Here is a 57062-nt window from a genome sequence, read left to right on the forward strand (position 1 = left end):
TCAGGACTTGGGTCATGGTTCTATTGTAACCTCGCATTCCTCCCGGCACTGACCCTACGGGTACAGTGCGGGGCTCCTGCGATTTCTAGCTGACTCTATAGAAAAGAAGATGGGAATTTCATGAATGCTAGAAAGGGATCCCCCGCTCGCTGCGACTTCACAGCCCCCAGGCCCTAAACAAAAAAAGACTGGCAGTGTGAGGTCTACCAGTCTGAGTCAGTTCCCTGTGAGTGAGCTGATGCCGTCGTTGCCAACGTCTTCAACCCGATTCCCAGTTTGTGTTGCTTTTTGCCATTTCGAAGTGATTCAGATCACTTGAAACTTGAGGAGCCCGCAGCTTTGGCGAGCACTCCTGTCCTGATTTCTTCGTACAGGGATCCCCAATCCCCACCCCTACGAACCCTGAGGCGACAAAGAGAGCATCTCAAAACCAATCAAAACAAAGGCAACTGCTCCTCTTCCACTGGGGCAAGGCTTGAAGATCCCAGCTCCTCCCAGTTGGGGGCCCAGTCTTGTAAAGGATCCACATATTCCTCCAACAACTGACGGGCCGCGGCCAGCAAATCGTTGTGCAAGGGGGCCAGATCGCTGCGGTCGGCCAGATACTGCTCCAGAGCCGTCAGGGGCTCAAGTCGGCTGGGATCCCATCCCGGCAGACGGATGCGGCTGGGGCTGACCACTTCTGGGGCGATGGTGTAGCTAAAAGCAGGGGCAAGAGCGTTGTGCAGAGCCCGCTCATCAATGCACTCTAGCTGGTCGGGCCGTATGCGGTAGATCAACCGCAGGATGGAGCCGGCCACGGGGGCCTTGGCGATGGCGGCCAGCAGCTTGGACTGCGCCTGCTGGGGTGGATCTGCGCTCAGATCCAGGCGAATGGTGTGAAAGGTACGGGTTGGCAGGGGCAAAAATTCATAGCTGGCCCCCGTAGGGGTGACTTCCACCAGCACACAGCCTTTTTCCTCTTTTTCTTCGCCAAAATCCACCCGCTCAATGCTGCCGGGATAGAGCATCAAGGGATCCCGACACAGCACCTGGTGACGGTGGACATGCCCCAAGGCAACATATTGATAGGCAGGCCGAGCCAGCAGCGAAAGGGGCACCGTAAATCCTCTGCCCACCGAAAGATGGCGTTCTGCTCCGTAGCGGGCTGTCTCCACCATGACGTGAGCCAACAAAATCGCCGGGATCCCTGGCTGCAGGGTGCGGATCTCCCCTTCTAGGGCTAGGCGGAGGCGCTGCAGGAGCTGATGCGCGAGGATTTCCCCTTCAAGCGCCAAGCTTTCCTGTTGGGCGAGTAGAGCAGAGCGACTCAGCCAAGGTAAAGTGGTCACCTGCACCGGGCCACCGCGAGTTTCGATCCGATGAGTTTCCAGTCTGTCCCCCACAATAAAGCCTGAGACCCCCAAAGCGCGGTAGATAGCCAGGCTGTTGCCTCCCTGTCCCTGCCCGTACTGATCGTGGTTGCCCACCAACAGGACGGTTGGGATCCCTGCATCGGCCAGGCGGCGAAACTGTTGGGCAAAAAGCTCTTGATGGAGAGGGGGGGGTGTCGCATCGGGGAAAGCATCGCCCCCAAACAACACCAGATCCACCGCTTGGTTGAGAGCATGGTCAATGCACAAGCGCAAAGAAGCTACAAAATCTTCCAAACGGGTATTCAGGCCGGTAGCTGGGTTAATGTGGCCGTAGGCAAGGCCACTGCCCAGATGAATGTCGGAAAGATGTAGCAGCCTCACCATCTTGGGCGCTCTTGGAGACTTTGCAGCTCTCCCATCTGTTGGGATAAATCTTGCCGTTCGCGTTAGCGGGACGGAGTCCTTTGGTTGTCCAGAATGGCAAACCCAGGGTTGAACAATCTTTGCTTAGGCTTGGCGGCGGGGCCTGGCTCGATCCAAACGCAGAGGCCGGCCCATGAATTCCTGCCCGTTCGCGCTCTCGATGGCTTCGTCCTCCTCAGCTTCGGTTGCCAGATCCACAAACGCGAAGCCTCGTGTCTGACCTGTCTCTCGGTCTATCGGGATTGTAACCGACTTAACGTTCCACCTCTGCTGGAAGAAAGCTTTTAGTTCTTCTGTTGAGGCTTTATAGTTCAGGTTTCCCACAAAAATGGTCATAGCAATTCAAGCAAAGTAAGTCACCAATCAGCAAGGGTGGCAACAAAGCTCCAGAGTACTTCACTTCTATCATGGAGCCCTGCCGAATCGCCGAACATGACGGGATGTAAAGGGATCCCTGCCGGAAAATCTTCCCCCTTCCCCATCCAAAATGCACCTTTGTCCAACTTGACGGACCTGTACTTTTTCTGCCATTGGGTTGAATGCCTCTGCTCTCGCCTCGGCCAAACCTCTTCAGACCCTCAGACACCACCGAGATCCGGCATCTTGTCACATTGTTGTGGTTTGTTAAGATATGTATTATCCTGTTTGCGCCACCTGGCCGGATCTGCGCTGTTGGAACTCTCTGCAGATCCCTCGACCCGAGTACCCTGAGGTGATAATGATGGATGAGACGCTAGAGCTCTCTTTGGAGCAGCAATTTCGCCAGCGGGCTTTCGAGACCTTGGTTTCTCGCATGAGCCCCGAGCAGGCCAAAGACATTTTGGTCAAACTGCACAAGCAAATGCTGTTGCAGGAGGCCACTTACCGCCAACTGCTGCGTCATTCCCTCAGCGCCTGATGCACGCCCTTTCGCTTCCCACCTGGTGGATTCACGTTGCCAGTGTTTTGGAGTGGATCGCTGCTGTTGTTCTCGTGTGGCAATTTGGGGAGCGAGTGGGCCGGCCCGAATGGCGAGGTCTAAGCTGGGCGATGCTGCCTGCTTTGTCGGGGGCGATGTGCGCGATCACCTGGCACTGGTTTGACAACGACCCCAAGTTAGACTGGGTGGTGACTGCACAGGCCAGCTTCACCTTGCTGGGCAACTGTACCCTGGCTTGGGCTGCCTACCGCATTTGGCGAGCTGAGAGAGCCGACGAGCCTGCACAGGAGGGGGATCCCGACTAGGCGATGAACAGTTTATTTGCCCTCTCTCTGTTCCCTTACTTGGTCTTTTTATTCTTTCTGTCGCGGCTGCGCCGGATCCCACGTTTGGCCTTGGTTGGATTTTGGCTGTTGTTGCTTTTTGTGGCCGTCAGCATCCCGGCAGGGCTGTACGCTCAGGTTCACTACGGCACTTCCCTGGCCAATGTGGATCCCTTGCATGGAGGGGCAGAGGCTTTTCTCACCCTCTCCAATATTTTGGTGGCCTTGGGCTTTAAGCAGGGAATTGACCAACAGGCCCAACGACTTCCAGAGGCTGGCGACGGCAACCCTGAGCCATGATCATCCCAAACAGGTCCCTACCCCCTCTTCAAAATCAAAAACGAGAGGAGAGCTAGGCAACAATGGTTTCAGCACAACCAGGACTGAATGTAGAATGGGGATCCAGGCCTGATACCTGCTGTTATTCTGTGAGATCTGCCGGATGGTGGCTACCCTTTCTGTTGCCGTTCCCAAAGTGAAGCTGAAGCATCCGCCCCTGCACATTTATCGCATGGGGGACAAGGTGCTGCGGCAGCCGGCCAAGCGCATCAGCCAGGTCAACGACGAGATCCGCCAGCTTGCCCGGGACATGCTGCAGACCATGTACAGCTTTGATGGGATTGGTCTGGCGGCTCCGCAGGTTGGCATTCCCAAGCGCATGATTGTGGTGGATCTTTATCCCGATAAGCCGGAGGTGCCACCGCTGGTGCTGATCAACCCGGAGATTCGCGAGTACATTGGCGAGGCCGTTGCCGGGCAGGAGGGTTGCCTGAGCATTCCGGGGGTATTCTGCGAGGTCATGCGCCCAGAAGGGATTGTGGTTTCGTTCAAGGATGAAACGGGGCGGCCCCGCACCCTTCGAGCGGACGATTTGCTGGCGCGGGTGATCCAGCACGAAATCGACCACCTCAACGGCGTGTTGTTTGTGGATCACGTGGAAAACGAGCTGGTGCTGGATCAAGAGCTGCGCAAGCACGGCTTCCAGATGCAGGATGTGCAACGCAAAGGCAAGCCCTCTGCTGCCCCCCGCTGAAGCCTTGCTAGATGAGTGTCAGTTTAGTGGTTTAGTCTAGTGTTGCAAGCGCTGGGCCAAGAGCTGCTCTTCCAGAGCGGCAATGCGGTTGTAGGCAGCGGTTAACTGGGCACTCAGGCGCTGTATTTGGGCTTCGGGGGCCAGCTCATGCCCCATGCTGCGGTTGCTCACCACGGTGGGTTCATCATCCAGCAGGAAGTTGTGGCTGCCATCTTCCACCAAGTCTGAGATTAGAACGCTGTAACGGGAGGGGGCGGGGGTGTTTTTTTTGGCTTCCTGGGTAGCCAGGAGAACGGCCACCACCTGCTCGGGCATCCGCTCGATGGCAGCTTTTAGCTCCTGTATTTGCGACTCCAGACGCTCAAGATAGTGCTGCACTGCTTCGCTCATAGCTGCCCCAGTTTTCGACTACCTTCATTGAAAAAGGCAAATTTCGGATCCCCTCTTCTTCCCCCAGATCATTTAACGATTGCTTCCGGGAGGTGTTCCCCGAAACTCCTGGGTTCTCTCACAAGCCACAATTGAGGTGTGCATTTTCCGGAGATTTTGGTTTTCCGGTTACCCATTTCCCAAGCAAAAATCTCTACAGATGCAGGATGCTGTTCAGGGATCCCGACCGCGGGGCTATACCTTGCCCGTTTTCGCCGTTGCCTCGGCCAGGGCTGCTCTTCACCACCTTCTGGGGATCCCTTTGGAGAAGGAAGGGGGGCGCTTGGTTGTTGCGGTGCAGGCTGAGCCCCAGTCCCCTGAGGCTCGGATCCACATCCCGGTGGAGCAGGTAGCTGCCTTGGAGAAGGCAACAGCTCTGGCCATTACCCGCTCGGATCCCGGCCCCCACCTGGATCTCACCCGCGACACGCCGGTCTGGGCTTGGGTGAGGTTGGAGGAGAGGGATCCCGAGGATCCCCCCTTGATCTTGGAAGCCGGGGAAGGGCTGGGGCGACGCACCGATGGCAGCCCGGCCATTTATGCCTATGCCCGCCGTTTGTTTGAGATCAATCTTTTGCCCGGGATCCCCCCCGATTGCCGGTTGCGGGTTCGCATTATCTTGCCTGAAGGAAAGCTGCTGGCCGAGCGCACCTCCAATGCCGCTTTTGGGGTGCTGGAAGGGCTGGCCCTGTTGGGAACGCGGGCGGAGGTGGAGCCTTCCTCAAGTGTTGAGAGCTTAGAGCAAGCCCGCCAAGAGCTGCAACAAAAGTTGGAGCGGCACAAGCATTTGATCTTTTGCGTGGGCAGCCATGGGCAGCAAGTGGCGCTGCGGCAAGGGATCCCGGAAGACCAGATCCTGCGAGTAGCCAATTGGATAGGGCCGTTGCTGGTGGAAGCGGCGCTGCGGGGGGCGGAGTCCATTCATTTGATCGGCTACCACGGCAAGCTGATCAAGCTGGCAGGGGGGATCTTCACCACTTCCAGCCACGTGGCCGATGCCCGCTTGGAAATTCTGGCGGCAGCCCTGATCCGGCGTGGGGGAACGGCAGAACAGGCACGGCAAGTGCTGGAGTTGCGGACAGTAGAGGCAGCGGTGCACCATCTGGATGGCCTTGGCTGGGCAGCACCCGTGATGCAGGAGTTGGCTCGCCAAATCCTGGAGCGAGCCACAGGCTATGTGCAAAAGTATGCCGGTCGATCCCTGCTGTTGGCGGTGACGTTGTTCGACCGACAGGGGCAAATCTGCGCCCAGGCTGGGATCCCATAATGAGGTCATTTCGATTGAGACGAGGACATTGCAATCCCCCCGGATCCTCAACCATTTTTCTCCCGAAGTGTCTTAAGCGCTCCGTGCCGCCAAAGGCAACCACCCCCGGCTCCTCTCCCTTTAGTCCGTGCTCCAAAAGTCAATCCCTCTGCTCGAAACCCGCTGAGCAACGGTGGATCCCGGCCAAGACCACATAGGAGAGCGTTACGGCTGAGGAAGCAGATCCACTTTCCCAGCCACTGCCAATCAGACTCAGGTTGGCACTAGGATCCCACACCTAGTTCCCGGAGATGTTGACACTATCCACCCGCCAGCGAGTGGCCGAGCCGGAAGCTGTACCAGAAGAGCGATAGCGGAAGGCAATGTAAACACGGTTGGAAGGCTGGATCCCAGCCAGAGAAATCGGGCCGGAGTCGACGAAGCTGCCCGTAGAGAGAGTGGGAATCGTCAGAGCAGTCCAAGTGGCTGCATTCACTGCCGCTGGAGTGCCTGCACCGCTGTAGTTGGTGGAGTAAAGAACGCTTAGTTGTTGCGAAGGAGGAAGGCCGTTATCGCTAAAAGAACTCTGATTGCGGAAGGTCAGAACTGGGTTGCTGACGGAAGCCAGGTTCAGAGGAGGAGTGATCAGCCAGTCATTACCCGGTTGCTGACCGTTGAAAGCGTTGGCCTCGGCAAGGGAGTTGACACAACGCCAGGAACGACTGGTGTCGCCGTCCACATCCACAATCTGCCAGCCGGCTGGAGCAGGGTTGCAGTTATCAAAGCCTTCAGTCAAAGGCAGGTTAACGGAAGGAGGAGTTGGTGTCGGTGTGGGCGTCGGTGTCGGTGTGGGCGTCGGTGTCGGTGTGGGCGTCGGCGTCGGTGTTGGGGCCGGAGTCAGGTTCAAGCCAACGAGCACCGGATCGTGGTCGGAAGAGCGGAAGGGATCGCTGGCGTAGAAGAGGCTCTGCTGAGAGGGACTCTTGAAGCTCAGGGTGTAGTCCAAGCTCACGGGCTCATCAGCGTTGATGTGCCACTTAGCTGAGCCTGTAACTTGGGGTCTCAGACTGCTGTTGGCCAGGGCATGATCCAGGGATCCCCACTGTCCTTGGAAGCTAAAGGAGTAGCTGTTGGAGCCATTGAGGTTGATGAACCCGCCCGCCTCCAGAGTTTTGATCGGATCCTCCATAGCGTAGGAGTTGAGATCCCCCATAATCAACACATCCGGATCGGTGGAGCCAGTTGGATTGGTGGCGAGCCAGCTCAAGAGTTGCTGAGCGGCCCGGGTGCGGTTGCCGTTGCAATTGCCTTGGAAGGGATCGTTGTCAATAGGATCGCAGGGAGAAACCTTGGACTTGAAGTGGTTGACCACAACAGTGAAGGTGGCGTTGTTGCTCCGCTGCCGGAAGGTTACAGCCAGAGGAGGACGATGGAAGCGTCCGGGGCCTTGGGTGAATTCCCCTGTGTCCAGGAAGGCCGGGTTAGTGCCGGGGGCAATTTCAACCGTAGCTGGCTTGTAGATAAAGCCGTTGGTGATGGCATCGCCGCCCAGGTTGGGCACTCCAACATTCACAAAGGCGTAGGTTCCTGCCCCCATGACCTGGTTGAGCCCGTTCACCAAATCCTGAATGGAACTATTCGAACCGTATCCATCGTTTTCTAACTCGTTGAGGCCTACGATATCGGCATCCATGCGGCGAATAGCCTCGATGAGCTTATCCCGCTGGCGGGTGAACTCGGTGGCGTTGCTGGCTCCCCGACAGGAGGAGTTATTGGGGAAGCAGGCGTTGCCGAAGGTGTTGAAGTAGTTGAACAGGTTAAAGCTAGCTACCCTCAGGGAGCCCCCTACTGAGGGTGGGTTTTGCGGGCGAGGGTTGGTGGCTGTAAACCTGGGCAAGTTGTTGGGATCATTGGGGTGGATACGGTAGTCGATGGTCGCATCCACATCGCCACTGACATTCCGGCCTCGCAACTGGGTCATGATCCCGGTGATGTTGCTGACGCGATCGCCGCCGCGCACAGTGTTAGCCGCGCTCAGGCCACCCGGAGTGGGGTAGATAACCGGATCTGGGTTTTGGGTGAGCAGCCGGTCATCAATGCGAATCCGCTTTCGGTCGTTTTCCGCTTGAATGGCAGCTGCCTGGCTGGGAGCCGCAATTTGCGTAGGAGTGAACAACCGCTCTGTGGCCACACTCAGCTCCCCGTGGCGTCCCAGCAAGAAGGAGTCGGTTACAAACAGGGGCTGATTTCCAAATGTGACCAGCATTCCTTCCAGAGCTTCCCTTTGCTCCGCAGTCAGCGGTAGAGAGATCTGCACTGGGGCCGGCAACGGATTGTCAGAGCTACAGACAGTAAAGCTGGTGACGTTGGAGAGCTGGGTTTGCTGGCGGAACTCAGCAACCGTTCCGGTCACCTGAACCCTATCCCCAAGCCTGACGTTATTAGCTGTGCCACTGAAAACGAAGATGCCATCTGATGTGGCGGGATTCCCGTCACCATCATCTTGTAGGTAGTAGCCCTGGAGATAGGTTTGGCCAGCCACCCCCTCATTTTCAAAGTCTCCTACTACGATTCCAGAAACCGTGACTGTTTGGTTCACCAGGGGGGAAGTGAAGCCAGTGCCCTGGACAGTGCCAACTGGGATCAGGTTGGCGTTGGGATCACAGCCTCTCGGCGTGGGCGTCGGTGTTGGCGTGGCTGTGGGTGTTGAAGTCGGGGTCGGCGTGGGCGTCGGTGTTGGCGTGGCTGTGGGTGTTGAAGTCGGGGTCGGTGCTGGCACAGGTGTAAGTTTTGGCAAAAGAGTTCTTCTGGAGCCGAACCCTTGCAGAGAAACCAAAAGCACCAAACCAAAAACTAGCACCGCAATTGATTGGGCAACACGACGCGAAGTAACCCTAGACCACATCTGCTTCACTCCTCCCGAAACTTCAAAGGATCCCGTATTTTTACCGTCTGTATGGATACCATCTTCAGGAAGGAATTAAAGGGGCAGCTAAGGTACGCTTAAGAAGACAAGAAGTTACCCCCGCCTGAGTCAAAACTCAGGGGAGAACATGGGCAGGCTTTTTCCCCTAATCCCCCAATTCGGGATCCGGTCGTACCCGTACTCCCATTTGGCGCAGCAGACGCAAAGAGTTTTCCGGCCCATCGATCATCTGCTGTTCGTTGATCCAGTAGGTGGCAATGCCCAGGTCTTCTAGAAATCGCACATAGGGATCTGGCGGTGGCCCATCGAAAACGGCGGCCTTCTGAACGGAAAAGCCCTGCTCGATCCAAGGGCCGAGGGCAAAGCGCTCATAGTAGAGCAACTGTCCCACCACTTCCTGCAAAGCCTCTGCCGCATCCTTGTGGTGCAGGAGCTTCACTTCGGCCAAAAGCAGGTGCCCGTCCGCCACTGCCAAAAAGTCAAAGGTGTGTTGGTCTTCGCGCACCTCCAGCCCAGCCAGGCGGAACCAGCGGCGAAACTGGTGCAAGATCTCGTTGTGGCGCTCGCTGCGCTCCAACTGACGTCGACGGCGGCGTTCTGCCATCAGCGGGTCTGTCCCGGCGCTGTGAGGGATCCCACTGCTGCGGAACTGGGGCGGCTCATCGGGATCCAAAACCACCTTGCCCCCAGCAGGTTGATGCAGGAGGGGCGGCATCTGGGGCAAGAGTTCTGTGGATCCCCACTCCACCTCTGGCTGCTGAGCCCAGGTAAGCAGGTGTCGATTCAAGGGGTGCTCAGGGTGGGTGTCGAACAACAGGCGCAGTTGAGACTGGCTAAACTGAAAATCCAGACGAAATTGCTCGATGGAGAGGCTGCTCCGCCCCTTTTGCAAAGTTTCCTGGCCAAAGTAAAGCATCACCAAGAGCGGGTAAATCGGCAGCGGACGATGGGAGGGAATGAGCATCGCCCACATGTCATCCGTCCAGTGGGGGAGCAGGATCTCGGCCTGTTTGCCTTTGCCCACCACCTGCAACATTTTGGGGTGTCCCGGCTGCCAGCCACAGGGGTGATCGTCAAAGCCGCAAGTCTGTCGCCCTTGATCCACGCTCAAGGGGTAGCGCCCGTCATAAAGGCGGAAAGGACAGAGATCCCGGTCTTCGGCCAAAAAGCGCTCGTCCTGCCACAGGTGGGCCGCCAAAGCATGACAGCCGATCCCTTCCTGGCTGTTGCAGGCTTTGAGCCAGCGCCGTTCCGCCAGTTTCCCGCCCACTTTGCTCGGGGCCAGGGGCCGGATCAAACCGTTTTCCCCCTGGTTGAACAGAGGCCACACCAAAGGCTCGCCAGTTTCGGGTAGGGTCGGCAAAAGAGGATGGGTTTTGCTGTAAAACGGGTCGCAAATGCGCTGGGCCACTTGCTGCAAGGGTAATCCGCGGGGGGATCCCACCCAAGGCAGCAGGGATCCCGATCCGGCCTGAGCACGGTGATATTGGATGGCCAGAGCCACCTCTAGCCCTATCGGACGGAGTTCCGGCGTGAGCTGCCGGTAGCGCTGCAGCAGCCGGGAAGCCTGCACAAACAGGTCGTAGCGCCGAACGGGAACTGCGTCAGCCATAGTGTTGCAGGAAAAACTCCCCACTGCCTTGGGCAAGAGCTGGCACAGACAAGCACCATGGCCTCAAGAAATGAGACCTTGGCAACTGTCTCTGCAGACCCTGACCTTGCCGAGGATATCGGGCCGACACCCCCTCCTCTTGGCACCAGGTCAGTTGTCAGTGTAGTAGAGAAACTCTAGGGCGAGAAGATGCTGCCACCCGCTTGCAGGCTGTGGGAAAAATGCGCAGCAGGCCCTAACGCCACGGCCACCCAGGAAAGGGAAAGGGGCGCTCTGTCTCTGCATCACGGTCGTACTCCGTAGGTCGGCCTGTATCCCCCTGAATCACCAAGCTGCCCACATAGTCGGCCTCTCGATAGACGCGGGCAATTTGATGGTGGATTTGGGCCATGTCTTCAGCAGAGACCACGCCATTGTCGGTGGCTATGTAGAACTGGATCGTGACCCGAATGGGAAAGCGGGGATCCCGCTCGATGTCCAGGTTGTTGACCTCGGTGAAGGGGCCCTCTACCTCTCCATGTCCGATGACAGCGGCTTCTACATTGCTGAGGCCGGCCAGGTCGGCTGCGGGTCCGAAAAACTTGACAGAGATATCCTCAACTTCCCTTCGCGGCGGCTGCCGCTGATGAAGAGGCACTTGGATCAGCATCACCAGGTTCAGGGCTTCTTCTGCTACTTCCGCCGAATGGGGATCTCTGGGGGTTGGGTTGGCGGCTTGCTCGGCCCGAAAATCGCTGAGGCGCTGCCCGGTGAGGCTGGCCCGTTCACCATTTTGGTTGAAGAAAAGGCGCTGGCCCCAAATAGCTTCGCCCACCTTATCTACCTTATCTTCAGTGCGGTTCTCGATCACCGTAATGCTGGTGCCCTCGCGGGTGGCCAAAATGGCCAGTACGGCTGGGTTACCGGGATGGGATTGGTAGTTGAACAGCACCGGGTTGAATTGAGCGGATCCCCCGGCAGGGATGGGCAAAAAGGCAGCTTGGGCGCTCACCAACACATGGCTATCCCGTGGGGCCAGCAGAGAGTTGCGGTTGCCGGCCCAGGAGCCAGGATCGTGCAAGTAGCGGCGCAGATTCCCCAGCAGCTCTCGCAACGACACTGGTTGCAGGGGTTTTCCTTTTTCGTTGCCCACCAGCACCTGCAGGCTGTCGAGGGGCAGGTCGGCAGACAGATCGGCAAAGTTGGGGTAGCGGATCACCGGCATCAAGCTCAGCTCGTAGCGGCCCGTTCTGGGGTTGAGCTGTTGTACCTGGATGGTCATGTCGCTGATGTTGGGGCCAAGGGCGGATCCCTTGTGGCGTCCGGTATCTTCCCAGGTGATGTTGACGATATCCAGCCCATACTGCTTTGCCAAGGCTCGCGCTTGCGGATCCCAGGTCATGGAGATCGTCTGGTCAATCACCTGCCTGTAGGCCAAGTACTCTGCCCACTCTAAAGGCGAGGGGGAAGAAAGGGACTGGTGGAGGGGAAAATCCATAGGGGTTGCCTGCGAGGTGGACACCATCAGTGTAGGGACGAGGGCTGCTCCGGCCAGGGAAATGCCCACCCAGCTCAGTGAACTCAGCAGCCAGGGGATGGGGGCGCGCATAGCAATATTCCTGAGGATTGGAAATTGGGGGACTATACCCTGACAATAGCTCCCAAAAGGGGAGAGCATGACTCTAGTCAATAATAAGCTCAACTATACTGAAAATAATGTATAATATGTTCAGTACGGATTACTACCAGTTGATCTTTCTGTTTACTTTCGAGTCTGCCAACATGGTAGCCAAAGCAAAGCAGAAAATTGGTAGTAAGACGACACGGAAACTGCGCTTTGGGTATTCTACTCAAAGCTTTGCGGGATACCGCCATTCTGGTTGGAAACAAACAGAATGCTATCGCTGCATAGTTGAACAGTGATGTTCAGCAGTGTTCAGCGTAAATGTATCAGGACGTGGCGGTTTCGCTTTTGGCAACCCCATGCTTTTGCCGGGATCCCAGGCTGCCTGGGCTACGATAAAAAGCTGTAGCACCCTTTCGAATCATTCCAGATCATGGCCAGTATTCGCCGGGATCCCGAGGTCAACGCTTCTGTAACTTCAACTTCTCCAGAGCCTCAGGTGCAGGTTCAGTCTTTGCCGCTGCATGTCATGTTCCGCCTGGGCCTGTTTCAAATGGGCTTGGGAATGATGTCGCTGCTCACTCTGGGAGTGCTGAACCGCGTCATGATCGACACGGATCTGCTGGCCATCCCGGCAACGGTGGTGGGGGGATCCCTGGCCATGCACCAGTTGGTCTCCCCGGCTCGGGTTTGGTTTGGGCAGCTCTCGGATGCCAAGCCCCTGTTTGGCCTGCATCGCACCGGCTATGTGCGTCTGGGATCAGTGCTATTTGCCGTTTGTATCTTCCTGGGGGTGCAGGTGGTGTGGGGTTTGGGGGATAGCTTTGCGGCTACGGGCTGGTCTGGAGCCACCTATGGCTGGATAGGCTTGGCCTGTTTGATGTTTGCCCTTTATGGTCTCTGCCTCAGCGCCTGCTCCACGCCTTTTGCGGCTTTGCTGGTGGATGTGTCAGACGAGGACAACCGCTCTAAGTTGGTGGGGATCGTCTGGTCTATGTTGATGGTGGGGATTGCCGGCGGGGCCATTGGCTCGGCAGTTCTGCTGCGGGGCTTGGATCCGGACAACCTGCAGAGCACCATTAATCGCCTCTTCATCATCATTCCAGCCGTGGTGATCCTGCTGGGGGTGATCGCCACCTGGGGGGTGGAAAAGCGCTATTCCCGCTACGGATCCCGTTCCACCTTGGCCGGACGGGAAGACCAAATCACCCTTGGCACGGCCATCAAGGTGCTGACCGCCAGCCGCCAAACCCTGATCTTTTTCGGCTTCTTGGTGTTGATGACCATGGGCCTGTTTATCCAACAGCCGATCCTAGAACCCTACGGCGGCGAGGTGTTTGGCATGACGGTGGCCCAGAGCACCCAGCTCAATGCCTTTTGGAGCCTGGGTATTTTGGCAGGGATTGTGCTGACCGGATTTTTCATTGTGCCCAAGCTGGGCAAACAGACAACGGCCCGTCTGGGCTGTCTGCTGGTGGCCATCTCTTTTGGGCTGACCATTGCCTCAGGGTTTACAGGCAATTCACGGCTGTTGCAACTGTGCATGATCCTGTTTGGTTTGGCTTCTGGGATCACCACCAATGGCGCCATTACCCTCATGTTGGATTTGACGGCAGCGGAGACGGCAGGCACCTTTATCGGGGCTTGGGGACTGGCCCAGGCCATGTCCCAGGCAGTTTCCACCTTACTTGGTGGGGCTTTGCTCGATCTGGGGCGCATTCTCTTCCCCACTTCTTCAGTGCTTGCCTATGCCACCGTCTTTGGGGTGGAGGCAGCGGTGATGTTGCTGGCCGTGTATTTGCTGGGACGGGTGAGCGTGGCCGAGTTTCGCGAAAAGACCAACCGTGCGCTGACCCAGGTGTTGGCTCTGGAGCTGGAGGGCTAGCAACGCGGGGCCGACTCGTAGTGGGGGCAGCCCTGACAGGGCCCGCTGGGGTTGACGGCACAACGCAGCAAGGGCGAGTGAGCATTAAACCGACAGGAGGGATCCCCCAGGAACCTTCCCACTTCCTGAGGTGGGGTGACCGAACGCACCAGGGCGCGGATCCCACACAGGTGGTATTTGCCTTGCCGGAGCCGGTAGGAATGACGCTTTTCCAGAACTAGGTAGTGCTGCTCTGCCAGTTGGACGTAGGTGCCCGGATGGGGACTGCTCTCCCAAGGACATTCCTCCACCACCTCTCCTGAATCCACATCAATCCACTGAATGGGCAGGGTCAGGTTGGGGGAAGACATAAGGTGCCAACGGAGCCAGTTTAGGGCAGCAGACTACAGGATGATGGGCTTGGTTTGACCCATGATAAGACCTGGGCAGCTTTTTCCGGCAACACTGACTAATGTTCCTAATGTTCTCTCTTCTGTGACTTGGATCCCGCTGATTTACAGAACTTCTACAAAGTCAAGCCCAGAAAAAGCTGTATCAGAAAAAGCTGTATTTAGAAAGCTGTATTCAGTGTAATGGAGTAATGGATTTTCCGCAGCGGGCGGAGAACGGGATAGGTTGGGCCTGTGGCGGCGAAAAGACGGATGCTTCGACTAGCTATTGGAATGGGCTTGGCGGGCCAGTTGGGTGAGAAAGGCCAGAGGATGACGGTTTTGGAGCTGCTGCCTAATCCGCTCTTGCAGGATTTCCTCTTGCCAGGGATCCCCAGAGGACAGCCACTCTAGGTAGCTGAGCCCCGCCACCCGTGTCAGATAGGCCCCCGTCACTGCCTGCAGGGGGATCCCCATAACCATCAAGGGGCTGGCCTTGAGCAGAGAGCCCAAAGCCTGAGTAGCCAGCTCCAGCCCCCCCAGTTGCACCACCATTTGCGCCAAACTCTGGGCAATTTGCTGGGCCCGGCGCAAGGTAATGCGTCGGTCAAACACCTGGTGCAGTTCCCCGATCATGCGCGCCTGAATGGCTACTCCTGCCAGCACATCCAAAGCAGGAAGAGGGTTTGCCGCCAGGGCAGCAGCGGTGGCCCACTGCATCCGTTCCACGATCTGGCGACCCTGTTGGCGACGTTCTTCTTGGAGGGCCTGCTGGACGGCTTCGCTGAGAGTTCGGGTTTGCAACAAGGCATTGGCCAAGCGCAGGTGGGATCCCTTCTGCTGCAGCAGGTGAGCCATTTGTTGGATGAGGGCCTCTGTCTCGGGGGGCTGCGGCTCCCAAGTTTCCCACACAGAGCCATCTTCGGAGTAGTAGCGAACCTTGAGGGGCTCTGGATCAGCGGCGATGGCCACCACCTGTTCGGCAGGGATAACACCGGCGGTGCGTCGGCGCAAATGGGCCAAGATGGTCTCTACATCCTCCGGCAGCATCTGATCGGTTTTGTTGAGGGCCAGGATGGCGGATTTGCCCAGCCGGGCCAACTCCAGCATTTCGGCATATTCCGAAGCCAGCAGGTCTCCGGCCACCACCAAGATCAGCAGATCCGCCTTCTGGGCCAGGGCGCGGGCTTCCGCTTCCCCTGCTCCCCCAATCGTCAGCAGCCCAGGTGTGTCGGTAAGGGAAATGGGGCCGTTCCAGCCCTCCAATTGGTAGGTGTGGATGGATCCCTGCTGGGTGGTGCCCAGGGTGGGGGCTGTTTCGCCCACTGGTCGGCCCATCAAGGCATTGATCAACGAGGTCTTGCCGGCGGAACTGGTGCCGAACACCACCAGATGCAATTCCTCCTGGTTAAGCCGCTGATTGATCTCTTGCAGCTTGGCACGCAGGGCACGGCGACTGATGTCATTCTGTAGCTTCTGGATCAGGCGATCGGCATCTTCCAGATCGGCTTGCACCTGATTCCGCGTTAACTTAACCCGCCGCAGCGGTTGTGTCCGCTGGTTTGGAGTACTTTGCCGTCGGCCAGCCTGCTGCCACCAATGGCGCGCTGCCAGACCTGCTGCTGCTGTCCCCCCAAGGATGGCGCCCACCACCAGCTCCGCAAGAGGCTCGGAGTGGGGAGCCACGAAGCTGTAGATCCCGCCAACCCATTGCAGATATTGGCTCAGGGCCGCCAAACCCAGCCCTGCCCACAACCACACCCAAGTGGAGCGCGACAGCACCATCCCAACCCACAGCCTGCCCAGATCTCCAGATCAAAAAGCCAAAATCGACCGGTCATCCCAGAGGACAGCCCCCGCTGTCAACTGAATCTGCAACCGCTTCTCCAGCATAGGGCTTGCTGTAGCTGAGCATACAATTTTGTCAAGAGTTTTGCTGGGGATCAGCCACCCGCAAGTAAAAGAGGAAGGGGAAGCAGGAAGTCAAAAGCGCCCTCAGCTCAACCGGCCCCATGAGCCAGGGATCCCCTCTCCCAAAATCGCCGGCGGCTCCAGCGGTGCCGGCAAAAACTCGCCCCCGCGATAATCCAACAGCTGTGCCAGCAGCAAGTAGCCCACCCCCAGAGCAATGGCCAGGATCCCTGTAACGATTGCTACCCACTTAGGCCGCTCCACGCTGAATCTCCCCAATAAAGTGCTGGATCTCGATGCTTCTATGATGCCCGAAGTGGTGGCCCAATTCCTAACGCGGCGGGATCAAGACTGCATCGATGACGTGGATGATGCCGTTAGAGGCTTGAATATCGGCGGTCAAAAGCCTTTCTCTCACGGGTGGCCCTAGAGTAGAGCAGAGAGCACCTTGGCGCAGAAACAGCTGCCGTAAAGTTCGGTATCCTGGGGCTGTGATTGCTGGAGAGGAGAAAGGCCGTCAAGTACCCCCATTCTTAGCTGGGGGCTTGTGGGAGTAGGGCCTAGCCAGCCTGAAACCCCAAGGGCAAGGAAAGACTAGCCTGCCCAAGCAACCCAGTCATGGGGGGCGTTTGAAGGAGACTGAGCCGACTGGGCGTGGCAGCCCAAAGTACGTAGCGAATGCTTCCCTAGTTTGCTACCTCTACGTCGGCCAGGGGCGAAGGGATGTACATACTCCGCAAGGAGACTTACCGCATGTTCGTGCCCGTCGTAGACCACAACCAAAACCCCCTCATGCCGACCACTCCCAGCCGGGCGAGGCGGTGGGTTAAATCCGGCAAGGCTACTCCCTTTTGGAAGAGAGGGGTGTTTTGTGTTCGTCTCAACGGGGAACCTTCTGACCGGCAAACCCAACCCATAGCCGTCGGTATTGACCCAGGAAGCAAGAAAGAAGGGTGGTCGGTCAAATCAGCCGCACACACCTACCTCAACATCCAAGCGGACGCGGTTAATTGGGTGAAGGAGCATGTTGAGCAGCGTCGAAACATGCGTCGGTTGAGGCGGTATCGCCAAACGCCCTGTCGGCAACCGAGAGCGAACCGGGCTAGAGGCGGATTGCCCCCTTCCACCAAGGCTCGGTGGCAGTGGAAGCTCTGTCTTGCCAGGTGGCTGAGCAAGTTGTTTCCCATATCCGTATTTGTGGTGGAGGACATTAAGGCGAAGACCTCAGGCCAGCGTCGCTGGGACGTGTCTTTCTCCCCCCTAGAGGTGGGTAAGCAGTGGTTTTATCAACAACTAGCGGGCTTGGGGCAAGTGTTGATCCGTTCAGGGTGGGAAACCCAGCAGATGCGGGACGCCCTTGGGCTGAAGAAAACCAACAAAAAGACAGCCGAGGTCTTTGAGGCTCACTGCGTGGATGCGTGGGTGTTGGCTAACTCCGTAACCGGTGGGCACCTGCAACCTGACAACCGGCAGATGCTCATAGTAGTTCCTCTACGGTTTCATCGTCGTCAACTGCATCGTTTGCAACCGGCCAAAGGTGGGAAAAGACTGCCCTACGGGGGGACTATCAGTCTGGGTTTGAAGCGCGGCAGTTTGGTGCGTCATCCCAGGTGGGGGCTCACTTTTGTGGGTGGCAGTTCTGGGGGGAGGTTAAGTTTGCATTGCTTACGGAGCGGGAAGAGGTTGACGCAGAGCGCCAAAAGAGAGGATGTGCGGTACTTATGCTTTTGTTCCTGGAGGTTTTATGGAGAGTAAAGCCGCCCTCAAGAGCGGGGTTTCAGACCTAGGTTGTGTTGATCTTTAGCCAGAAGAGAGCACCTGCGAAGTAGAGAAAGCTCAAGAAGTTCCTGGCCAACTTGTCAAAACGAGAAAACAAATGCCGATACTGCTTTAGCTTCTGAAAAAAAGCACTCTACTAGGTGCCTCTCTCTGTAAACATGCCGGTCGTAATCTCGCACCACCCTCCTCTTCTTCCTAGAAGGAATCACCACCCGACTCTCCCTTATCACTTTCGTGCGTTCTTTTTGCCAGCTGTATCCACCTCGACTCCTGCCCAAGGCTTGCTCCCCTCTGGCTGCACAGGGGTGAGCACGAACGATAGTTGAGTCCAGGATAAGATGCTCTCAATCGGGTTCTGTGATGAAGAACTGAAACATTCTTTCCCAGACTCCCAAGCGACTCCAGTGATGGAATCTTGGGTAAACGGTGTACCACTTTCCACATCTTTCCGGGAGGTAGCGCCAGGGGGAGCCAGAACGAGCCATCCACAGCACGCCCTCGATAAACCGCTTGCATCCTGCCTCTTTGCCAATGTGGGGTTCTGTTCGCAGAAAAGCCAGAATCTTTTGCTATTTATTGTCATCTATGACAAGGCAACTCATCAGACCTTGCCCAAAAACTATCCTCACCTCATACTAAAAGTAAACACAGCCTAGTTTTTTCGATGAACGGGATCCCGTCGTGGCTGCGGCAACTCCGCTGCTGGCTGCCCTGGGTTGCTCTGCTTCTCATTCTGGTCTTGATCGGCTACTGGGTGGGTCCTCGGCCCAGAGCCTACCCCCAAGAGCCGGAGCTGCCCACCCTGGCCCCTCTGCCGCAGCACCCCCGCATCCGGGTGGTGTTCAACCAAAGCCGGGAAAGCACCTATCGGGATCCCTACCGCCAGATCCGCCGCTACGGCTACAACCTGGAAGAGTTGATCATTTCCCAGATTCGCTCCGCTCGGCAGTCGGTGGATATTGCCGTGCAAGAGCTGAACCTACCGCTCATTGCCCAAGCTCTGGTGGAGCGGCGGCAGGCGGGGATCCCTGTGCGTTTTATTACTGAAAACACCTACGTGCGAGCCTGGCACCAGCTCACCCCTGACCAAGTGCGGGCGCTGGACGAGCGCAGCCGTCGCAAGTTCGAGGAGTACCGCAACCTGGTGGATGTGAACCGGGATGGACGGTTTTCTCCCGAGGAGATTGCCAGCCGAGATGTGTACGCCTTGCTGGATGGGGGGCGGGTGCCCTGGCTGGATGATACCGCCGATGGCTCCAAGGGCAGCGGCCTGATGCACCACAAATTTGTGGTGATCGACGGGCAGAAAGTCTTGACCGGATCGGCCAATTTCACCCTCTCTGATATTCACGGGGACTTTGATGCCCCCGACAGCGTCGGCAATGCCAATCACCTGCTGCTGCTGGATAGTCCCGAGCTGGCCCGCCTCTACACCGAGGAATTTGATCTCATGTGGGGCGATGGCCCCGGTGGCTTGACCGATAGCCGCTTCGGCGTGCAAAAGCTCAAGCGTTCCCTGGAAACGGTGTACATTGACGATGCCATTGTGGGGGTTCACTTTTCTCCTACCAGTCGCTCCCTGCCCTACGAAGCCACCTCCAACGGCATTATTGCCGCCACCCTGGCCCAAGCCCGGCAACAGGTGGATCTGGCTCTGTTCGTCTTTACGGATCCGGGCATTGCCAACCAACTCAGGCAACTGCGCCAGGAGCGTAACGTGGAGATCCGCGGGGTGTTCGACCCTGGTTTTGCCTTCCGGGACTACAGCCGCACCCTGGAGATGTGGGGGCTGTTGCTCCCCGACGAAAAGTGCCAGGTGGAGGCGGCGCGCCTGCCCTGGACGCTGCCGGCCCAGTCTGTAGGCATACCCAACCTCGCCCCCGGCGATAAGCTGCACCATAAGTTTGCCATCATCGATCCCGGCACCGCCAACGCCACCGTGATCACCGGATCCAACAACTGGTCGGTCTCGGCCAACCACCTCAACGACGAAAACTTCCTGATCATCCGCAATAGCCGAGTGGTGGATCACTTTGTGCGGGAGTTCGACCGGCTCATTGCCGATGCCCGCTTTGGCCCCAGCCGCCGCCTGCAACAACAGGCAGAAGAGGCGTCCCGTCGCTGCCCCAACCCCGTCCCCGTTGCCGCTTCCTTGCCTGAACCGGAGCCGGAGCTGCTGGAAGTCGAGGTCGTTCTTCCTCCTGAGGCGGGATCCCCTTCCCCGTCGGTTGCTTTTCCGGTGGCGTCTCCTGGGGGATCCCCTCGCGTTAACCTGAATACGGCCACGGCGGCGGAGCTGGAACAGTTGCCCGGCATTGGCCCCGCCCTGGCGCAGCGCATTATCGAGGCCCGCCCCTTCTCCTCTTTGGAGGATCTGCAACGGGTCAATGGCATTGGCCCAGCCCGGATTGAGCAGCTGCGGGATCGGGTAACCTGGTAGGAGTTAGCCCCCTCTTGGTCAGGTTGAGGGCGCGGAGTGCTTTCGGAAGTTCATCCCAGAGCAGCTCCTAAAGGGCCTCTCCCCTCGAATAAACCCCAAATTAAACCCCAAATATAGTCATTTCAGTTCAAACCAGGACACTGCACCCACGCCTAAAATGTTGGTCGCATCGGCGTTGCAGAGCAATAATGCAGGGGGCCAAAAGGCTTTTCAAGGACTCCGTCCCGCTGGCGCGATCAATGGCCCAGGTGTCTCACCCTAATCTGAAACGACTATAAATCAGGGATGCATAAGTCTATTCAGAAAGCTCCAGAAACGCTCCCATGCGGCGAAACTTTTGGTAGCGCTCCTCGCGCAATTCTCGCCCGCTCAGGCTAGAAAGTTCCTTGAGATGCCTGAGAAGAGCCTCTTTGAGGGTTTGAGCAGCTTCCAAGGGCGCGCGGTGGGCGCCGCCAACCGGCTCTGGCAGGATCTCGTCGATCACCTCCAGTTGCAGCAGGTCTTGGGCGGTAATGCGCAGGGCTGCCGCCGCTTGGGGAGCCTTCTTGGCATCCTTCCAGAGAATAGCCGCGCAGCCTTCCGGCGAGATCACGGAGTAGACGGCGTGCTCGAACATCAGGATGCGGTTGCCCACCCCAATGGCCAAGGCTCCGCCGGATCCCCCTTCGCCGATGACGGTGCAGATGATGGGGATCTCCAGCCGGAAAAGGGTCTGCAGGTTGGTGGCAATGGCCTCTCCTTGGCCCTCAGCTTCCGCCTTGACGCCTGGGTAAGCCCCCGGCGTATCGATGAAGGTGAGCAGGGGCAGGCCGAAGCGGTGGGCATGTTCCATTAGCCGCAGGGCTTTGCGGTAGCCGGCGGGATTGGGCATCCCAAAGTTGCGGTGGATGTTGTCTTTGGTGTCGCGACCCTTTTGGTGGCCTAGGATCATCACCGGCTGATCCCCCAGCTTGGCCAACCCGCCCACAATGGCTGGATCGTCCTGGCCGTGGCGATCCCCGTGCAGCTCAAACCAGTCGTCACAGATGGTCTGTACGTAATCCAGGGTGGTGGGGCGGCGGGGGTGACGGGCCACCTGGAGCCGTTCTACCGGCGTGAGCTGGCTGAAGATCTCGCGGCGCAGCTCTTCGGCTTTGGCTTCCAATTGGCGAATCTGCTCAGAAGCATCGATGTCGTTTTCTTCTGCCAAGGCCCGAATTTCTTGAATTCGTTGCTCCAGGGCGGCAACAGGCTGCTCAAACTCCAGCAGCAGGCGGTCGGTGGACTTGGTCATGACCGGTTGGCTAAACTTCGGGGGCGTGCTGTGCCTGGCAAAGGCTGCACAGATTTGGGGATGGGACTTTGATCTTCTCACATGTAGATCCCGTAGGCTAGAGGGAGCAATCCCCCTACTGCCCAAGAGGGATCCCTTGTCTGCTTCTGTCTCTTCTCCCCCTTCACCCCTTCCCCCCTGGCTGCGCTGGGGGGTGGTGGGATCCGTCGTCTTGGCTATCGGGGTGGGAGCCTTTTGGCACTACGGGCGGCCTGAGCGACAAATCCGCGTCCACACGGAGAGATTGCTGCGGGCGGTGGAGCAGCGCAACTGGGATCAGGTGGAGATGCTGGTCTCTGAGGCCTATAGCGATGGTTGGGGCCTGGATAAGCAGCGGGCGCTGGCCTACAGCCGCGAGATCTTCGGGCAATTTTTTCGCTTGCGCCTCCAACCCCAAGCGCTGCAGGTGCAGCTCGACCTAGGGGATCCCAGTCGCCAAGGACGGGCCACCCTCTGGTTTGTTATCGAGGGCTCCGGCGGCCCCTTGGCCAACCTGACGCGGGATCAGGTGAACGCCTTGGAGCAACCCTTCCAATTGAATTGGCAGCGACGGGGTGGGGAGCCCTTTCGCTGGGAGCTAACCCGCGTGGAGAATCCAGAACTGCAACTGCCCCCTCTCCCTTCTCAAGAACAGGCAGGCCAGAGATGAGGGTCGAACACCAACAGGGGGAGCTGGCCTTCAACTGGCGGGATCCACTGCACAATACCCCGTTGGCGGGCCTGAGCTGCATAGCGGCTGGGGAGAGGCTGCAACTGGGAAGAGGGCAGACGGCGCAGGAGGGGCTGAGTGGGAATGGGCAGAGCCCCTGTTTCTGGGTTGTCGATCTGGTCGGACAATCCGTCCTCAGAACTGCCTGGCTGCAACAGAATAACCCCTTCCGGTTGAAAAGGGATCCCTCGGCCCAGCAACAAACGACCGGTATCCAAAAGCTGGGGGCCGCCCTCCTGAGCAAGCTGAAACTCTGCCCAGCTAAAAACTCGCCGCGCCCGATCAACAGGGAGGCCGAAGCAGTAGGAGCCCAGTTGGAAAGTAATCAAGGTCTGCCGGTTTCTCAGTTGTTCTTGCCGAGCCAGACGACGCAGGCGCAGAGGGGAAAGCAGGGGCATGGACTACCTCGCCATCAAAACGCCGGTGGAAGGTGCCGAAGAGGCTGGTTGCAGCAGTTGCCGCAGCTTTTGGATCAGCTCCTGTTCCTGGAAGGGCTTGGAGAGGTAGGCGCTGGCTCCCAGCCGCTGGGCCAGTTGGCGGTGTTTCTCGCCACTGCGGGAGGTGAGCATGACCACGGGAAGCTGGTCATACAGGGGGTGGGCACGAATCTGGGCCAGCAAGCCAAAGCCATCCAGCCGCGGCATTTCAATGTCGGTAATCACCGCTCGGATGGGAATTCCTCTCTGCAAGTGCTCGAGGGCCTCTTGTCCGTCGCGAGCCTGTTCAACCCGGAACCCTGCTCTTTCTAGGGTCATGGCCAAGAAGCGGCGCACGTTGACCGAATCTTCCACCACCAGCAGGGTGGGCTGGGCGGCAAACCTGGGCTGGGGAAGGGGATCCCTTGCCGACTGACAGGGCTGATCCCGCTGGGCGAGCAGCCAGCTCAAGAGGGCAGGCGGATCCACGAAAAGAGCGATTCGCCCATCGGCCAAAACCGTACAGCCGGAGAATCCCGACGGCAGAGGCAGACCTCCCTCCACCGGGCGCAGAGTTACCTCTTGCTCCCGCCAAAAGCGATCCACCAACAGGCCATAGGGCCGGTTGTCTTCTACCACCAGCAGCACCACAGGTCGGTCGAGAAGGGGGGTCTCGTCAATTTCCCGGCGAGGCTGCCAGCGCGCGAAGCGAAACCAGTGGCCCACAGGAATTAAAGGGATCTGCTCCCCTTCCCAGAGAAAGGAATCGGCAGGCAACTGCGGGGGGATAAGCAATTCTTCCACTGCGTTGGCCGGAAAAGCCAACATCAACCCCTGGCATTCTGTCAGCAGCACGCGGGTGACGCTCAAAGAAACGGGCAGAGTGAGGGTAAACAGCGTGCCCCGTCCCGGCCAAGATTCCACCTGCACCTGGCCGCCAATTCGTTGCAGGTTGGTGCGTACCACGTCTAGACCCACTCCCCGTCCAGATAGCTCGCTGACTCGCTCGGCGGTGCTGAAGCCCGGCTGGAAGATCAACTCCAGCAGCTCCTGGGAGCTGGCCTCAGCCAGGTCGGCAGCGGAAAACCCTATCTGCAAGGCGCGGGCCCGGATTTTATCCAGACAGATCCCTGCCCCATCGTCTCGCACCGTGATCAGAGTGCGGTTGCCCCGTTGGCTGGCGGCAATTTCGATGAGGCCCTTGGCCGGCTTGCCCTGGGCCAGGCGGGTGTCTGGAGCCTCGATGCCGTGGTCAAAGGCGTTGCGCACCAAGTGCAACAAGGGATCCGCCAAGGCCTCCAAAATCGAGCGCTCGATTAGGGTGGATCCCCCCAAGACCCGCAGCTCCACGGGCTTGCCATGGGCTAAGCTCAGCTCCCGCAGCGCTCTGGGGAAGCGATCCGTCAAATCCGATAGAGGCTGCATGCGCACCTGGTCGAGACGGGTTTGCATTTGCCTGGAGAGGCGGCTGAGCTGGCGGGCGCTGCCTTCGGTCTCCTGCAGGGTGGTGTCGATATCGTGGGTTACCTCATCAATTTGCACAACGGTTTCCATCACCTCTTGGGTCAGCAGGTGCATCTCTCCATAGCGATCCATCTCCAAGAGGTCAAAGGTATCGGCCAAGGTCAGGCCGGGATCCCCTTCTTTTTTCAAGAGCACGGAAGCAGGCACGGTGGCAGCGACGCGGTCGTAGCTGCTGCGCAGGCGGCTGTTGGTTTCTTCTAGAGTGCGAACCCGCCGTTTGAACAAGCTGACCAGCTCCCGCAGCCGTTGCAGGCGACTGTTTAAGCGGTTGCGCTCCCCTATGAGCTCTCCCAACAGCTCCCCCAACTGTTCCAGAGGGCGAGCCGGCACCCGTAGCATCTCGGCAGCGCTTTTGGCCCCGGCTGGAATCGAATCCGGCAGCTCGGTGGCTCCTGCCATTGCAGGGGGAGGGGCTTCTGGCGGGGGGGAAACTGGAGGCTCTGCCGGATCCCAGGAGCTGGGGAGAAGAGCGACCTGACCGACCAGCACCAGGGCCTGCGAGCGTCGCCAAGCTTGTAAAGCCGCCTGAGCAACGGGCAACACCTGCTCCTTGGCATTTGGCGGCAGCGTCTCCAGAGCTTGGACTACTGAGCCGCACAGGGTGGCAAAGGCAGGCAGATCCAACATTTCCCCCAGCGCCCCCAGCTCTTGGGCAGCAATGAGAAACTCCTCCCGCAAACAGGGCTGCTCGGGGTGGGCCAGCACACCTTCCAACCGCTGCAGACAGGCCTCCACCTCGGTTGCAAACAGCAGCACCCGCATATCGCCCCCGGCCTCTGCTGCCAGGACTTGGACGTTGTCCTCAGGCTGCAACTCTCCCAACTGCTCTCGCAATTGATCGAAAAGAGGCTGCACCCGCTCTGCCAGCCAAGATTCGTCCAAAAGCCGCTGCTGGCGGTGCTGCTGGGCTATTTGGCGCATGCAATCCAACGCCGCCAAGAGGTTGCGCTCCACTGCGGGGTCGGCTTTTTGGGGATCCACCTGCAAGATCTTGAAACCATCTTCCAGGCGATGGGCCAAGTCGCTAAGCACCGGAAAGCCCATCATGGCCGCCCCGCCCTTGATGGAATGAGCAGCCCGCAGCAAGCGATCCAAACGGGGGCGATCCAAACTCTGGGATCCCAGGCCCAACACCCCTGCCTCCAGGGTGTCGAGGTAAGCCTGGGCTTCGTCCAAAAACTGCAGCCTAACCTGCCACTCGCGTGGGTCGAGGGAAGTGGGATTCGGCCCCATGCTAAACCGCCTCCCCCACCTTGAAGGTGGACACAGAAGTCTGCAACTGACGGGCAACCGCCACCGTAGCCTGGAGAGAGTTGGCCACCTGCTGCGAGGCTGCCGCCGTCTGGGCGGCAATGTTGGCGATTTGCTGCATCAACTGGCGCACCGTTTGAGATGCATCTGCCTGGGCATCGGTGGAGCGGGCAATGGCCTGAAAGAGCTGGTTCACCTGCCGCGAGACTTCCACAATTTGTCCCAGGCTCTGCTTGGCTGCTTCCACCAAGCGGGTTCCCTCCACCACCTGGCCGGTGCTGGTTTCCATCGCCTGTACCACCTCGCCGGTTTCCCGTTGGATCCCTTCCACAATGCGCTCGATCTCGCGGGTGGCTTCTGCCGACTGGGCCGCCAGTGCCCCGACTTCCTCGGCGACCACCGCAAAACCTCGCCCTTCTTCGCCGGCACGGGCTGCCTCGATACTGGCGTTCACCGCCAAGAGGTTGGTTTTCAGCGCAATCTGGTTGATCAAGGACACCACCTTGGAAATCTGCTGGGAAGATTCCCCCAGCCGCTTCACCTTCTTGGCCGTTTCGGCCACCGTTTCCCGCAGTTGCAGGATGTTTTGCACTGTGCGATCCATAGTCAAGCTGCTGTTGATGGCCGTGGCGGCGGCAGATTCGGCAACGGTGGCGGCCTGTTGGGCTTTATCGGCTACCTCCTCGATTGAGAGCGTCATTTGCTCGACAGAGCGCAAGGTCTCTTCGATTTGGGTGGCCTGTCGGAGAGCGGCTTCGGCCAACTCGCGAATGGCTGCCTCGTCACGACCAATGGATTGGTTGACTTGACCGGCGGCCTGCTGCACTTGAATCACGATGTCGCGCAAGCTCTCGATAATGACGTTGAAAAAGTCCGCCATGATGCCAACTTGTCCGGCTGTTAGCTGCGCCCGCACCGTGAGATCCCCCCGCGAGGCTTCTGTGACCTCGCTGATAAGCTGCAGCAGCTCTCTTTGCAGCGCTTCCGACCGCTCCCGTTCCTGGGCGGCCACGGCTTTTTGCTCCAGCGCCCCCAGGTTACCCAAAGCTTGACCCAGGCGGTTGGCCAGCTCTGCCAAGGTTTTCTGTTCTTCGTCAGACCAGCTCTGGCTTTGGGCGCGGCCTATTGCCAAAAAACCGTAAAGCTCATCGCCACGCACCACCGGCGCTATCATCTCGGCTTTCAGTTGGGCTGTGGCCAGCCTCTGCAGGTAGTCGGCGCCCAGATCTGGCCTAGGCACCGGGCCAAAAGCGTAAACTTGCCCGCCGTGGAGAGCCTGCTGGATCGGAGCCGGGATCCTGCGGAGGAGGGTGCCCAAGGTGTCGGGCAGGCGGCTGTCGTGAGATTCAGCGATAACCTGCGCCTCTTCGGGAGCGGTCAAGCGATAGAAGGCCACTCGTTCGGCACCGAAGCGCTGGCGCATCTCGCCCAACAAGTCAGTTAGGGGATCGATCAGCTCTTGCTCTTGGCGAATCCGGGCAATATCGGCAAACCGCTGGGCCAGTCGGGTGTCGGAAACTTGTCGCTCGTAGGTGGCGTTGCGTTCCCGCACAAAGTTGCGCACCAGGATCAAAATGATCCCCCAGCTCAGCAGCAGAATCGGGAAGCTGATGCCGGAAAAGATCAAAGCCTGCAGCAGATCTTGCTCGTAAAGCTGGACGCTGGCCTGAATGTTGCTGCGAATGGCCTCCAGGGTTTGGTTGATCCCTTCGGCGTAGATGCGCTTTTGCTCTTCGTACTCAGGGCTGTGCAGCAAGTTGAAAGCCCGTTCCTGCTCGCCGGCCCGAATCAGATCAAAAGCCTGCACTTCCCACTCCACCAGCTTGATGTTGGCTGCTGTGGTTTTGGCTGCATAGGCTTCGTAAGAGGCGGGATCCAATTGCTGAATCTCCGCCAGCACCTCATCCAACTGAGGGACATGGATGTTGTAGCGCTCTTCCCAGGACAGATCCCCGCTGGCAGCGGCCATGCGGGCAGACATGGTCAAGACTTCATCCAAATAGATCACCTGATCGCTCAGGTTTTGCAGGGTGAACTGCCGCGAGATCGCCGGCTTGAACTCGAAATAGGTGCGGGCTACGCTGCCGGCAGAGACGGCAAACAGCAGGGAGCTGATGCCCAGAGGAAAACTGATTGCCAGGGCCAGGCGGGATCCCGCGACTTTGCGTTGGGGCCGGGAAGATGGAGCAGGCCTGAGAAAGAGGGGACGGAAGGAAACCATAGAATTTTGCCTTTAAGTGAGGGTAAGTCGGGGAAAAGGTCGCCAAGATCAAGGGTTTGCCGAGGAATCAACTGAGTTGAGCTTTTGGACAATGGCAAGAGGGTCGAGCACCCAGAGAGGCTCATCCCCTTCCAACACCAGCCCTTTGCAAGAGTCGTAGAAGTTCTCCAGTCGAAAGTTGTTTTGTGCTGCCTGGGCTTTTGTTAAGGGTTGGATCTCCTCGGCGGGCACTCGAGCTACTCCTTTCACGTGTTGGGTTGCCAGGCCCAAGCCTGTTCGCACTGGCGATGCAGAGCCCCCAAATTCTGGGCGCATCACCACCAAGTGGTGTTCGGGCTGCCCAAAGTCCAAGGGCTCTAGGCCGAGAAATTGCGGCAGATCCAGTCCCCAGAGAATGCGATTGCGATAGTTGAACAAGCCCAGCACCCATGCGGGCTGGTTGGGGAGAGGGGTAAAGTGGTGCGGGCCAACAATTAGAGCTTCCTGGGCAAATGCCATGGGCAAAAGGGCCCGACAGTCTACCCCCAACTGTAGATGTAAGTACAGCTCGCCGGTACGGGTAGAAGTAGGGCTGTGTGGGGAGAAAGCTACCGCCATTGCCGTTCTCGCTCTGCCAATTCTAAGACATCTCCTAAGAACAATTCGTGATAATCACAGGGATCCTAACTGGAGGCGCAGCTCAGCAAGGACAGGAGTGGCAAAAATCATGAGCTCGGGCTGAGCACTACTGATTTCACGGCCCGCAAAATGTCTTCGCGGGTAAAAGGCTTGGTCAGATAAAGATCGATCCCTTGCTTCATGCCCCAGAGTTTGTCCAGCTCTTGATTTTTAGAAGTACAGGCCACAACGGGCAACTTTTGGGTTTCCGGGTTTTTCTTGATTTGGCGGCACAATTCCAGCCCGCTCATGCCTTCCATGACCAAGTCCGTCAGCACCACATCGGGTTTGTCGTTGCGGATCTGCTGCAATGCCTCTTGGGCGTTGGCCACCGCTACCACCTGATAGCCTTCTGAGCGGAGGTAATCGCTGATGAGCTGTCGCTCCGAGGCCACATCTTCCACCACAAGAACTTTCACCATGATCGACATCTCCTTATCTCTTTTTCGACGAACCTTTAGAGGGATCCCTAGCTGAGATAGCGAAACACCATCTGCAGCAATTCTTCCTGCCGAAAGGGCTTGGTCAGGTAATCGGTGGCACCGGCCAGGCGCGCCTTCACCCGATCGATCAGACCTTTGTGGCCTGTGACCATCACCACCGGCACATCCTTTAACACGGAGGATTTGCGGATGAGGTTGCACAATTGGTAGCCATCCACGTTGGGCATACCCACGTCCAGCAGGATCAAATCTGGCTTGAGGGTGGTCAGCTTCATCAGGGCTTTCAAAGAGTCGCTGATGGTGTGAATGACCAGGTTGTGCCCTTCCAACAACCGCTGCAACTCGCTGAGCATGGCTTCGCTGTCGTCAATACAGGCCACAATCCAGGTTTTCGAGGCTTGGGGAGATGGGCCTAGATCTGCAAGCCCGTTGGCCAGGTGAAGAGGGACGGTGGGAGTTTCTGAGGGCTGTGATTCTGTCTCAAGCTTGGCCGAGTAGGTTTTGGGCAGCCGATCAAAGGGGGGCTGGGGATCCCGCAGGACAAGGATACCGGCTTTGACCAGAGGATGTAGGCGGCGAGCGATCTGGAGGTCGTCTTGATCGAGAAGGGCGCTCAACTGGCGGAAGCTAAACCCCTTCAGTAACCGGCCTAGCCGTTCCTGTTGCTCGGCGGGAAGGCGTTCTGCCTGGGCCCGGCTGGCAAAGTAGGGCCGTTGGTAGGGGGAGGTGATCTCAGGCCCCAAAGATTGCCATGCCCGTAGCCGCTTTTGGATCAGGTCGAGCAGGGATCCCCCATCCCACTGGCCCAGGGTGGGCACGTTGTCCAGTGGGATGATCTCCTGCTGAAAGCCCCCTGGAACCAGCAACAGATTTTGCAGCACCTCCTCGCCGATCCAAGCATTCAACCTGCGCGCAGCTTCCCAAGGCAGCAGTTGCTCCGTTACCATCCAACTCAGCCCCAGAAGGTCTGCAGGTAGAGGCCCAGTCTCCTGAGCCAATAGCGCCTCCACCTGCCGATGGATGCGTAGGCAATTTTGGCGAGTCAGAGAAAAGACTTGATGGCTGAGCCGACGCAGGTGGCGATCCAAGCGCTCCAAGGGCTCCAAGCTGTGGTGAGCAAACCCCAGGCGACCTTGGTGAAACACCAATGACCAAGTGCCCAGCCCCTCCCCTTTGTCCAAGGCACTGAAATACCGAACAACTCCTGTGAAGCTGACCTCTGCGTTCAGCAGATGGGCCGAGACTTCTGTACAGACGGGGGGACGGTTCATGGGTCGAGAGGACGTGCTCGGACAATTTCCTGCGCTGAGGTTGATGACACGACTGAAGTCTTAGCTACCCCACAAGCCGGTGAAAAAATGCTTTCCAGAATACAGTTCAAGCCCAGCCCTGACCCAGACGAGATCTTTTAGATGAGCCAAGCCCAACAAGACGGCCAAGGCTGCACGAACTCAAAGGCAGTTTCAGCGTTCAATCCGTATTCAGAAAAACTCTCCTCCTGGGGAGATCGATGACTATTGCTCATCAGCCAATCTCTAAAGGTGAAGGCTAGCCCTCAGATTGTCTGCTGGCTTTCTTACTCGGGAACTTCCCACGGAAAGCCCGCAGGACAGTATAAAGGTAACCCCGATAAACCTCTTCCGTAAAAATACGGAACTTAGGTCTTCTCCAATTTCCAAAGCTGCTCCAGGTGGGCTTGGCAGCGGCGCAGCAGTTGCCGACTCTCTTCAAAACTGATCTGCTCCAAGGCTTCGGGGTAGGAGCACCAGCGGTAGGCGGCCACCTCCTCTGGTTGCACCTGTAGCTCAGGGGGAGGAAATTGGGGTGGCAGCAAGGCCACGTAGTAGGTAACGGTTTTGGCCACTCGGTTCCCCTCTGGATCCGTAAAGGTGTAGGCTTCCTGCAGCGTCAAAGGGTCAGACTGGCCGGGCAGGGTCAGAAGCTGGTAGTCGGTCAAGCCGGTTTCCTCTCGCAATTCTCGCTGCGCCGCCTCCAGGTCGCTTTCGGAGCTATCCTTGTGCCCTTTTGGGAAAGCCCAATGCCCCTTCTGGTGCTGGATGAGCAGATACAAATGAGAAGAGCCCAGTCTGGGAGCTTCCTGGGCGGGTGGGTGGGGCAGGATGGGGATCACCCCATAGGCAGCATCTATCAGCATTGGGGAGCTAATCTCCAAAGAGTTTGATGGCTGGCGGCTTAGGAGCGAAGACCTCGTTGGGATCCACCTGCGGGCGCTCTACCCCCTGCAGGGGCGAGAGGGGGCGACCGGTGTCGAATTGGAAGAGATAGATGGGCAACTGGCCATTCCCCAGAGGCAAAAAAGCTAAAGTATCGATTTGGGTCAGGGCGTTGCGGCTGGTGGGTCGGGTTAGGTTGAAAGCAACGATTCGGTCTTCCAAGGAATTGTCCGGGCTGGAGCGCCGGCCCAGGCCAATGCTGAACTGCTGGTTGCCCTGCTCATCCACTCCCAAGGCCCGCACATCTCCCAACTCCGCTTGAGGAGCGCTCCCCGGCAGGCCGGCTACCACCGGCGGGGCATCTACAGGGGGCTGCGAAGGCAAAAAGCGCAACTGCGTCCCTTCTGGCAAAATGCGGTAGTCCTGGTAGTCATGCTGGATGGACAGGGATCCCCTGAACACGCGGCGGTTCAGGCCCTCCAGGGTCCAAAAGCCATAGCCCAAATTGATGCGGGTGCTCTCCGGCAGCCAGTAGCGCTCCCCTCCCTCGGGAGCTGGCACCGCCGTAAACCCCATCAGGACATAGGCCTGCCCCCACACCCCCGACAAAAACAGCAACACCTGCCGCGGCAGCCCCGACTGCGGATCCAGCCACAGCTCCCGCAACTGGCCTTCCTGAATGGGCTCTAGGCGCAAGTGCTGGACAGGGGATCCAGCCAAATCCACCCGTTCTGAGGAGAGGACGCGGTAGCGGCTGGGATCCGCCTTCAAGTAAAAGCTCACCGAGGGCAAGAGGGCTTCCGGTCGGCTCACATACACCGAGTACAGCTGCAGCAGATCCGACTGGTTCACCACTTCCAATTGGCGCGAATCCAAGAGGCGGATGCGATCCCCTTCGGCTACCCAAGCCTGCCAACTGCCGTCGCGGCGGTAGAGCACATCCAACGTGGCTGTGAAGGTTTGGGATCCCTCCACCCGCACCTGCTGGCGATATTGCAAGTTGGGCAAAGGGGGCAATTGCTCTAGAGCGGCGTTGTAGCGCTCCAGCCAAGCTTGGGGATCCTGCTTAGGGCTGGCAAGAGAAGAGGGAGCCGATTGGGCCACGGCTGGATCCCCTGACGGCAGACCGACCAGTCCCGTTGCCAGGAACACCACCCCGCCGAGATAGCCCCAGCCTCGAAGGGATCCCTGCCGCTTCCTAAATTGGGAGGGTTCAGGGAACATCAGCTCACCTCGCAACACCGCTCTTGCTGCCCTTCTTGTCGCTGCTTGTGCCCGGATCAGAGCGCTTCCCACACCTGAGAGAAAGCGTTCGGAAGGGATCCCTACTCTCTGCCCGCCGATTGAGTACGCCTATTCAATGGAAATGGATTGGGGGCCGTCGGAGCGACCGGAAGGCGGGGGCTCCTCCACCCTCAGCCCCTGGGACTCCAGCCAACTGCGCAGCGGATCTTGCTTCACATCCAAACGCAGCAGGCCGCTGAGAAAACCGCCACAGAACGGAACAGGATTGCTCAGAAAGGTCTTCCAGACCTCATTCATCTCCATAGCCGCAACACCAACCACCCCCCCAATCCTAGCAAGGCCGGCAGGTGGGGATCCCCTCCCTTGGCTAGACGGCAATCAACTTCTCTCGGTTTATGTTCTGCAGCACACTAAAAATGCTGTTGCCAATGCGCTGGAACTCTTTACTGCTTTTGTCGGCAAAGTGCAATACCCAAGGAAGCCTACAGGCTTGAAAACCACTGGCGGGATGAAGCTGGGAGAGATGGTAAGTTTGTATAGCCAGAACTTCCAAAGGAGTGTTGCCGTGTTCATGGACAACTCGCAGCGGTCTTGCGCTGCCAATTGGCACCGAGGACTTCTTAATGGGCTGGCTTGTTACGAGCATAAATGACCTTCGTTCATGGTCAAAAATGACAGTGCCCATTGCAGCGTCTCTATAGCTTCCTTTTTCCTCTCTTCCCATTCTGACTGTGCCACTTTTGCGCACTCCAACAATATCCACAGCAATCTTTTCTTTTCTTAGTTCCTCAATTGTTTTATCAAATTCGCCTCTTTGAACTAAGCCATCCCTCATCAAAAGAACCTTTCTAGGGTATCGATGAAATTTGTTGTAGAATCTATTGACGAGCTTGGACACGGTTTGATAAATTGCCTCGCCGGAAAAAGTTTCTCCTCTTTGTATATCAGGCAACTCCCAGCCTAAGCTTTGACCATTGGCCAGTACCGCGAAGGCAGAGGTTCCGTAGTAAAGCTCTCGATTCGTCCCCACATCAAAACCAATGGTAAGCTCGGAGCACTCAGGATGATCGAGGGGTTCAAGCAACACGGGTTGCCACGCAGCTTTACACAGAAGTCCTAGTACGACATTTAGAGCTTTGTAGGGGTCAGCTCCAGGAATCATAAACTGAGTTGCTATTCCTGCTCGAAGTGCTTGCAAGCGGATCTTTTGCTTGTGCTCATTAGGCGACAAGGGCATGACAACCAGAACGGTTTTGATCCCTTTGTCGGCCCAGCTTTGCCAAAACCTCTGTTGAGCAAGGTCGCCTTCAGGCAAATCTTGACGGGTTGCGTAAAAGTCTATTTCAACTCTTGCTCCGCTCTTTTTAGCTACTTCAAGTAGGCACTTGCGAACCTCAGTAGGATACTCACGTTTATTATCGTCAAGATTTAGAAGTCCAAACTTTGTCTCGCCAACTCTTGCACATCCTTGGTACCTAACTCTCGCGAGGTTTTGGACTTGTCTATGACCAAACCCCAATAGCCTTGGCCTTGGCATAATGTATCCTTCTGCTTTTAGGGGATCAGCCTGAAAGTCAGAAATATTGTAGACATTTTCTATAATAGTTTTTGCGGTCTCTTTAGACTCTTTCAATCTCTCTTCTAAACTTTTTCTGATGTGCTCGCTAACCAAGGAGCTAACTTTTTTGCCAGTCCATCTTTGATCTTCTATACTTGCTAGCATCTCCAAAGTTAAAACAGGCGACAGTCTCCGCGATAGATGAAGGATAGGCTCTGCCTTTTGTCTGAAATTGCGTTCTCTCGAGACCACTTGAACCACCAGAGAGCCATCAACTTCTTCTGGAGTTGCTCCGTACTTCTGTACATGATAATCCGCTAAGCTAGTGTTTAGCTCCGCTAACCATACTTCCCTTGGCGACTGATTGGAAATAATGCCTCGATACTCCCAAGTTGGGTATTTATTATTTTTTGTCCTGTATGTGTTTCGTACAATTTCAATTGAGACATCTGGGTAATTTTCCAGCCACTCATGCAGCGTCCATGGGCTGTAGAAATGGTATCGGATGTCGATCTCTAGATAGAGCTTCTTATCTTGTCTAATAACAACGTCTAGCTCTCTTCCTCTGTGAACCTCCCACCCATCTCCGCAAAGTGGTTTTACTCCTTCCGAGTCCTTAATCCGTTCTACTCCTTCCAGACCCGTAACCCACCAGATCAATCCTCCTCCTGTTGATCGCTCAATCTCTGTTCTTTTGTACTTAGATCTTAGACTCCAATCTAGTTTCTTGCGCTCGAAAGTTTCTAGAGCCTGTCTCTCTGTAGGGTCTGTACAATCTAGAGCCTTAGAACCAAGCTCTTCCAACTCCCATTCCTCTGTTTTGAGTTTACTGGCCGGAACTTTTTCTCGGGTTATGATGCGATTTCCCAGACGAACAGCCATTACACCTAGCTGATTACAAATCTTGGAGAGAGCCCTCTGCTCCTCTCCTAGATCTGGAAGAGGGTTTGGCCTGCAACTATACTCATAGAAGGTGAGCTCTTCTTGAGTTAGCTCCTTGACGAAGAAGCGATTAAGAGTAACCTCAACTTTCTTCTGGAGTAAATTCATTGGCAGACTCTAGTTTCAAGTTTCTCTCTAGGATCTCTAGGATAAGCTCTAATTCTCCTGCTCTTCACGAGGGATCTCCAAACAACCCTGGCGGAGCCAAATCTCTGCTGATCGCCTCCGCCTGAAACCGACCGCTCATGCCCACCACCTGCCACTCGGCGCTGCGATTTCCCTGGCGGAAGCGCAGCCGTCGGGCTCGCAAGGGCACCACTTCTACAGCTTCTACCAGAAATTGTTGGTATTCGCCCAAATAGTCTCGGTAATCCGGGGGCAAGTCAGCGCTGCTGTTGATTTGAATCCAAAACACCCGTCCCGCTTCGTTTCCATAGGCGCGGATCTGCTCTTGACCTCGGTATTGCTCCACCCCCCGCAAGCGCTGTCGCCCCACCGGCATGGGCTGTGCCCATTCGGGCAAGGGATCCCCCAAGCTGATCGACCAAGCCGGCCCGCTCAGCCCTAGCCAACAGAGCAGCAGTAGCCCCCAAACCCAAGGCCATCTGTGCAGCGTGCTGTTCCCGGTTTTCAAGGCTCGACCGAACATGGCAAGTTTTTCTCCGCAATTGAACCCAACGTTAACGTTTGGGATGGTTCAAAACAACTTTGTCTCAACGCACGCGAAAGCCGATCCGCCCGCCCTCAACATCGAAGGCAACGTCGATATTGAAAAACAGCGGCATGCCCAACAGTTGCACCCCCTGGTTGCCGTTGACGAAAATCCGATCTCGACTGGGCGTAATGGGAAAGCCAACCCGAATGCGGTAGTCAAAAGCCCCCTCCAGCACAGCTCGCCATTCAGCGCCGGGGGGCAAGGTCGAGGTGGAGAAAGGAGCTGCCCCCAACAGCCTGACATTGAGAAAAATGTCGGAAGAACCACTGTCAAAAACGGTGGGGCTGAGAGCATTTTGAATAGAAGTGTTGCTGATGCTGTAGGCCACTTGTAAAGCCTCATCCCGCCAGATGGGGGTGCCGTCGGGAAAGCTTCCCACCTGGGGAAACTGCCGGAAATTGAAGCCGACGGTGTTGGCAGCCGTTAGGCCAACCGTGAACAGGCCCTGGGTGGAGTTGAAGCCCCCCGTTTGAATAATGTACCCAGAGCGGAAATTGCCCGGAAGGCGGGTGAGCGGACTAAACAGCTCGCGGTCGGGGCTGCGCTCATCCAAGGACGTGCCTAGGATCCCGGCGAAGGGCCGCCCTTCTCCAAACAAGTTCTCTGAACAACTGGCCACCAGGGCGTCCACACAGGTGATCCGGTCGATCAACTGAATCGTTACCGGCTCTCGACTGGGGATCCCGCCTATGCTGAAGGGGGCGCGGGCCAACACGCCGATAAATTGCGTGCCATCTCCAAACGTCACGGTGGAAGGGATCCCCGTCCGCTCCAGGCCAAAGCGACCTGCTGCTGTCGCTATGATGCGCAAACCTGCCGAGCCGGTATCCAGTAACACCTCAGCTCCGCTCCCGGCCACCCCCACTGTCAGGCCCAGGAGCTTGAAGCGGCTGTTGCCCAGGGTACGCACCGGCATGGGAATCGACTCGGTTCCCGGTTGAGGTGGGAGAGGGATCAACGCAGGGGGGGAAGCTGCAGATTCCCCCTGGCCAGAACAGCCGGCACCGAGCAGCAGCAAGGTCAAGATCCCAACCAGGGCGATCACCATTCCCCAAAGGCTGTGCCAAGCCCACCCAGACCGTGGCTCATCCTTTGGGCCCGACCTCGCCTGCATTGAACACCCACACTAAGCCGATAAGGAGCGTATCCTGTCTGCAAGCGGCAAAGAACATTCCCATTGCCAGCATGCTCGAACCCGGAAGCATCGCGCGGCAATATTGGATCCCGGCCAAAGACAGTGTACACAAGGCCGACTGAGGGAGAGTGCGCAATAGCGCTGTCAACTGTGGAGTTGTGGGGCTGGATGGGCCGAAGCCTACAGCAGCAGCTCTGCCTGCCAATCGACTACCTTTTGGAAGCGAAAAGCGCCCGCCAGGGCCCCCCAAACCTGTCGGTGGGTGATGGGATCCATCCCTCGGTCATGGCTGCAAAACTCGCTCTCGCTCAGGTGCAAGGTGGTCTGCAGATAAGTGGTTTGGCCGTTGCGCACCACGCAACACCGGCACCCCGGCTCCGTCACGCCGACAAAGAGGGATCCCTGCCTCTTCACCTGCACATCACACCCCTCTAGATAGGCCAGATCGGCAGCCCTCAGTTGACTCAGTTGGTCTGCCCTCTCCCGAGCACAGCCCCGCCACCGCTGCGGCTCCAAAGGGCGATAGTTGCGAATCACGATCCCAGCGCTTGCCTGAGTCAACTCCACCACCGCCTGCCGATAGGGATCCTCCAAATGGCCGCTGTAGGCTTGCTCCACATAAAAGCCGATCCCGCCCAAAACGTGGGCCGGCAAGGGGCGATAGGCCACCCGGATCTGGGCGAAAAACGGTGGATTTTCCCAGGCTTGCTCTTGGTTGCTGAAGTCTCCTGCCAGCCAACGCGCCATCTGCAGCAGCTCTGGGGAAGGAGTGCGATCCGACTCAATAGACATAAGCGGGCATCGAGAATTCTGTAGAGGTATGTACCGAAAATCTCCGGAGAGCCAGGGGAACCTTCTCAGATTTTGCCCCAACCTCAGGCCCGACCGAGGATTGCAGCAAGTGTTAAATTATGTATCCTTTATGAGAATGTTCGCTCCGATACTGAAAATGGATCCCTTGCAAGCTGCAAAGCCGCGATCGGGGCTGACATCTTTGTTCATGTTGTAAAGCTAGGCAAAGAAACATTCTCTTTTGTAAAAAACTACTCCCGCGAAGGACAGGGAGAACAGCCTGGGATCCGAGATGGGAAGCAGGTTGGAAACCGATCTAAGACCTTTTGCGCGAGGTAAAGCCGATTTACATTTTTTGATTTCATCGCTTCTTGCCTTCGCGGTAGAAAAAGACTGGAAACAAGGCGAGCCAGCTTCTCCTCGTCTGCCCAGTTGAGGTTGCCAGCAGCGGCTGAGGCTCCTTAGCCCAAGTCCGATCCCTTGGATGAAGGCCTGGCTCTGGGGGCGAGCTTCGCTTGCTCATCTTGGTTCTATCGGCTTTGATCCCGTCGGCGGTTCTGTGAGTTAAACAGCACCTCTCGGCACTGGGGATCCAAGCGGTGTTGCATTCCTGGCCGGCAGGTGCTCTCTTGTCCGCTGCAGGGAATGTGGATTCATAACCTCTTTTACTTTCGCTAGGGAGATTCAAAACCATGAACGATGTATTTGGCAAAGTTGTTGCCCAAGCTGACTCCAAAGGCGCTTTTTTGGGAGAGAACGAGTTTGCCGCTCTCCAGCAGGTAATTGCTGAGGGGAACAAGCGTTTGGATGCTGTGAACCGCCTCACCAGCAATGCCTCCAAGATCGTGACCGATGCCATCCGTCAGTTGTTTGCCGAGGAGCCCAATTTGAACGCTCCCGGTGGGCCTGCCTACCCCAGCCGCAATGTGGCTGCCTGTATGCGGGACATGGACATTATTCTCCGCTACATCACCTACGCCGTGGCAGCCGGAGATGCCAGTGTGCTGAACGAGCGCTGCCTGAACGGCCTGCGGGAAACCTATCAAGCCTTGGGCACCCCCGGCAGCTCGGTGGCCAACGGCATCCAAAAGATGAAAAAGGCTGCGGTGGCGGTGGTAAACGACCCCAACGGCATCACCCCGGGGGACTGCAGCGCTCTGATTGCCGAAATCGAATCCTACTTCGATCGCGCTGCTGCCGCTGTGGTTTGATCCCTTGTGGACTGAAGTTTCTGTTGTGTCCGGATCCAGTTGTGAAGACCCTCTCTCAAATCTGAGGCAACTCAGGCTAGCAGGGGATCCCTAGAAAAGCAACTTTTTTTGCAGCGATTTTGCAGTTGAGACTTTGCAGCTTTGGCCTTGTTCTTTGCATTGAGCTTGAGTTAAGTAAAGGAGCGTTTTGAATCATGCAAACCCCAATTGTTGACGCCATCGCCACTGCCGATAGCCAAGGGCGCTACCTGAGCAACAGCGAATTGCAGGCCATCAATGGCCGTTTTCAGCGGGCTGCCGCCAGCATGGAAGCCGCTCGAGTTCTGAGCAGCCGTGCCGACGAGCTGGTGCGCGGTGCCACCGAAGCGGTTTACGCCAAGTTCCCCTACACCACCCAACCCGGTGGGCAGTGCCACACCCAAGCCGGCAAAGACAAGTGCGCCCGCGACGTGCGCCACTACCTGCGCTACATCACCTACTGCTTGGTAGCCGGTGGCACCGGTCCTCTGGACGAGTATCAGTTGGCCGGGATCCGCGAAATCAACGCCGCTTTTGAGCTCTCCCCCAGTTGGTTCATCGAAGCCCTGCGCTACATCAAAGCCAACCACGGCCTGACCGGGCAAGCGGCCACCGAAGCCAACACCTACATCGACTACGCCATCAACGCGCTCAGCTAAACCCTTGGCTTGGGATCCCTCTAAAAGGGCGACGCCGGCTAGCCAGTTGGCTCATCCCATAAACCAGGGGGGATGGCGAGGGAAGGTTGTTGAGGGCAACGGTGGTGAGCCTGCTACGTTGCGGAGAGATACGTTTGACCACGTGGGTTTGCGGATCAGTCTCCCCAATAGGAAGGCGCCACTGTTGCTCTTCTGCAGCTTGGGGCTGCCGATTTTTGATTTCTAATTTTAGTTTTCGATTTCTACAGTCGTTTCAGGCTAGGGTGAGACGCCTGGGCTATTGATCGCGCCAGCGGGACGGAGTCCTTGAAAAGCCTTTTGGCCCCCTGCATTATTGCTCCGCAACGCCGACGCGACGACGCAACCAACACTTTAGGTGTGGGTGCAATGTCCTAGCTTGAATCGAAATGACCCTAAACGCAAGCTTGTTCTCAATCTGTGTCCATTCAGTTCAATCGGGGGAATTAGCATGAGTGCAATTACAGCGGCAAGCCGGATGGGGATCCGGGGCATTACGGAGACCACCCCACTGGAGTTGCGCCCCAACGCCAGCCAGGATCAGCTCAATGCGGTGCTGCGGGCCATCTACCGTCAGGTGCTGGGCAACGACCATTTGTTTGGGGCCGATAGGAAGGAGCTAGCCAGTGCGGAATCGCTGCTGCGCCAGGGCAGCCTGACGGTGCGGGAGTTTGTGCGATGGATCGCCAAGTCCGAAGCCTACAAAAAGCGGTTTTTCTACCCCAACTCGCAAACCCGGGCCATCGAGCTCAATTTCAAGCATCTGCTGGGACGCGCTCCCACCAGCCCCAAAGACATCGCCCGCCATTTGGACATCTACCAATCTGGCGGCCACAGCGCGGAGATCGATTCCTACATCGACAGCCCAGAATACCTAGAAGCTTTTGGAGACAACATCGTCCCCTACCCGCGTGGGTTTGAATACCGCAAGGCCCATTCCACCCGCGACTTTACCAATCTCTTCGCCCTCTACGGGGGCTACGCCAACAACGACCGCTCCCAAGGGCCCAGACCCCGTCTGATGATGCCTTTGGCCACCGGGTTTACCCCGGCCATTCGCCGCATTGGGGTGCGGGGGCTGCTGCCGCCCAGCCCCATTTCCAAACACCTGGGGCCGCCAACGGGCCAGTCGGATCGCATGTTCTGTGTGGAAGTGACCCGGCTGCTGAATCCGCCTTCGGCCCTGGCCACTTCCAGCCGAGTGCGCAAATCCAACCAGCAGATTTTCGTCTCTGCCGATCAACTGTCGGCGACAATGCAGCGGTTGCTCAAATCGGGCGCCAAGATCGTCAGTGTCCGCAGCGCTTAATCCCTTCTCGGTGTCTTCTCCGTTGTCGATTCCATGACCACTGCTGTTCCTCTGGATCCCAATCCGTCGGTGGATCTCACCCCGGCTGGACAAATCGCCAAGCTGCGCCACGGGGATCCGGGGGAACGCTACTATGCCGCTTGGTGGCTGGGGCGCATGCGCATCGTCGAAGGGATCCCGGCCCTGATCGAGGCCCTGGCCGATGAAACGGATCGCACCGCTCAAGGGGGATATCCGCTGCGGCGCAATGCTGCTCGTGCTTTGGGTAAACTGGGATCCCTCGCCGGGATCCCTCCCCTGAAGGCGGCTTTGTCTTGCTCTGATGGCCAAGTGGTGGCAGCGGCTGCCCAGGCGCTGGTTGAGATTGCCCTTGCCAACAACCTCCATAGGGATCCCGACGAAGTGGAAAAGCTGGGATCCGCTTTGCTGGAAGGGCTGCGCCGTGTGGAGCGAGGACTGCAAACAGAAGCCCAAGCCGCCCTAGAAGCCATTGTCGAGGCTCTTGGACAACTGCAAGTGACCGCTGCTCTGGAGCCAATCTGTCCCTACCTAGAGCACACTTCCATCCGTTTGCAATGTGCGGCGGCACGGGCCTGCTATCGTCTCACCGGGGATCCGGCCTTTGCCCAGCCTCTGCTGTCGGTGTTGAATCACCACAACATCCATCTGCGGCGGGCTGCCCTTTTGGATTTGGGGGCCAGTGGCTATTTGCCGGCAGCACAGGCCATTGCGGTGGCGGCGGTGGAGGCCAACCTTAAGCTTCTTGCCCTCAAACAGTTGGTGGAGATCAACCTGGAACAACATCAAAGGATCCCCGGTGCTGAGCTGCAGCAGGTGCTCCGGCTGATCGACGAGCTGCTGTGAGCGGTGGTGCTTCTGGGCTCTTGCTGTTCACATTAGCGGGACAGAGTCCTTTGCAACTGACCTATCAAGGCATTGCCCATGAGTTTGTGCATCCCTCTGCAGCGATTCAAAGCCGTCAGAATCTGTCCGCTCGGCACCACGGTTGGGCTCCGTGGCTGTAGCACTGCCTCAGCTAGAAATCGCAGGAGCCCCGCACTGTACCCGTAGAGTCAGTGCCGGGAGGAATGCGCTTTGATGAAGTACAATGAACTTATGAGCCAAGTCCTGACCATATCCTGTAAGCTCAAGGTGTCCCCGTCGCAAGCCGCCAAATTGGACGCGACGATGGATGCTTTTGTACAGGCATTGAACTGGGTCAACCAAAACACACCAGAAAAAGTAGTCAACGCAGTCAAACTCCAATCCCTTTGCTACTACGAGATTCGAGCCCGGTTTGGCTTGTCCAGTAACTTGGCTCAGCAGGTCTGCAGACGGCTGGCCGGTGCCCGTAAAGTTGCCCGACAGAAAAACCGTCCGGTCAAAGCGTTCAAGAGAGGCTTTGCGACCTACGACGCTCGCATCTTTTCGTTCCGTCAAAAAGACTGGACGGTGTCGCTGACCACGGTGGAAGGGAGAGAACGCTTTGAACTGGTCATTGGCAACTACCAGCGTGGGATGCTGGCTGGCTCTAACCCCAAATCGGCCACCCTAGTCCAGCGGAAAGATGGCTCCTACTACATCCAGATTTGCGTAGAGAAAAAACCACCCAAGCAACAAGATACCGACAAGGTGATCGGGGTGGATTTGGGCAGGACGGATATTGCTCATACATCGGAAGGAGATCACTGGAATGGACAGCAGTTGAGCAGAGTCCGAGAGCGCTACTCCCGGTTGAGGGCGGTACTCCAACGCAAAGCCAGTAAGGGCACACGCAGTTCGCGGCGCAGATGCCGTCAACTGCTGCAACGGCTGTCTGGCAAGGAGAGACGCTTTCAAGTGTGGGTCAATCATCGCATCTCCAAAGCTATTGTCTCCAGGGCAAAAGCCACAAACAGTGCTATCGCTCTGGAAGACCTGACAGGGATCCGGGAAAGGGTCAATCAACAGCCGCGCAACAAGGCCGAACGGCGTAGGACCAACAGTTGGGCGTTTTACCAACTACGTCAATTTCTGGAATACAAGGCGAGGGTTGCAGGGGTTTCTCTGGTTCTTGTGCCGCCTGCTTACACCTCGCAGACCTGTCACAAGTGTTTACACATCCATCCCGATCCTGCGCAATCCTACCGCAGTGGTAAGTCGTTCAAGTGTGGGCACTGTGGATGGGAAGGGGATGCGGATTTGAATGGTGCAAACGTAATTGCGCTCTTGGGGGCTGCCGTAAACCGGCCTAGAGGTTCGGGCCTGTTTTGTTCTCTGGTAGAGCAGAGCAGGCTCAGGGCTACTGAAAGCCCGCTCCGTACCGCTTTAGCGGTCGGAGTCGGGTAGTTTACTTTGTTGTTGAGGCAGTGGTTGGGGTGCAGGACACAAGGTAATGGAGGAGTCTGCCACTCAGGAAGAGATCCCTGGGGGATCTCCTTCAGCAGGGCCATCCCGTTCGTTGATGTCGGTGGCGGGCTTGGTGGCCGGGGCGACCTTGCTCAGTAAGGGCATAGGCTTTATTCGCCAAGCTTTGATTGCAGCAGTGTATGGCTCGGGGCCGGAGTACAGCGCCTTCGGGGTAGCCTACATCCTGCCCGGTTTTCTGTTGATTCTGCTGGGAGGGATCAACGGCCCTTTTCACAGCGCCATCGTCAGTGTCCTCAAAAAGCAGCGGGATCGGGACAGGGAGGATGCGGCTGCCTGGCTGGAATCCATTTCCACCTTGGTAGGCTGCCTGCTCCTGCTGGTCAGCTTGGGCCTTTGGTGGGGAGCGGACTGGGTGGTGCGCCTGAATGCGCCGGGAGCCAGCCCCGAAGTCCATGCTCTGGCCGCTGCGCAACTGCGGATCATGGCCCCTTTGGCCTTGCTCTCGGGGTGGATTGGCATCGGCTTTGGAGCGCTGAATGCTGCCGAACACTACGCCTTGCCTGCCCTTAGCCCGCTGATCTCCAGCTTGGCGGTGATCGGGATCCTGGTCACGCTGGGATGGACGGGGATCCCAACTTTGCTGGCCTGGGGCGTGCTCATCGGGGCCATTGCCCAATGGTTGGCCCAAGTTCCGCTCCAGATGCGGTTAGGGCTGGGGCGACCGCGCCTGCGCTTTGAGTGGGGATCCCCGCAGGTACGGGCGGTGGGCTTGCTGATGTTGCCGGCGGTGATCTCCTCCGGGATGATCCACATCAATGTTTATGTGGATCTGTTTTTTGCCTCTTTCGTACCTGGGGATCGCACCATCGGCAACTTGGGATATGCCCAGCTTCTGGTACAAACGCCGCTGGGGATCCTCTCCAACATGGTGCTGGTGCCCTTGATGCCTCTCTATGCCCAGTTGGCAGGGGATGGATCCCGTTGGCCGGAGCTGCGCCAGCGTATCCGCCAAGGGCTGATGCTTACGGCAATTGTGACCCTGCCCCTGTCGATGCTGTTGGTGGCTTTGGCCGAGCCCATTGTCCAAGTGGCCTACCAGCGGGGGCGCTTTACGCCGGAGGTGACACAAGAGGTGGCAGCCCTGCTCATGGCCTATGGTCTGGGGATGACCGGTTACCTGCTGCGGGATGTGCTGGTGCGGATCTTCTATGCCCTGGAGGATGGGGCTACGCCTCTGCGCATCAGCAGCATGGCCATTGGCCTGAATGCCCTACTGGACTTTCTATTTTTGCAGGCTTTTGGAGCGCCGGGCATTGCCCTGGCCACCGCCGGCGTCAACCTGATAGCCGTGATCGGACTGGGGATCCGCCTCCACCAGCGCCTGCCGGGGATCCCTTGGCGGGAGATGGGACAAGCCCTACTGCCATTGCTGGGGAGCACCGTCCTGGCCGGGGGACTGAGCCATTGGCTGTGGACCCAACTGCGCTCCTACGAGATTGTGGGGTCTCCCCTGCTCACCGCCATCATTTGGGCCGGGCTGGCCGCGGGTTTAGGTCTAAGCTTGTTCGCCGCCGGAGCTCTCTACCTGCGGATCCCAGAAGTGGAGTGGGCAGCAGCCCGACTGCGGAAACGGGTAGGACGCCGGGGGAGCCAGTGGGCAAGCCGGAACTAGCTGATGGCTTCCAGGTAATCCCGCACCCGGTTGCGTCGCTTCGGCTGACGCAGCTTCTGCAGAGCTTTGGCCTCAATTTGCCGCACCCGTTCCCGCGACAGATCCAAGGCGCGACCGATTTCCGCCAGCGAATAGGTGCGCCCATCCCCCAAGCCGAAACGCATGCGGATCACATCCCGCTCGCGGCTGGTCAGATCCGAGAGCAACTGCTGCAGATCCCGGTGCAGGGCTTCCCGCATCATGGTCTCTTCTGGGGAAATGTCGTCGGTTTCCAGCAGATCTCCCAGTTCGGTGTCTTTGTCTTTGCCCACCTTGGTTTCCAGAGAAACCGAGCGGGGCACCCGTACCAACAGCTCGCGTACTTGAGGCGGGGTCATCTCCAACTCGGAGGCGATGTCTTCGATGGTGGGGGTGCGGCCCTTTTCCTGGGAGAGCTTGCGCTGCGCTTTTTTGATCTTGTTCAGCTTCTCGGTGATGTGAACGGGCAGGCGGATGGTGCGGCTTTGGGTGGCAATGGCGCGGGTAATGCCCTGCCGGATCCACCAGTAGGCGTAGGTGCTGAAGCGGTAGCCCTTTTTTGGGTCGAACTTTTCCACCGCCCGCTCTAGGCCCAGCGTACCCTCTTGGATCAGATCCAACAGCTCCAAGCCGCGGTTTTGGTACTTTTTCGCCACCGACACCACCAGGCGCAGGTTGGCCTTGATCATGTGCTCTTTGGCACGCTTGCCAATTCGCTGAACCTGCTGCAGCTTTTCAGGGGTCAGTTGCGCCCACTCGGGGTACTGGTTGGCCTTAGCCACCCATTCCGCAAGAGTGGGATCCCGTCCCAACTCTTTCTGCAAACGCAGACGCAAATCCAAGAGCTTCATGTAGTCTTGGACTTTTTGGGCCAGGGCCACCTCTTCATCGCGCCCCAAAAGAGGAACACGACCAATCTCCTGTAAATAGAGGCGCACCAGATCGGTGGAGCGGCGGGTTGGCTCCTCTTCCAGAAACTCGCCATCGGCCAGATCCACCTCTGCTTCTTCGGCAGCCTCGAGGAGATCGGCGGGGCCATCCAACAAAATGTCGTTGAGTTCAGGTTCGTAGTTAGACATGTAGGGTGTTGCTGATGTAGCGACAGAGGTAGCAGTTCAGTGGGCTGAGAGAGGAATGGTCAGTGATGTGGAGCAAGTTAAGCTTAAGTGTTCCCCAACGGTAACTTCGCGCCTGCTCAACGCCTTACAGCAGTCAGAGGAAATCATACATTGACCTCTTCCTCAACCGGACCTCCTGCCCATGCCCCATAGGGAAAGGCTGAAGTAGCAGCGGAGGGGTCACACGGTGGGTAGAGCGTGAGCCCCTTATCATAACTTAATTATAGTTGCATTTCTCAGCCCAGAGACATGAGAGCCAGCGTAGGATCCCCCCAGTTCAACCGTCACCGCCACTGCGAAAAAGCGTATTGCCCTCAGGGTGAACCCGGCAGCTCGTCCTTGGGGGAAGTAACCCATCCATCCTAGAGGGTCTAAACTTCAAAGGTAGCGTGTAAATTGCTTTGCCTATTCCAATCTATTCGATTCTATTCGATGAACTGTTCCCATTCACCTATCCCACCCAGCTGTGGGGGAGCCAGACTCCCCGAACAGGTCAACCCCCTTCCTCTGGGCGGACTGGGCTCTGCTCAGGCACTTGGGTTGGCCATAGCCCCGCTGACGGGGGAAAAGGTTTCAACCTTGGCGTTGACGACTCTATTGGCCATCGGTCTATTCTTTTTCCTGCGAGCTTCGGGCAAAGATCGCGTTGAGACTCGCGTCTATCTCAGCAGTCGCAGCCTGGAAGAAATGGGATCCGCTCTACGGGAGCACTTGGAAAGGCGTGGCTATCGTCTCCAGTCCGCCGATGCCGAGGGGATCGCCACCTTTGCAGGGCAGGGTCAGGCTAGCGTGGGGCTGGCCCTTTTTTTGACGGGGCTGGCGGGGACGGGACTGGCCTGTTTGGCCTTGGTGCTGCAGACCCTTGAGCCGGGGTGGGGAGCTTGGCCCTGGATGGTGGTGCTGGCTTCTCCTTGGGCGGGTTGGTACTACCGGCAGCGCAACCAACGCCCGGAACAAATCCGCCTGAAACTGCAGGAAGCCGACGAGGACTCTGTCCCGCTCTCGTCCTGGGAACGAACGCCAACGGCTTCTGGATCCCACCTGTGGGTGGAGGGGCATCGGGATGAGCTGGATGGGCTGGCTGCAGCCCTGGGGTTGCAAGAACGGGATCTGGATTAGGGGTAGGGGAGTCTAAGGCCAATCGGGAGAGAGAGGTGCTGGGATCAAAGACAGTTGATCCCCAACGGCGGAATCGGGGCTGCGATTGGGAGCGGGCTCTTTTTTGGAGTTCTTTTGGGCGAGGCGGCTTTTCCCTTGGTTGCGCAGGCCCAGGCCGATGCGGCTGTGTTTTTCCACCAAGGCCAGCACCTGTTCGGCCCGCTGGATTACCGGCTGGGGCAGGCCAGCCATGCGTCCCACCTCAATGCCATAGGAGCGATCTGCCCCCCCCGGCTGCACCTGGTGCAGGAAGACAATGCGATCCGGCAGCTCTTTGACCACCACCTGGAAGTTGGCCACGTTGGGCAGCAGGGTCTCCAGTTGGTTGAGCTCGTGGTAGTGGGTGGCAAAGACCGTACGGGCCCGCACTTGGGTAGCCAGGTACTCTGCCACCGCCCAGGCAATGGAAAGGCCATCGAAGGTAGCGGTGCCTCGGCCAATCTCGTCCAGCAGCACCAAGGAGCGCTCGCCGGCGTGGTTGAGGATGTTGGCGGTCTCGTTCATTTCCACCATGAAGGTGGACTGGCCGGTAGCCAGATCGTCCACAGCGCCAATGCGGGTAAATACGCGGTCGCAGCGGCCCAACTCTGCCCGCCGCGCGGGGACAAAGCTGCCCATCTGGGCCAGGATTTGGATGAGCCCAATTTGCCGCAGGTAAGTGGACTTGCCGGACATGTTGGGCCCGGTGAGGACGATCAAATCGGGGCCGTGGGGGGATCCCAGTTGCACCGAATTGGGCACGAAGAGGCCCTGGGGCAGGGATTTTTCCACCACCGGGTGGCGACCCTCCTCGATGATCAGCCGGCGGTCTTCGGTGATTACGGGACGGGTGTATCCCTGCTGCACTGCCACTTCCGCCAGGCCAAACAGAGCATCGACGGCAGCCAGGGTCTGGGCCACTTGGCGGATGGCTTCGGCCCGGGATCCTGCCTCTTGGCGCAACTGCACAAACAGCTCGTATTCCCGCTGGTTGATGTCGGTTTGGGCTGTGAGGATGCGGGCCTCTTTTTCTTTCAGCTCGGGGGTAATGAACCGCTCTTCGTTGGTCAGGGTTTGCTTGCGGATGTACTCTTTGGGGACTTGGTGGGCCTTGGCGCGGCTGATGCTGAGGTAGTAGCCGAAGGCCTTGTTGAAGCCCACCTTGAGAGTGGGGATCCCAGTGCGGTCGCGCTCGCTTTTTTCCAACTGGGCAACCCACTGGCGGTCTTGCTCCACCTGCTGCCGCAGCCTGTCCAGCTCGGGATCCACGCCGGCTCGGATGAGGCCCCCCTCGGTGAGCACAGGGGGAGGGGAGGGCAGGAGGGTGTGCTCGATGCGTTGGCCCAGCTCAACCAGGGCGGGATCCACCTGTTGCAGGCTTTGCAAGAGGGGAGTCTTGGCTTCCCCCACCAGCTCGGCCAACTGGGGCAGTTTGCCCAAGGAGGATCCCAAGGCCACCATCTCGCGCGGGTTGGCGGTGCCCGATCCGACGCGGTTGGCCAGCCGCTCCAGGTCGTACAGAGAGTCCAGAAGGGATCCCAGGCGGGCCCGCAGAGAAGGGTTTTCCAAAAGCTCTTGGATGGTGTCTTGGCGAAGGCGGATTTGCTCTAGATCCCGCAAAGGCTGCATTAGCCAGCGCCGCAAAGTGCGCCCCCCCATGGCTGTACGGCTGTGATCCAGCACCCAGAGCAGGGATCCCACAAAAGCCCCCTCTCGGAGGGTCTGGGTGAGCTCCAAGTTACGCCGGGTTTGGGCATCCAAGATGAGGTAGTCCGTGAGCTGGTAGGTGCGCGGGGGAGGCAGGAGCGGGTGGCCTCCCTGGGGAGAAGGCTGCAGCAGGGTCTTTGGTGCTACGCACCGCTGAGGCGAATGGGTTTCTTCTAAGTAGTGCAAAAGCCCTCCCGCTGCTCGCACCGCCAGAGGCAATCCCTCACAGCCCAATCCTTCCAGAGAGCGCAGGCCGTAGGTCTGCATGAGGTTCTCCCGCGCCACCGCCAGTTCAAAAGGTTCGGCTGGGCGCAGGGTATAGGCGTATTGGTTGGGGAGACCCAGGGGCTTCTGGGGATCCCCTGGACGGATGAGGCCTAGTCCCAGCCCCTCCTCGGTGGGCAGCAAAACCTCTGCCGGCTGCAGCCGGGCCAGTTCCTGCTCCAGTTGCTCTTGCCCCTCGCTCTGACACACCCAGAACTCGCCGGTGGAGATATCCGCATAGGCCAGGCCCCAGCGGCAGGGAGCTTGCCTTGATCCTTTGAGCTGCACAATGGCCGCCAGGTAGTTATTCTGCCGCGCCTGCAGCAGCTCCTCTTCGAGGACGGTGCCAGGGGTGATCACCCGCGTTACTTCCCGCCGCACCAAGCCCTTGGCCTGATCTGCCGGCTCCATCTGGTCGCAGACGGCCAGGGCATAGCCTTTGGCCACCAACTGGGCGGCATAGCGGTCAAAGGCGTGGTAAGGGATCCCGCACATGGGTACCCTGCCGATGGCTCCGGCCTCTCGCCCGGTGAGCACCAGCTCCAGCTCCCGCGACACCACTTGCGCATCCTGGAAAAACATCTCGTAGAAATCCCCCAGGCGGTAGAGCAGAATGGCGTGCGGGTATTGCCGCTTCAGCTCTACGTAGTGCTGCATCATGGGGGTGAGGAGGGTGGGATCCACCTCCAGGGCATTCCAAGTATGCTCGGCGGGAGAAGTCATGGCATCAAAACGTTTGCAAGCAATGGGCTCAAGGTTGAGAGCCTGGCCAAACCGGACCGATCAGCTTGGGCCATTCTAGATCTAGATGAAGTATGAGACATTTCCCCAGCCCTCCTCCTCTGGGGAGAGGGAAGCTAGGTAATTGCCATTTCGCAGTTGGTTGAAATGACCTCGCTCAGGGTAGTTGGATCCCCCCTGAGGTAAGTCTGAATGGCTGGGCAGAGGCGCTGCCCGGTCTTGTCCAAAAGCCCTGAAGCGCAAGAGGGAGAAATTTAGGCACAAGCTATTGAAACTGACTTGCAACATCCAAGAAGCCTTGCTATTCTAGCGACTACGTTTTGTTGAGTTTGACTTTCAATAAAGCTCGGGAGGGAGGCCTGGCCAACTTGGCTGAGTTTTCCATCCCGCCCTTGCAGGCGGAGGGGGTTTCTTGGCCTCAGAAGGCTCTCTTCCTGGGCAAAGCTCGAGAGGTTTTCCCGGTGCTGGTCGATCGCGAGTGTCCGTATACAGAGGTTGAGGGGGGCAGAGGCTGGGGGCAAAAAAAGCGGCTGCTCTCGCCAATCGGTTTGACCTGTTTGCTATTGAGTTTCATTTTCCTAGTACTTTTGGTCTCGATTGCTTTGGGATCCGTTCCCATGACTTTCCCAGAACTCTGGCAAGCCCTGTGGGGGCAGGGGGATCCCATTCGGCAGACGATTGTTTGGCAGTTGCGGCTGCCGCGGGCGCTCTTGGCCCAGTTGCTGGGGGCGGCTCTGGGGATGGCAGGGGCCCTGTTGCAGGGGATGCTGGGCAATGGGCTGGCGGATCCCTACCTGCTGGGCATTTCGGCGGGGGCGGGCCTGGCGGCGGTGGGGTTGCTCACCTTGGGAGAGTGGACGGCTTGGGTGCCCCTGGCCGCTTGGGTGGGCGGGGTGCTGACTACCGTGTTGGTGTACGGGTTGGCGCGTACTCCCTCGGGACTGGCGGTGGAGCGGCTGATCTTGGCGGGGGTGGCCGTCAGCGCCCTGTTTGGGGCCATTAGCTCCACCTTGTTGTTGATGGCAGATGACCGGGTGCAGGTGGCTCTCACCTGGTTGATCGGCAGCTTGAGCGGGCGGGGCTGGCCAGAGGTGCAGGTGGCCGGGGCGTATATCCTGGTCGGCTTGGGATTGGGATGGGGGCAGGCGCGGGCTTTAAACCTGCTGAGCTTGGGGGAAGAGATGGCGGTGAGCTTGGGGATCCCTCTGGCGCGGACGCGGGTGGTGATTGGTCTGGTGGCGGCTTGGCTGGCGGCAACCGCTGTCAGTGTGGGGGGGTTGATCGGCTTTGTCGGTTTGGTGGTGCCCCACATGGTGCGGCAGGGGGTGGGATCCGATTACCGCTGGCTGTTGCCCCTTTCTGCCTTGGCGGGGGCGACCCTGCTGAGCGGTGCCGATATCCTGAGCCGTTTGGGCCCGATAGAGCTGCCGGTGGGGATTGTCACCGCTGTGATGGGGGCTCCCTTTTTCGGCTGGCTGCTGCGGCAGCAGGGGGCAGGGCGATGAGAGAGCCCATCCTGCAGGTCGAGGATTTGAGCGGGGGCTACGGATCCCGGACGGTGGTGCGACAAGTGAGCTTCAGCGTGCAACAGGGGGAATGGCTGAGCATTGTCGGCCCCAATGGTTCGGGCAAATCGACGGTGCTGCGGCTGTTGAGTCGGGTTCTGATTCCCCAAGCTGGGCGCGTGTACCTGGACGGTCGGGATCTGCACGCTCAACTCACTCCCCAGCAGGTGGCCCGGCAGTTGGCTCTTTTGCCCCAGCAGCAGCGGATCCCGGCAGGGCTGACGGTGCGGCAATTGGTGAGTCTGGGGCGTTCTCCCCACCAGCCCTGGTGGGCGTGGCAGTTGACGCCGGCGGATCGGCAGCGGGTGGAGTGGGCTCTAGAGCAGACGGGACTGGGATCCCTGGCGCTGCGGCGGGTGGAAACCCTTTCGGGGGGCGAGCGGCAACGGGCTTTTCTGGCGTTGGCTTTGGTGCAGGAGCCGCAGGTGTTGCTGTTGGATGAGCCCACCACCTTTTTGGATCTGCGCCACCAACTGGAGCTGCTGGAGCTGTTGCAACGGCTGAAGCAGGAGCAGGGCCTGACGGTAGTTACGGTGCTGCACGACCTGAATTTGGCCATTCGCTACAGCGAGCAGATTGCCTTGCTGGGATCCGCCCAGATGCAGGCCCTGGGGTCTCCCTTGGCGGTGTTGACCCCCAGCCGGGTGCGACAGGTGTTTGGCCTGGAGGTGGAGTGGATCTCGACTCCGGTAGGGCCACAGCTTTGCCCCCTGCGCAGCACAGCTCCAGCGGCAGCAAGGCTCCTCTCCCTGCCGGTGTCAGGGTGCTGAGGGAGGGTTTGTCCGGTTTTGCAGTGAATTTTCCCTGTTGTGGATTTCGAGGAGCATGAGAGGTTATGCGCGTGAACGGTCGTTGGTGGCGGGTGGTGAGTTTGGGGTTGAGTTTGGGAGTGGGCTGGGGATCCCTGTCCCAGGCTCAGCCCAATGCCCGGATCCCTGAGACTCCTTTGCTGGCCCAGGCCACCCCTCGGGGAGCCACCACCATCCAGGAGCAGATTCGCGAGCTAGAAGCCCAGATCGAAGCTGCCCGCCGGCGGGGGGATCAGGCGGAGGTGGAGCGGCTGCAAGCGGATCTGCAAGTGCTGCGGCAGGGCACCCCCGTCTTCAACCTGCAGCAGGTTACGGTCACCGGCACCCGCACCGAGCGCACCCTGGCCGACTCCCCGGCCACCATCACCGTCATCGACCGGGAGCGCCTGCGGCAGGAGCTTATCCAGAACATCCAGGATCTGGTGCGCTACGAGCCGGGGGTGAGCGTGCGGCGCAGCGTTCGCTACGGCCTGCAGGACTTCAACATCCGCGGCCTCGACGCCAACCGGGTGCTGATCCAGGTGGATGGGATCCGCCAGCCGGAGCGATTTTCCTTCGGCCCCTTCACCATTGGCCGGGATACCTTTGAGCTGGAGACCCTGAAAACTGTAGAAATTATCCGCGGCCCCGCCTCCACCCTCTACGGCAGCGACGCGCTGGGGGGTGTGGTGACCTATACCACCCTGGATCCAGCCGATCTGCTGGGGGAACGGGACAGCCATGTGGGCCTGTCCAGCCAGTACGACAGCAAAAACCAAGGGTACGTCAACACCCTCAGCTTGGCGGGTCGGCAGGATAACTTAGAGGCCCTGCTCATCTACACTCGCCGCGACGCCAGAGAGCCGGATATCCAGGCGGATCCCAGTTTCAAGGATCGGCAGACGGTGGAGGGAGACAATGTTCTGGCCAAGCTGGTCTATCGCTTCAGTCCCTTTGACAGCCTCACCCTGACGGCGGAATACTTCAACAACCGCACCACCACCACCTTTTCGCCCCGCAACCTGGATCCCGGCATCCGCTTTTTCAGGGAGACCATTGAGACCGAGCGCAGCCGCCTCAGTTTGGAATATCGCTACGCCAACCCCGATACCCCCGCTTTTGAGCTGGCCACCGTCCAGATCTACTACCAGCCGGCCCGCACCCAGGAGCCCAGCGTGGAAGAACGCACCCTCACGGTACAAGGTCGGCCCGTGCCTGTGCGTCGGGATACCTTCAACGAGCTGGTCAGCAACATTCTGGGAGCCAGCGTACAGGCCCAGAGCCGCTTCCAAACCGGGGATCTCTCCCACCGCTTGGTGTATGGAATGGAGATCTCCACCACCCGCAACGAACGTCCCCGCAACCGCTTCCAAACCAACCTGCTGACCGGGGCAGTCACCCAAAACATCCCCCCGGACACTTTTCCCACCAAAGATTTTCCCGACTCCGATACCGTGCGCTTTGGGCTGTATTTGCAAGATGAGATCGACTTTGGGGGCGGCAACTTTACCCTCATCCCCGGCATCCGCTACGACACCTACCGCCTCACCCCCAGCCCTGACGAAGCCTTCTTGAAAAGTGGGGCAGAAGCCGCCAGCCTGTTTGCCGATGCCATTTCTCCCAAGGTGGGCCTGGTGTGGAGGATTAATCCCAACCTCACCTTTACGGCCCAGTACAACACCGGTTTTCGGGCCCCTCAGTACAACGAAATCAACAGCGGCTTCACCAACCTGGTCAGCCCCTTCTTCCGCTACCGCACCCTTTCCAATCCCAACTTGCGACCGGAAACCAGCCAAGGCTTTGAAGTGGGGTTGCGGGGGATCTACCCCCAGGCCAGCTTTAGCTTGGCCGCCTACTACAACACCTACAACGACTTTATCGAGGCTTTCCGGGAGGTGGGATCCGAGCCTTCACCCCCCGGCCCGCCAGGGAGCCCGCCACCTCCACCGGTGACTCTCTTTCAGAGCCAGAACGTCAGTCGGGCCCGCATCTATGGTGTAGAAGCCACCGGGCAGTACTTCTTCAGCCCCGATTTGACCGGCTGGAGCCTCAATGGCAGCTTTGCCTGGGCGGTGGGGGACAACCTCACCGAAAACAAACCCCTCCTTTCCATTGAGCCACTGACGGCAGTACTGGGACTGCACTACGACGATCCCAGCCAGATCTGGGGAGCCAGGTTGGTGGCCACGCTGGTGGCGGATCCCCGCGACCCGCAACGGGAGGTAGTGCAACCGAACCCCAACGCTCCACCTCAAATTCCGTTTGTGCCCAAGGGCTACACCGTGGTGGATCTGCTGGGCTACTACAACCTGGACGACAACTGGCAATTGAATTTCGGGGTGTTCAATCTCTTTGATGAAAAGTATTTTCTCTACTCCGAAACCCGCTCTCTCTTTGTCGGCCCTGAAGTGGAACGGCGGGCCCAGCCGGGACGGCATGCTGCGCTCAGTTTTTCCACCCGGTTTTAGGGTCCAAGACCTGAGGCCGTGTTTACTCTGGATCCTGCTCTAACCGATGCTTGCCGAGCCACCTGCCCGCACCCCCAAGGGATCCCTCTCTCTTCTTCGGAAGTCCTGTCCCCAGCTTTTGTGGCGACTGCAGGGGTGGTATTGGCAGCAGGCGGGCATGGCCTGGGAGGCGGGGCTGGCTTGGTTGGCGTTGTGGCTTTGGGCTGGCGCAAGAGAGAGCGGCTGGCTGGAGTGTGCCGAGGAGCTGCTGCAAGAGGCTTGGGTGGCCGGCTATAGCTGGGCTGCCCTCTGGACAGCTTGCCAGGAGGGGGAAGATCCGCCGGGGACCGTCCTCCACCTGCGAGCCAGGGATCCCCGACCGCTGCGCCGGGAGGGGTTGATTTCCCTCCTCTTGCACCTGATGGCGCTGCTGGGGCTGGCTTGGTGGGGATCCCGGCCTTTATCAGACGCAGAACTCCGGATCCCAGTCACGCTTTTGCTGGAGGATCCCGAGCCACAGTTGCTCGAACCGGATTCAGAATCCATAGAATCTCTCCCACCAGAGCCAACAGCAGAGCCGCCCGGCCCGGCCCCGGAATCGCCCCCTGCAGACGATCTATCCCCACCGGAGCCTGTGCCCCAAGAGATCGAGATGCCAGCCATCCCGGAGGCTGAATCTTTGCTGGCCCTGCAAACTCCGACCCCTACGCCTCCACCGACCCCTACACCCATTCCCACGGCAAAGCCAGAACCCACCCCTACTCCTCCACTGACCCCATTACCGACAGCTACCCCGCAACCCACTCCTCCGCCACAACAGCCCACCCCAACTCCGGCGGTTACCCCCACCTCTACAGCGACTCCACTCACCTCCGCCCCGGTTACCTCAAGCACCCCTCTGCCCCGCTTTACCCCCTTGATCCAAGGGATCCGTTCCAGCGTAAAGACTGCCGCCGCTCCGCCTTCCCCCGGCAGCGAGAGCAGATTGGGGCCAAGGGATCCTGAAACTGGGACACCTGGCGGTATAGGTGCAGCCCAACCCCATTCCTCTGCCCCAACACCTGCCACCCCCAGTTCCTCCCCACCGACAGTGGCTGCCAACCCCCAGCCGGACATCCTGGCCCGCCCGATCCCCGGTCGCAATCCTCCGCCCCCCTACCCTCCTCAAGCTCGCCGTCTCGGCCAACAGGGGCAGGTGCTGCTGCGGGCCAAGGTCAATGCCCAGGGGCAGGTGCAGCAGGTGGAGATCGCCTCTTCCAGTGGGTTTCCCGCCCTGGATAGGGCAGCGCAGGAGGCGGTGCAGCGGTGGGAATTCAGCCCGGCCTTGAGAAACAACGCCCCCATCGAGTCTTGGGTGGTGGTGCCCATCCAGTTCACCCTCAATTGATTGCTGTTTGGGAATTGTTTTGGAGCATGACTCTAGTCAATAATAAGCTCAACTATACTGAAAATAATGTATAATATGTTCAGTACGGATTACTACCAGTTGATCTTTCTGTTTACTTTCGAGTCTGCCAACATGGTAGCCAAAGCAAAGCAGAAAATTGGTAGTAAGACGACACGGAAACTGGGCTTTGGGTATTCTACTCAAAGCTTTGCGGGATACCGCCATTCTGTTTGGAAACAAACAGAATGCTATCGCTGCATAGTTGAACAGTGATGTTCAGCAGTGTTCAGCGTAAATGTATCAGATTGTCTATGCTGTCTCGTCTTTCTCGCCGTCAACTGTTCGCCTTTGGTCTGGCCAGCGTGGGGGCCTGGGGAATGGGGCGTTTGGCCCAAGCCCAAGGTCGGATCCCTCAGGAGCCACTCCTGTCAGCGAGACAGAGTCCTTTTCGTCGGGTAGCCAGCCTCACCACCTTGACTGCCGATATCCTCTATCGCTTGGCCCCCGATAGGTTGGTGGGGATCCCTGCCGGTCGTTTGTTGGAGGAGGATCCCCGCTTCCAAGGCTTGACCCGCCTGGGGCTGGGCAACCAACCCAACCTGGAGCAGCTTGTGGCCCTACAACCGGACTGGGTGGTGGGGGCCAGTGGCTTTCACGAGGCTCTGGCAGAACGGCTGCAGGAGCTGGGGATCCCCACCTACCTCACCCGCGTGGACAGTTGGGCTGCTTTGGAAGAGACGATTGCCACCCTGGCTGCTGCTTTGGGGGCGGATCCCGATCCCTTGCTGCGGCAGTATGGATCCCTTTTGCCCCAGGAACTGCCCCGCGTTCGACCCAAAACCTTGCTCTTGGTGGGCACCCAGCCGATTCTTTCTCCCAACCGGCAAAGCTGGGCCGGGGATCTGCTGGAACGCTTTGGCGCGGACAATCTCACCGCTACCTTGCAAAGCCAAGGGCCTTTTCGGGGCTACGTCACCCTTTCGGCAGAGCGCATCCTGGAAGCCAACCCAGAAGTTCTGCTGGTGGTCAACCCGGAGGCGGCGGATCCCTTGGCGTTTTTCCGTTCCCGCCCCTTTTGGAATCGGTTGCAAGCCGTCCAAACTGGGAAAGTTTATGGATTTGACTACTACGGCTTGGTCAATCCCGGTAGCTTGGAGAAAATTAGAGTTGCCTGCGAGCAGTTAGCCCGCATTTTTTGAACGGACTTGGAGTGTCTGATACATTTACGCTGAACACTGCTGAACATCACTGTTCAACTATGCAGCGATAGCATTCTGTTTGTTTCCAACCAGAATGGCGGTATCCCGC

The 57062-nt window shown here is 58.4% G+C and carries 47 protein-coding genes and 2 pseudogenes; 22 read left to right on the plus strand and 27 right to left on the minus strand.

Going from position 1 to position 57062, the window contains the following annotated elements; genetic code table 11:
• Window positions 1–434 precede the first annotated feature (434 nt).
• Window positions 435–1739 carry a metallophosphoesterase family protein gene (locus ACVWXE_RS06670; protein ID WP_414417917.1) on the minus strand — a complete coding sequence of 435 codons (1305 nt, stop codon included), beginning with the start codon at window positions 1737–1739 and terminating at the stop codon, window positions 435–437.
• 123 nt (window positions 1740–1862) lie between these two features.
• Entirely contained in the window at window positions 1863–2114 is a 252-nt protein-coding gene (locus ACVWXE_RS06675; RefSeq protein WP_011434316.1) for an RNA recognition motif domain-containing protein, read from the minus strand.
• Window positions 2115–2499: 385 nt separating this feature from the next.
• Here ACVWXE_RS06675 and ACVWXE_RS06680 point away from each other — a divergent pair, with 385 nt between their 5' ends.
• The 4 genes from ACVWXE_RS06680 to def all read left to right on the plus strand — a co-directional run bounded on the left by ACVWXE_RS06680 (window position 2500) and on the right by def (window position 4053).
• Window positions 2500–2676: an NblA/ycf18 family protein gene (locus ACVWXE_RS06680; protein ID WP_041437678.1), complete on the plus strand. Its 177-nt coding sequence runs from the start codon at window positions 2500–2502 to the stop codon at window positions 2674–2676.
• Entirely contained in the window at window positions 2676–3002 is a 327-nt protein-coding gene (locus tag ACVWXE_RS06685; RefSeq protein ID WP_457489892.1) for a DUF2499 domain-containing protein, read from the plus strand. The genes ACVWXE_RS06680 and ACVWXE_RS06685 overlap by 1 nt, the downstream gene beginning before the upstream one ends.
• A 3-nt stretch (window positions 3003–3005) precedes the next feature.
• A complete protein-coding gene (locus ACVWXE_RS06690) occupies window positions 3006–3320 on the plus strand; it encodes a DUF3593 domain-containing protein (RefSeq protein ID WP_414388950.1) in 315 nt (104 codons plus the stop codon).
• Between the two features lie 142 nt (window positions 3321–3462).
• On the plus strand, window positions 3463–4053 hold the full coding sequence (gene def, locus ACVWXE_RS06695; protein ID WP_457489893.1) for a peptide deformylase: 591 nt from the start codon (window positions 3463–3465) through the stop codon (window positions 4051–4053).
• A gap of 36 nt (window positions 4054–4089) precedes the next feature.
• Here the strand turns inward: def and ACVWXE_RS06700 are convergent, their stop codons facing one another.
• Window positions 4090–4443 carry a hypothetical protein gene (locus ACVWXE_RS06700; RefSeq protein ID WP_414350209.1) on the minus strand — a complete coding sequence of 118 codons (354 nt, stop codon included), beginning with the start codon at window positions 4441–4443 and terminating at the stop codon, window positions 4090–4092.
• A 199-nt stretch (window positions 4444–4642) separates the two neighbouring features.
• On the opposite strand from ACVWXE_RS06700, the gene cbiD reads away from it, so the two are divergent.
• The gene (cbiD, locus tag ACVWXE_RS06705) at window positions 4643–5749 is read left to right on the plus strand and encodes a cobalt-precorrin-5B (C(1))-methyltransferase CbiD (protein WP_457489894.1); all 1107 of its coding nucleotides are present in this window, start codon (window positions 4643–4645) and stop codon (window positions 5747–5749) included.
• Window positions 5750–6026: 277 nt separating this feature from the next.
• On the opposite strand, the gene ACVWXE_RS06710 is transcribed toward cbiD, so the two are convergent.
• The 3 genes from ACVWXE_RS06710 to ACVWXE_RS06720 form a co-directional block, all read right to left on the minus strand.
• Window positions 6027–8633 carry an ExeM/NucH family extracellular endonuclease gene (locus ACVWXE_RS06710; RefSeq protein WP_457489895.1) on the minus strand — a complete coding sequence of 869 codons (2607 nt, stop codon included), beginning with the start codon at window positions 8631–8633 and terminating at the stop codon, window positions 6027–6029.
• Window positions 8634–8799: 166 nt separating this feature from the next.
• On the minus strand, window positions 8800–10266 hold the full coding sequence (locus ACVWXE_RS06715; RefSeq protein ID WP_011434306.1) for a hypothetical protein: 1467 nt from the start codon (window positions 10264–10266) through the stop codon (window positions 8800–8802).
• A 235-nt stretch (window positions 10267–10501) separates the two neighbouring features.
• The gene (locus ACVWXE_RS06720; RefSeq protein ID WP_457489896.1) at window positions 10502–11854 is read right to left on the minus strand and encodes a hypothetical protein; all 1353 of its coding nucleotides are present in this window, start codon (window positions 11852–11854) and stop codon (window positions 10502–10504) included.
• A 448-nt stretch (window positions 11855–12302) separates the two neighbouring features.
• Between ACVWXE_RS06720 and ACVWXE_RS06725 the strand changes: the two genes are divergently transcribed.
• Entirely contained in the window at window positions 12303–13754 is a 1452-nt protein-coding gene (locus ACVWXE_RS06725) for a BCD family MFS transporter (RefSeq protein ID WP_457489897.1), read from the plus strand.
• Here ACVWXE_RS06725 and ACVWXE_RS06730 read toward each other — a convergent pair.
• The 4 genes from ACVWXE_RS06730 to ACVWXE_RS06745 all read right to left on the minus strand — a co-directional run bounded on the left by ACVWXE_RS06730 (window position 13751) and on the right by ACVWXE_RS06745 (window position 16451).
• Window positions 13751–14104: a DUF6464 family protein gene (locus ACVWXE_RS06730; protein ID WP_414329965.1), complete on the minus strand. Its 354-nt coding sequence runs from the start codon at window positions 14102–14104 to the stop codon at window positions 13751–13753. The two genes, ACVWXE_RS06725 and ACVWXE_RS06730, sit on opposite strands and share 4 nt — an antisense overlap.
• A 300-nt stretch (window positions 14105–14404) precedes the next feature.
• Entirely contained in the window at window positions 14405–15907 is a 1503-nt protein-coding gene (locus tag ACVWXE_RS06735; protein WP_457440107.1) for a DUF697 domain-containing protein, read from the minus strand.
• A gap of 210 nt (window positions 15908–16117) precedes the next feature.
• Window positions 16118–16297, minus strand: a complete 180-nt coding sequence (locus ACVWXE_RS06740) for a hypothetical protein (protein ID WP_414341967.1) — start codon at window positions 16295–16297, stop codon at window positions 16118–16120.
• 67 nt (window positions 16298–16364) lie between these two features.
• Window positions 16365–16451: a fasciclin domain-containing protein gene (locus ACVWXE_RS06745; protein ID WP_457384026.1), complete on the minus strand. Its 87-nt coding sequence runs from the start codon at window positions 16449–16451 to the stop codon at window positions 16365–16367.
• 335 nt (window positions 16452–16786) lie between these two features.
• Here ACVWXE_RS06745 and ACVWXE_RS06750 point away from each other — a divergent pair, with 335 nt between their 5' ends.
• A complete protein-coding gene (locus ACVWXE_RS06750; protein ID WP_414413128.1) occupies window positions 16787–17788 on the plus strand; it encodes an RRXRR domain-containing protein in 1002 nt (333 codons plus the stop codon).
• Between the two features lie 28 nt (window positions 17789–17816).
• Here the strand turns inward: ACVWXE_RS06750 and ACVWXE_RS06755 are convergent.
• Window positions 17817–18375: pseudogene (locus ACVWXE_RS06755) on the minus strand (transposase).
• A gap of 101 nt (window positions 18376–18476) precedes the next feature.
• On the opposite strand from ACVWXE_RS06755, the gene ACVWXE_RS06760 reads away from it, so the two are divergent.
• A complete protein-coding gene (locus tag ACVWXE_RS06760; RefSeq protein ID WP_457489898.1) occupies window positions 18477–20252 on the plus strand; it encodes a phospholipase D-like domain-containing protein in 1776 nt (591 codons plus the stop codon).
• Window positions 20253–20547: 295 nt separating this feature from the next.
• Here ACVWXE_RS06760 and ACVWXE_RS06765 read toward each other — a convergent pair whose 3' ends face one another.
• A complete protein-coding gene (locus tag ACVWXE_RS06765; RefSeq protein WP_414399575.1) occupies window positions 20548–21525 on the minus strand; it encodes an acetyl-CoA carboxylase carboxyltransferase subunit alpha in 978 nt (325 codons plus the stop codon).
• 136 nt (window positions 21526–21661) lie between these two features.
• On the opposite strand from ACVWXE_RS06765, the gene ACVWXE_RS06770 reads away from it, so the two are divergent.
• On the plus strand, window positions 21662–22213 hold the full coding sequence (locus tag ACVWXE_RS06770; protein WP_041436853.1) for a hypothetical protein: 552 nt from the start codon (window positions 21662–21664) through the stop codon (window positions 22211–22213).
• On the opposite strand, the gene ACVWXE_RS06775 is transcribed toward ACVWXE_RS06770, so the two are convergent.
• From ACVWXE_RS06775 to ACVWXE_RS06835, 13 genes are all read right to left on the minus strand, one after another.
• Window positions 22189–22671: a hypothetical protein gene (locus ACVWXE_RS06775; protein WP_011434295.1), complete on the minus strand. Its 483-nt coding sequence runs from the start codon at window positions 22669–22671 to the stop codon at window positions 22189–22191. The two genes, ACVWXE_RS06770 and ACVWXE_RS06775, sit on opposite strands and share 25 nt — an antisense overlap.
• Window positions 22672–22674: 3 nt before the next feature.
• Window positions 22675–25446 carry a hybrid sensor histidine kinase/response regulator gene (locus tag ACVWXE_RS06780; protein ID WP_011434294.1) on the minus strand — a complete coding sequence of 924 codons (2772 nt, stop codon included), beginning with the start codon at window positions 25444–25446 and terminating at the stop codon, window positions 22675–22677.
• A 1-nt stretch (window position 25447) separates the two neighbouring features.
• The gene (locus ACVWXE_RS06785) at window positions 25448–27685 is read right to left on the minus strand and encodes a methyl-accepting chemotaxis protein (RefSeq protein ID WP_414329978.1); all 2238 of its coding nucleotides are present in this window, start codon (window positions 27683–27685) and stop codon (window positions 25448–25450) included.
• Between the two features lie 48 nt (window positions 27686–27733).
• Complete coding sequence (locus ACVWXE_RS06790) at window positions 27734–28282, minus strand: chemotaxis protein CheW (protein WP_011434292.1); 549 nt, start codon at window positions 28280–28282, stop codon at window positions 27734–27736.
• 107 nt (window positions 28283–28389) lie between these two features.
• Window positions 28390–28764, minus strand: a complete 375-nt coding sequence (locus ACVWXE_RS06795; protein ID WP_011434291.1) for a response regulator — start codon at window positions 28762–28764, stop codon at window positions 28390–28392.
• Between the two features lie 47 nt (window positions 28765–28811).
• On the minus strand, window positions 28812–30056 hold the full coding sequence (locus tag ACVWXE_RS06800) for a response regulator (RefSeq protein WP_457489899.1): 1245 nt from the start codon (window positions 30054–30056) through the stop codon (window positions 28812–28814).
• A gap of 386 nt (window positions 30057–30442) precedes the next feature.
• Window positions 30443–30940, minus strand: a complete 498-nt coding sequence (locus ACVWXE_RS06805) for a bis(5'-nucleosyl)-tetraphosphatase (RefSeq protein WP_414329981.1) — start codon at window positions 30938–30940, stop codon at window positions 30443–30445.
• Between the two features lie 7 nt (window positions 30941–30947).
• Window positions 30948–32183, minus strand: a complete 1236-nt coding sequence (locus tag ACVWXE_RS06810; RefSeq protein WP_457489900.1) for a hypothetical protein — start codon at window positions 32181–32183, stop codon at window positions 30948–30950.
• 129 nt (window positions 32184–32312) lie between these two features.
• Complete coding sequence (locus tag ACVWXE_RS06815) at window positions 32313–32501, minus strand: hypothetical protein (RefSeq protein ID WP_414374286.1); 189 nt, start codon at window positions 32499–32501, stop codon at window positions 32313–32315.
• Window positions 32502–32571: 70 nt separating this feature from the next.
• Window positions 32572–34644, minus strand: coding sequence for an argonaute PAZ domain-containing protein (locus ACVWXE_RS06820; RefSeq protein ID WP_414521777.1), 2073 nt, complete (start codon window positions 34642–34644; stop codon window positions 32572–32574).
• Window positions 34645–34876: 232 nt separating this feature from the next.
• On the minus strand, window positions 34877–35353 hold the full coding sequence (locus ACVWXE_RS06825) for a hypothetical protein (RefSeq protein ID WP_099812939.1): 477 nt from the start codon (window positions 35351–35353) through the stop codon (window positions 34877–34879).
• A gap of 64 nt (window positions 35354–35417) precedes the next feature.
• A complete protein-coding gene (locus ACVWXE_RS06830; protein WP_457489901.1) occupies window positions 35418–36467 on the minus strand; it encodes a hypothetical protein in 1050 nt (349 codons plus the stop codon).
• A 267-nt stretch (window positions 36468–36734) separates the two neighbouring features.
• On the minus strand, window positions 36735–37346 hold the full coding sequence (locus ACVWXE_RS06835) for a CpcT/CpeT family chromophore lyase (RefSeq protein WP_457489902.1): 612 nt from the start codon (window positions 37344–37346) through the stop codon (window positions 36735–36737).
• A 692-nt stretch (window positions 37347–38038) separates the two neighbouring features.
• Here ACVWXE_RS06835 and ACVWXE_RS06840 point away from each other — a divergent pair.
• The 6 genes from ACVWXE_RS06840 to murJ all read left to right on the plus strand — a co-directional run bounded on the left by ACVWXE_RS06840 (window position 38039) and on the right by murJ (window position 44582).
• Window positions 38039–38557 carry a phycocyanin subunit beta gene (locus ACVWXE_RS06840; RefSeq protein ID WP_457393815.1) on the plus strand — a complete coding sequence of 173 codons (519 nt, stop codon included), beginning with the start codon at window positions 38039–38041 and terminating at the stop codon, window positions 38555–38557.
• Window positions 38558–38751: 194 nt separating this feature from the next.
• Complete coding sequence (locus ACVWXE_RS06845) at window positions 38752–39234, plus strand: globin family protein (protein ID WP_011434281.1); 483 nt, start codon at window positions 38752–38754, stop codon at window positions 39232–39234.
• 469 nt (window positions 39235–39703) lie between these two features.
• Window positions 39704–40561, plus strand: a complete 858-nt coding sequence (locus tag ACVWXE_RS06850; RefSeq protein ID WP_414332161.1) for a phycobilisome rod-core linker polypeptide — start codon at window positions 39704–39706, stop codon at window positions 40559–40561.
• Window positions 40562–40594: 33 nt separating this feature from the next.
• Window positions 40595–41425: a HEAT repeat domain-containing protein gene (locus ACVWXE_RS06855; protein WP_457443603.1), complete on the plus strand. Its 831-nt coding sequence runs from the start codon at window positions 40595–40597 to the stop codon at window positions 41423–41425.
• A 252-nt stretch (window positions 41426–41677) separates the two neighbouring features.
• Window positions 41678–42889, plus strand: a complete 1212-nt coding sequence (locus ACVWXE_RS06860; RefSeq protein ID WP_457489906.1) for an RNA-guided endonuclease InsQ/TnpB family protein — start codon at window positions 41678–41680, stop codon at window positions 42887–42889.
• 46 nt (window positions 42890–42935) lie between these two features.
• Window positions 42936–44582 (plus strand): murein biosynthesis integral membrane protein MurJ, encoded by a 1647-nt coding sequence (gene murJ / locus ACVWXE_RS06865; RefSeq protein ID WP_414406809.1) that lies wholly within the window; start codon window positions 42936–42938, stop codon window positions 44580–44582.
• Here the strand turns inward: murJ and sigC are convergent.
• Window positions 44579–45679, minus strand: a complete 1101-nt coding sequence (gene sigC / locus ACVWXE_RS06870; protein WP_457383927.1) for an RNA polymerase sigma factor SigC — start codon at window positions 45677–45679, stop codon at window positions 44579–44581. The two genes, murJ and sigC, sit on opposite strands and share 4 nt — an antisense overlap.
• Before the next feature lie 579 nt (window positions 45680–46258).
• Between sigC and ACVWXE_RS06875 the strand changes: the two genes are divergently transcribed.
• A complete protein-coding gene (locus tag ACVWXE_RS06875; RefSeq protein ID WP_457489903.1) occupies window positions 46259–46837 on the plus strand; it encodes a cofactor assembly of complex C subunit B in 579 nt (192 codons plus the stop codon).
• Between the two features lie 12 nt (window positions 46838–46849).
• On the opposite strand, the gene mutS is transcribed toward ACVWXE_RS06875, so the two are convergent.
• Window positions 46850–49549 (minus strand): DNA mismatch repair protein MutS, encoded by a 2700-nt coding sequence (gene mutS, locus ACVWXE_RS06880; protein WP_457489904.1) that lies wholly within the window; start codon window positions 49547–49549, stop codon window positions 46850–46852.
• A 566-nt stretch (window positions 49550–50115) separates the two neighbouring features.
• On the opposite strand from mutS, the gene ACVWXE_RS06885 reads away from it, so the two are divergent.
• The 6 genes and pseudogenes from ACVWXE_RS06885 (at window position 50116) to ACVWXE_RS06910 (ending at window position 56953) form a co-directional block, all read left to right on the plus strand.
• Window positions 50116–51072: a FecCD family ABC transporter permease gene (locus ACVWXE_RS06885; protein WP_457489907.1), complete on the plus strand. Its 957-nt coding sequence runs from the start codon at window positions 50116–50118 to the stop codon at window positions 51070–51072.
• Window positions 51069–51902 (plus strand): ABC transporter ATP-binding protein, encoded by an 834-nt coding sequence (locus tag ACVWXE_RS06890; protein ID WP_457489905.1) that lies wholly within the window; start codon window positions 51069–51071, stop codon window positions 51900–51902. Before ACVWXE_RS06885 ends, ACVWXE_RS06890 begins: the two co-directional genes overlap by 4 nt.
• Window positions 51903–51967: 65 nt before the next feature.
• Window positions 51968–54388, plus strand: coding sequence for a TonB-dependent hemoglobin/transferrin/lactoferrin family receptor (locus ACVWXE_RS06895; protein ID WP_457383924.1), 2421 nt, complete (start codon window positions 51968–51970; stop codon window positions 54386–54388).
• A gap of 46 nt (window positions 54389–54434) precedes the next feature.
• Window positions 54435–55754, plus strand: a complete 1320-nt coding sequence (locus tag ACVWXE_RS06900; protein ID WP_414408478.1) for an energy transducer TonB — start codon at window positions 54435–54437, stop codon at window positions 55752–55754.
• 78 nt (window positions 55755–55832) lie between these two features.
• A pseudogene (locus ACVWXE_RS06905) lies at window positions 55833–56016 on the plus strand (hypothetical protein); the annotation flags it as partial.
• Window positions 56017–56065: 49 nt separating this feature from the next.
• The gene (locus ACVWXE_RS06910; protein ID WP_011434267.1) at window positions 56066–56953 is read left to right on the plus strand and encodes an ABC transporter substrate-binding protein; all 888 of its coding nucleotides are present in this window, start codon (window positions 56066–56068) and stop codon (window positions 56951–56953) included.
• Window positions 56954–57062: the final 109 nt, after the last annotated feature.

The organism is Thermostichus sp. MS-CIW-41 (assembly GCF_054058915.1).

Coding starts and splice junctions, on each gene's coding strand:
- ACVWXE_RS06720 (WP_457489896.1), bottom strand. CDS start 11,854: ATGCGCGCCCCCATCCCCTGGCTGCTGAGTTCACTGAGCTGGGTGGGC.
- def (WP_457489893.1), top strand. CDS start 3,463: ATGGTGGCTACCCTTTCTGTTGCCGTTCCCAAAGTGAAGCTGAAGCAT.
- ACVWXE_RS06840 (WP_457393815.1), top strand. CDS start 38,039: ATGAACGATGTATTTGGCAAAGTTGTTGCCCAAGCTGACTCCAAAGGC.
- ACVWXE_RS06670 (WP_414417917.1), bottom strand. CDS start 1,739: ATGGTGAGGCTGCTACATCTTTCCGACATTCATCTGGGCAGTGGCCTT.
- ACVWXE_RS06760 (WP_457489898.1), top strand. CDS start 18,477: ATGAACGGGATCCCGTCGTGGCTGCGGCAACTCCGCTGCTGGCTGCCC.
- ACVWXE_RS06700 (WP_414350209.1), bottom strand. CDS start 4,443: ATGAGCGAAGCAGTGCAGCACTATCTTGAGCGTCTGGAGTCGCAAATA.
- ACVWXE_RS06855 (WP_457443603.1), top strand. CDS start 40,595: ATGACCACTGCTGTTCCTCTGGATCCCAATCCGTCGGTGGATCTCACC.
- ACVWXE_RS06690 (WP_414388950.1), top strand. CDS start 3,006: ATGAACAGTTTATTTGCCCTCTCTCTGTTCCCTTACTTGGTCTTTTTA.
- ACVWXE_RS06735 (WP_457440107.1), bottom strand. CDS start 15,907: ATGGTGCTGTCGCGCTCCACTTGGGTGTGGTTGTGGGCAGGGCTGGGT.
- cbiD (WP_457489894.1), top strand. CDS start 4,643: ATGCAGGATGCTGTTCAGGGATCCCGACCGCGGGGCTATACCTTGCCC.
- ACVWXE_RS06675 (WP_011434316.1), bottom strand. CDS start 2,114: ATGACCATTTTTGTGGGAAACCTGAACTATAAAGCCTCAACAGAAGAA.
- ACVWXE_RS06685 (WP_457489892.1), top strand. CDS start 2,676: ATGCACGCCCTTTCGCTTCCCACCTGGTGGATTCACGTTGCCAGTGTT.
- ACVWXE_RS06790 (WP_011434292.1), bottom strand. CDS start 28,282: ATGGCGGTAGCTTTCTCCCCACACAGCCCTACTTCTACCCGTACCGGC.
- ACVWXE_RS06800 (WP_457489899.1), bottom strand. CDS start 30,056: ATGAACCGTCCCCCCGTCTGTACAGAAGTCTCGGCCCATCTGCTGAAC.
- ACVWXE_RS06835 (WP_457489902.1), bottom strand. CDS start 37,346: ATGTCTATTGAGTCGGATCGCACTCCTTCCCCAGAGCTGCTGCAGATG.
- ACVWXE_RS06830 (WP_457489901.1), bottom strand. CDS start 36,467: ATGGTGATCGCCCTGGTTGGGATCTTGACCTTGCTGCTGCTCGGTGCC.
- mutS (WP_457489904.1), bottom strand. CDS start 49,549: ATGACTTCTCCCGCCGAGCATACTTGGAATGCCCTGGAGGTGGATCCC.
- ACVWXE_RS06825 (WP_099812939.1), bottom strand. CDS start 35,353: ATGTTCGGTCGAGCCTTGAAAACCGGGAACAGCACGCTGCACAGATGG.
- ACVWXE_RS06725 (WP_457489897.1), top strand. CDS start 12,303: ATGGCCAGTATTCGCCGGGATCCCGAGGTCAACGCTTCTGTAACTTCA.
- ACVWXE_RS06850 (WP_414332161.1), top strand. CDS start 39,704: ATGAGTGCAATTACAGCGGCAAGCCGGATGGGGATCCGGGGCATTACG.
- ACVWXE_RS06785 (WP_414329978.1), bottom strand. CDS start 27,685: ATGGTTTCCTTCCGTCCCCTCTTTCTCAGGCCTGCTCCATCTTCCCGG.
- ACVWXE_RS06750 (WP_414413128.1), top strand. CDS start 16,787: ATGTTCGTGCCCGTCGTAGACCACAACCAAAACCCCCTCATGCCGACC.
- ACVWXE_RS06780 (WP_011434294.1), bottom strand. CDS start 25,446: ATGGGGCCGAATCCCACTTCCCTCGACCCACGCGAGTGGCAGGTTAGG.
- ACVWXE_RS06890 (WP_457489905.1), top strand. CDS start 51,069: ATGAGAGAGCCCATCCTGCAGGTCGAGGATTTGAGCGGGGGCTACGGA.
- ACVWXE_RS06805 (WP_414329981.1), bottom strand. CDS start 30,940: ATGCTGATAGATGCTGCCTATGGGGTGATCCCCATCCTGCCCCACCCA.
- murJ (WP_414406809.1), top strand. CDS start 42,936: ATGGAGGAGTCTGCCACTCAGGAAGAGATCCCTGGGGGATCTCCTTCA.
- ACVWXE_RS06900 (WP_414408478.1), top strand. CDS start 54,435: ATGCTTGCCGAGCCACCTGCCCGCACCCCCAAGGGATCCCTCTCTCTT.
- ACVWXE_RS06845 (WP_011434281.1), top strand. CDS start 38,752: ATGCAAACCCCAATTGTTGACGCCATCGCCACTGCCGATAGCCAAGGG.
- ACVWXE_RS06775 (WP_011434295.1), bottom strand. CDS start 22,671: ATGCCCCTGCTTTCCCCTCTGCGCCTGCGTCGTCTGGCTCGGCAAGAA.
- ACVWXE_RS06795 (WP_011434291.1), bottom strand. CDS start 28,764: ATGGTGAAAGTTCTTGTGGTGGAAGATGTGGCCTCGGAGCGACAGCTC.
- ACVWXE_RS06910 (WP_011434267.1), top strand. CDS start 56,066: ATGCTGTCTCGTCTTTCTCGCCGTCAACTGTTCGCCTTTGGTCTGGCC.
- ACVWXE_RS06820 (WP_414521777.1), bottom strand. CDS start 34,644: ATGGCTGTTCGTCTGGGAAATCGCATCATAACCCGAGAAAAAGTTCCG.
- ACVWXE_RS06710 (WP_457489895.1), bottom strand. CDS start 8,633: ATGTGGTCTAGGGTTACTTCGCGTCGTGTTGCCCAATCAATTGCGGTG.
- ACVWXE_RS06730 (WP_414329965.1), bottom strand. CDS start 14,104: ATGTCTTCCCCCAACCTGACCCTGCCCATTCAGTGGATTGATGTGGAT.
- ACVWXE_RS06680 (WP_041437678.1), top strand. CDS start 2,500: ATGGATGAGACGCTAGAGCTCTCTTTGGAGCAGCAATTTCGCCAGCGG.
- ACVWXE_RS06765 (WP_414399575.1), bottom strand. CDS start 21,525: ATGACCAAGTCCACCGACCGCCTGCTGCTGGAGTTTGAGCAGCCTGTT.
- ACVWXE_RS06895 (WP_457383924.1), top strand. CDS start 51,968: ATGCGCGTGAACGGTCGTTGGTGGCGGGTGGTGAGTTTGGGGTTGAGT.
- sigC (WP_457383927.1), bottom strand. CDS start 45,679: ATGTCTAACTACGAACCTGAACTCAACGACATTTTGTTGGATGGCCCC.
- ACVWXE_RS06715 (WP_011434306.1), bottom strand. CDS start 10,266: ATGGCTGACGCAGTTCCCGTTCGGCGCTACGACCTGTTTGTGCAGGCT.
- ACVWXE_RS06860 (WP_457489906.1), top strand. CDS start 41,678: ATGAGCCAAGTCCTGACCATATCCTGTAAGCTCAAGGTGTCCCCGTCG.
- ACVWXE_RS06810 (WP_457489900.1), bottom strand. CDS start 32,183: ATGTTCCCTGAACCCTCCCAATTTAGGAAGCGGCAGGGATCCCTTCGA.
- ACVWXE_RS06815 (WP_414374286.1), bottom strand. CDS start 32,501: ATGAATGAGGTCTGGAAGACCTTTCTGAGCAATCCTGTTCCGTTCTGT.